The organism is Nitrospira sp. (assembly GCA_016715825.1).
Lineage (GTDB): Bacteria > Nitrospirota > Nitrospiria > Nitrospirales > Nitrospiraceae > Nitrospira_D.
This window is the reverse complement of the sequence record JADJXO010000002.1, coordinates 1-57,509: the sequence shown is the minus strand read 5'-3', so window position 1 is coordinate 57,509 and position 57,509 is coordinate 1. Positions and strand designations below refer to the sequence as shown.

The following is a 57,509-nucleotide window of genomic DNA, read 5'->3' as shown; positions in this document are numbered from 1 at the left end:
AATGTCATCCCGCACTACCCCAAAGAGCCGACCTTTCCCATGACGCATCTGGCCGACACCCATCTCAATCCCCTCATCTCCGCCACCGTTGAGGCCACGGAAGAAGCGATCCTCAATGCCTTGACGATGGCGACCACCGTCATCGGACGGGACGACCGCCGCATCGAGGCCATCGACCTGAGCCGCCTCACGAACTTGCTTCAGGTCAAACCCTAAGGCGACAGCAACCCCTGCTTTGTTTTCTCGAATTCGTTGACCACCTCCGCGTCCTGTGGAATCCTCGCTACGTAGATACCATCCCTGCGTGACTCAATCGTGGAGGTTTCCTATGTCAGGTCCGGCGCCCTCGTCGTCCACTCTCATATCATCCAGGGTCCCAACAGCACAGAGGTGGCGAACCACAGCCATGAAGATCGCGGTGCTCCTCGTGAACGGCTATTTCTTACTCGGGATGGGAGACTGTAACGGTGGGGGGGTGGCTCGTCTGCAGGGATCGTTTTCAGCCGGCCCAACCCTGAGCGCCTTAACGCTCTCGGCCGGGCTTTTGAATCCAAGTTTCGAGCCGAATGTGACCAGCTACGACACCATGTATATCGGGGACACGAGTGTGACGGTCACACCGACGGCGGCTGATGTTGGGACGACGATCACGGTCAACGGTACACTCGTCACCAGCGGCAACGCGTCGGGGGCGATTGCTCTTCCAAGCGGAAACACGGCAATCACAGTTACCCTCACTGCCAACGGTGTCTCCAATACCTACACGATCACGGCCCATCGGTTGGCTCAGCAGGCCTATGTGAAGGCGTCCAACCAAGGGACTGGCGATGAACTCGGATTCAGCGTCGCGCTTGACGGTGATACATTAGTGGTCGGCGCGCGTCGAGAAGCTGGAAACGGAACTGGTGTCAATCCGGCGCACAACAATCTCGCGTCCAACGCCGGGGCTGCGTATGTCTTCGCGCGAAATGGGACCACCTGGGCCCAGCAGGCCTATCTGAAAGCATCCAACACAGGCGCGGACGACTGGTTTGGCTACAGTGTCGCGATTTCAGGGGACACAATTGCCGTGGGGGCGATGAATGAGGATGGTAGTGCTACGGGGGTCAATGGCGCCGACAATGATGGCACCGCCGATTCTGGTGCGGTGTATATCTTCACGCGCAGCGGCACCACCTGGAGCCACCAGGCCTACGTCAAGGCCTCCAACGCGGGTAACACGGATCAGTTCGGTCGGACCGTAGCCCTATCTGGTGACACGCTGGCTGTTGGGGCGGCAGGAGAAGATAGCAATCTGACCGGTGTCACCGCCGGATCTCCGAACGAGGGTGCGACCGGCAATGGATCAAGTGACAGTGGGGCAGTGTATGTGTTCACGCGGAGCGGGACGACCTGGAGCCAGCAGGCCTATGTCAAAGCGTCGAATACGGGGGCGGGAGACAACTTTGGCTACAGCGTGGCGATCGATGGTGAGACCCTGGGGGTGGGGGCACGAGGGGAAGAGAGTAATGCAGTCGGCATCAACGGCAATCAGGCGAATGATAGTATGAGTTTCGCTGGGGCAGTGTATGTGTTCACGCGGAGCGGGACGACCTGGACCCAACAGGCCTATGTGAAGGCCTCCAATACGGGAACAGGTGACCGGTTCGGCTCCAGCATAGCGCTCTCTGGAGACACGCTGGCAGTGGGGGCGCCAACTGAAGATGGCAATGGGACCGGCGCCAATCCACCGGATTCCGGCACGATTGTCGACTCCGGCGCGGCCTATGTCTTCACGAGGAGCGGGACAACCTGGAGTCAGCAGGCCTACATCAAAACCTCCAACACAGGAGGCCTTGACCAATTCGGGTGGAAGGTCGCACTCGATGGGGATACCTTGATTGTAAGCGCGGCTAATGAGCAAGTTACAATTGATCTGGGAGAAGACAGTGTGGCGACTGGGATCAATGGGAACCAAAGTGACAACTCGGCCACCGACAGCGGCGCCGCGTACGTGTTCCGGCGGGTTAGTACAACGTGGAGCCAGCAGGCTTACGTGAAAGCTTCGAACACAGGATCCGACGATGAATTCGCTCATTCGGTGGCTGTGTCCGGCGATACGATTGCGGTCGGTGCCCATTTGGAAGACAGCAACGCGACGACGATTAATCCCGGTGCAGGTGCTGAAGCGGACAACAGTGCAGGTAACAGTGGCGCGGTGTACGTGTTTCAATAGGCCACGGTGAGGGTCTAGGGCGAGGAATCGTACGATTCCTCGCCTGTTCGTCCGAGGCTCTCCCGATCACACCTTTCTCAATTTCAAAAACGACAGTGTCCTCGCCGTGGATAGTCACGCATACTCTTGCTATTTCCAGCCCTGTCTCGCTATTCTTCCCGCTCATTCCTGCGGATTCTTGAACGGAGGAGGCTTGGCTGATGGGCGACTACCAAATCGGTGGCGGGCTACAGCTGATGACGGCGGTGCAAAAGACCGAGGCCTTCGCCGAATTCCTCAAAACCAGAATGGTCCAGGCCCTCGAAACCGAAGACCCCACGGAACTCCACTATCTCCTCGCCCAGGTGGACGATTACCACTCCTACCTCTGGCGCTACTATAAAAAACTTGCCCAGGTCCGAGCCCAGCGGATGGATCCCGGTGTGTGATCCAGCGGCGGGTTGGGTCATCGTTCGATCAGTGAACAACGAGGTCTCGACGTGCGCTTTGCCGTAGCCCTGTCGAAAGAGCCGGAGACGGAGATTGCCGCGCAGCATGTAGTCCATGCGATTCAGAGCCAGCTGGATGGGACCCCCATCGATCTGGCCTGCGTGTTTTTCTCCTCTCACCATGCGGCGCTGGCTAAACATTTAACCGAGGTGCTCACGGTTGCGCTGGAACCGCACTGTCTGATCGGCTGCAGCGGCGAAGGGGTCATCTCGGGAACCGAGGAATTGGAAGCGTCCCCGGCGGTTACCCTCTGGGCTGCGTCACTGCCCGACGTTGAGCTGTACCCAATCCGCTCATCCTACTCGCCGACACAGGACCAGTTTCACCTCGCCGGCTGGCCGGAGCATGAAGGGGAGGCGACCTTCCTGATGCTGGCCGATCCCTTTACCACCCCGGTTCAAGAAATTCTGACCGTGCTCGAAGATCGATACCCCGGGGCCAAGGCCGTGGGGGGACTAGCGGGAGGCGGGCAGGAAGCCGGGGCGAATCGGCTGATTCTCGACGGAGAGGTGTTCGCTGATGGGATGGTCGGCGTGCGCCTATCGGGGGCGGTGGAAATTCGCCCCGTCATCTCGCAAGGCTGCCGCCTCATCGGCGAACGGTTTGTCGTGACTAAGGCCGAGCGCAATCTCATTCACGAGCTGGGCGGCCTGCCGGCGCTGGAACGGTTGCAGACGGTCTTCGAGGCCCTGTCTGAAGAGGATCGGCAGCGTGCGCTGCATCTCGGCATTGTGATCGACGAGCATCGGGATCGGTTTGAGCGGGGCGATTTTCTTATTCGGAATCTGCTCGGCGCGGATCGCAACTCAGGAGCCGTCGCGGTTGGAGAAGTCGTCCAAGAAGGTCAGACGGTGCAGTTTCACCTTCGGGATGCGGACTCGGCCAGCGACGATCTGACGTCCCTCCTCGCCGCCGACCGGTCTGCTCGGAATAGCCCCCCGCTTGGGGCGCTGATGTTCAGCTGTTGCGGTCGAGGCCAGGGCCTCTTCGGACGGCCGAACCACGATGCGGCTACGGTGGCGGAACAACTGGGCTCGATCCCCATGGCCGGTTTCTTTGCCCAAGGGGAAATCGGCCCGATCGGGCATCGCAACTTCGTGCATGGCTACACCGCGAGCATGGCCATTTTTGCTGAACGTCTCTCGTCAGCACGCCGCGGTTGACCAGGCCTGCCCTCCCGTGCCATAGACTAGTCGGAAGGAGACCCGTATGACCTATCAACGATTACTATCCATTTGTGCGCTCGTTTTGTTCACACTCATCTTAGGAGGAGAACGTCCTATGGCAGCAGCGGAGAATAGTGCCACCGGTCAAGAAGTCACCACATCATCCGGGCTCAAATATATCGACCAAGCCGTTGGGACGGGAGAGGCGGCGGTTGCAGGCAAGAATGTCAGCGTGCATTACACGGGCTGGCTGGAAAACGGGAAAAAGTTCGATAGTTCCGTCGACCGTGGCCAACCCTTCTCGTTCCCCCTCGGCGGCGGACGTGTCATTAAAGGTTGGGACGAAGGGGTGCAGGGCATGAAGGTGGGGGGGAAGCGGAAGCTGACGATCCCGTCCGACCTGGGATACGGCTCACGTGGGGCCGGCGGCGTGATTCCCCCGAACGCGACGCTGATTTTCGACGTGGAATTGCTCGGAGTAAAATAGCTCGACTGTGCAACAGACGCCTCTCATCGCCCAACATCGCGCCGCCGGGGCCAAGCTCGTCGATTTTGCCGGATGGGAAATGCCCATCCAGTACAGCGGCGTGGTGGACGAGTATCAGACCGTCCGCACCAAGGCCGGGCTCTTCGATGTCAGCCATATGGGGCGTATTCTGGTGAGCGGCACGGGGGCGGAGCTGTTTCTCCAGCGCGTGACGACGAACGATCTCGCTGGGCTCAAACCCGGGCAGGCGCAGTATTCTATGGTCTGCAACGAGCAAGGCGGTATCAAGGACGATATCTTCGTCTATCGGCTGGAGAACCCGGGCGAATTCCTCCTCTGTGTCAATGCGTCCAACCGGGCAAAGATTCTTGCGTGGTTGTTCGCCCAGGGCCAGGGCCTTTCTGACTGTCGTATCCAAGATCGCTCGACGGAGATGGCTCAAATCGCCTTGCAGGGACCTGCCACACGCTCGATCGTGGAGGTACTGGGCTTGACTGCCCTGGCGCAACTCAAGTTGAGACAGTCCACCAGGGTCCAGGTCGGCGGCGTCGAGTGCCTGGTTGCGAGGACCGGCTATACCGGCGAATTCGGGTACGAGTTCTATGTGACCGGAGCTGTCCCAATGGTCTGGGATGCCTTGATGGGCGCGGGGAAGGCCTTCGGCCTCAAACCGGCTGGGCTTGGGGCACGCGATCTTCTGCGGCTGGAGATGGGCTACCTGCTCTATGGGAACGATATCGACGAGCGCACGACGCCGCTCGAAGCCGGAGTCGACTGGGCGGTGAGTTTCAGCAAAGGGGTGTTTCTGGGGAAACCCGTGCTCGAGCAGCAGCGCCAGGTCGGACCGGAACGGCAATTTGTCGGCTTTGAACTGTTGGAAAAGGGCGTGCCGCGCCATGGATTCACGATGCTCTCCTCTACGTCAGAGCCGATCGGCGAGGTAACGAGCGGCAACCTGTCGCCGCTGCTCCAGAAGGGGATCGGCTTGGGCTATGTTCGCTCAGACTTCGCGAAACCCGGGACCGACATCCTGATCGACATCCGAGGGAAGCAGGTTCCCGCCAAGGTCGTGAAGCCACCATTCTATACCCGTCCCTCCAAGTGAGTCAGCCATGTGCCTGGTGCGTCAGGGCCCTCCGGAAGACCGATGACGCGTAGGGAAGGAGAACAACGCATGGTCCGCAATATCTACACCGGCAAGGTTGTGACGCTGAACGTGGATACGGTGCAGTTACCGAACGGGTTCACTGTCGAGCTCGAAACCATTCGCCATCCAGGAGCAGCCGCGGTGGTGCCACTGAAAGACGATGGGACCGTCGTCATGATTCGGCAGTTCCGGCATGCAGCCGGCGGATTCATCTATGAAATTCCCGCCGGTAAGTTGGATCGTGGAGAGGAGCCCCTAAAGTGTGCGGCGAGGGAATTGGAGGAAGAAGTCGGCTATCGCGCCTCCTCGTTCGAGTTGCTGTCGAGCATCTTTACGGCTCCGGGGTTCGCGGACGAGGTGATCCATGTCTACAAGGCCATCGGGTTGACCAAAGGGCAGCAACACCTGGATCGGGATGAAGTGCTGGAGATCGTCGAAATGCCGCTGAGCGAGGCGATCACGAAAATTCAGGACGGGACGATTCGAGACGGGAAAACGATCATCGGCCTGCAGGCTGTCTACATCCGGGAGATGACGACTCGGCGATGACTGTGGCGAACAGTAGGGAGCAGAAATCGGACACCTGAGTGGTGAAACGAAACAAGGGCACTCCCGTGAGGGAGTGCCCTAGGTCCGCCAATTTTTTATGAAAGGAGAAGAGAGAAGTCTTACTTCCCGCCCTTGTCTTTCTTCTCAGCGAAGGTCTCGTCGGCCTTCCCGCCCTTGTCCTTCTTTTCGGCGAAGATGTCATCGGCATGACCGCCCTTATTCTTCTTCTCTTCCGCCATCACGACATGGCCGCCCTTCTCTTCCTTCTTCTTGTCACCAGCGAAAGATGGTGCACTGAACGTCACTGCCACTGCGACTGCCATCACTGCCATCAACATGGTCTTCATAACAAGTCCCCCTAAAAAATGTAGGTTTGAAATGGTGCGCCGCTGATTCGGCACGTACCCTCTCTCTTCAGCAAGCCCGATGCCGTTGTGAGCAAATCAGAATGTTAGGAACATTCGTTCGAAGAATCCGGCCGTTACGAAATCGTTCTCATAAACCTGCGAAGGTTTTCCCCTACAGGGTCCTGTGGCGGAATGGCGGACCGAACACGAAACTGCCTCAGCCTTGTCGCGGTTGATCCTTGTTGTCATCAGATCGTTTCACTCGACGACTCAATCATGGTATGTTCCGTGCCTGGTGGCTGAGCAGAGGCTATCAGCTCTCGCTTGCCACGCGCGACCATAAGCACTCAATACTATTGATGAATAATCGCGTTTAACCAAGGAGAGCCGTCCCCATGTTACTAACGGGAAAAAAAGGACTCATCATCGGCGTGGCCAACAAGCACAGCATCGCCTGGGCCATCGCACAATCCGTTGCCGGTCACGGTGCCCAACTCTTTTTCAATTATCAAAATGACCGGCTGAAACAGAATGTGGAGGACCTGGCCAAGACGTTGCCCGGCGCGCAAGCCTTCCCCTGTGATGTCAGCAACGATGGGGAAATCGCCGCCCTCATGCAGCAGGTGCAGAAAGACTTCGGCCAGATCGATTTCTTGATCCATTCACTCGCCTTTGCTCCGCGTGAAGAACTGGCCGGACAATTCGTGAACACCTCGCGGCAGGGGTTCGCCATGGCGCTCGACATCAGTGCCTATTCCCTGGTAGCTGTTACGAAGGCGGCCATGCCGTTGATGACCACCGGAGGTTCTGTGGTGACACTCACCTATCTCGGGAGCGAGCGCGTGGTGCCGCACTACAACGTGATGGGGGTTGCCAAAGCGGCGCTTGAAGCGACGGTGCGGTATCTGGCCTATGATCTTGGCCCGCTGAACATCCGGGTCAATGCGATCTCTGCCGGACCGATCAAGACCTTGGCCGCACGGGGTGTCTCGGGTATCACCAAGATGGTGGATCTCCATAAAGAAACAGCCCCGCTTCGACGTGCCACCGAACAGGGTGAGGTTGGAGACACGGCGTTGTTCTTGGTAAGCTCATTGGGGCGAGGGATTACGGGAGAAGTCGTCTATGTGGATGGAGGATTCAATATTCTTGGGATGGTCGCTCCTCCTGACCAGGCGAACGCCTGAGCGAGAACCCGCCTGACCCAAGCTCAACTCCGGTGGATTTCGGGATGATGGGTTGTCTCTCTCTGTTCACGGGCCTGCTCTTACATGTTCATCCGCAGTCCGTCAGTGCAACATCATCCCAGATACCAATGATTTATTGGGGTTTATTAGGTGGTTACGAGCATTCGTCATGCGACCAAGCTGGCACCGAGTTTGCTGTCTCATCAGCCGTCGTTTTGTAATATCCATCTCGACAATCGGATGTGGATCGTATGTCGATCAAATGCTTCATAGGGGTCATGGTTGCTGCAGGCAGTATGCTCTTCATGCCGATGCCGTCGCGAGCGGTGGATGGCGGTTCGTTGCTTGCCAAGCAGGCGCTCGAACATTGTACTCAGGGGAGAGTGGCCACCGATCGAAACATGCGACTTGTTCATTTTCAGCAAGGACAGCACCTAGGCGAGCAGGCCGTTGCCTCGAATGAAGGTAGCGCAGAGGCCCACTTTGCCCTGTTCTGCAATCTAGGAGAGCTGCTCCGTGTCGATGGTGAATCCCTCACGTCGCTCTTTGGGCTCCGCCGCATGATGCACGAACTCGATCGGGCCCTCGAGCTCAATCCTGCCCACATCGAAGCACTCTCTGCGAAGGGAACACTCCTGGTTAGATTACCGAGCATACTGGGAGGAGACAGAGAAAGGGGGGAACAACTCCTCCAGCATGTCGTCAAACAGGCACCGAAAGCAGTCAATGCAAGGTTGGCGCTTGCCAGGGTCTGGTGCCAGTATGGTCGGCACGACGACGCCATGGTCCTGGCATCCGACGCGCTTGCGCTCGCTCAGAAATACCAACAAGTCGAATTCATACCTGAGGCGCAAACGGTGCTGAATCAGGCAAAGGCCAACGCGATTAAAGACAAACCGCATCGGTCGTAGCTGTCCCACACCAGGCAAAAGCGAGGTCCAGACCAGCCCGCTTGTCGGCGGTCAGTCGAGGGTTCTTCTCAACGTTTTCAATCGTCCCTGCCGTTTCTTTCCTTCAATCCGACGATTCTGAGAACCCCTCGTCGGCTTCGTCGGTTTCCGCTTCTTGTGCGGGATCGCCACGCTCTGAATCAATAGGCGCAATCGATCCAAGGCATCCTCGCGGTTACGCTCCTGCGTTCTGTGTTGTTGCGCTTTGATTGTAAGTACACCCTCGGCTGAAATGCGGTGATCTCGGAGTTTCAGCAATTCCTCTTTATGAAATGGTGGCAGGGAAGACGCACGAATATCGAACCGCAAATGTATGGCGGTCGATACCTTATTGACGTTTTGCCCGCCTGCACCTTGGGATCGTACAGCATGGAGTTCGATCTCGTGATCAGGGATGACAAGAGATGAGGAGATATGAAACATGAGGACTAGCTAGCACAATCCTGCCGTCCTCGCAATATGGCTGAGGCGTGCATCGTTGATAGGCCCCTTTCCTATGGCCTGCTTTCCCGGGAAGGCTGTTCCGTAACGGCAATTTTTAAGTAGCATTTCACATATTTAAAGCAGTACAAGGCTATGTCCAGGCCAGACCCTCCGTGTAGAGATGAATGATGCCCGTGGCTGGAGGAGAGTGCGTGGCAAACTCATCGGGAGGGGACAGCAGTCATGTGGGGGGGGCCACAGGTCGGCACGGCTATCGCCTATTCGACTCACGGACGCCGAAAATCCACTATGACAGATCTCTTAACCTGATACACATCTAGAGGAGGAAGTGATGCGATTCAGTGGAGTAAGGCAGTGGAATCGGACATGGGTGAGGCGAGTGGGGATCGGGCTGATCATCTCGAGCCTGTCAGGCGTCGTTGTGACTTCGGTGCAGGCGTATGAACAATTGGGGCCGAATACGAGGTCAGACTTCAGGCTCTGGACGCCCGTCTATCTGACCGTGAAATTGCCGTCGAAGTTCATCGCCTACATGGAGGCGAATCCTCGTATTGGAGATGATGTCACGAATATTGACCAGCTGTTACTCCGCCCCGCGATCGGCTACCAACTGACGGAGCATCTCTCCCTCTGGCAGGGCTATGCCTGGGTCGGCAACTTCAATCAACCCCATACTTCACCGCAGTCGCCGTTCTTCCAAGAAAACCGGATCTTTCAACAGGCCATCTACACACAGAAATTCGGCGACTTTAAGTTCATGAGCCGCACCAGGATGGAAGAGCGCTGGATCGAGCATACCGCCGGTACCGCTCTGCGATTCCGCCAAATGTTCAAGCTCTCGTACCCCCTACCGGTCGCGCCGGACTGGGCACTCGTCGTGTATGACGAAATCTTTATGAATTTGAATTCGGTCGACACCGTCGATGACGTGCGGCGTGGCGGCAAGGGACCAGGCGCCGGAATCGACCAAAACCGGCTCTTTCTTGGCATCAACAAAACCTTTAATCAGTACTTCAATGTCGATCTCGGCTACCAAAACCAGATGCTCAACAGCCGAACGCTCCATGGTAATGCGAACCTGATCAACCACATTTTGCTTCTGCAGTTTTATATCAACCTGTAACGCGAAACCGATGGAGCGATCCCATCCCTATCGCCATGATTGAGTGGTAGGGGTGGGGTATGCCCTCTTGCCGAGTCAGGGTGACGCTACTGGAGTTCCGGTAGACGGTCGATGATGCGAAGCCGCAGATCATCTCCAAGTTGGATCTGTACCATCTTGGTGGTGAGGTCGTTCCGGATCTGTCGAACTTCCTCCGCGGTGAATTGCAGGTGTCCCCCGCAACGTTCGACGAGGTGGTAAATGAGCAGCGAGGTCAGGTATTGCGCATCTTCATCAGTGGTGTGGCGGCTCAAGTTGAGGATTTGTGACATGGTCTCGACCAAAGGTACTTTGTAGCTCCCACTTATGCCTGAGACCCGTTGATCCTCACAATGCCTCAAAGGGAGGGGATAAAAGCCACCAGGGCTCCCAGACGGGATGTGGCAGGATCCCTGGAGCCGACGGCTCGACCTGATTCGAAACGAACATTGTTGAGGGGCGGTTGGGGAGGACAGGAACGTCATTAGCGCGGTCATGCGACCGACATCATTCCTTAGAACTTCGATTCAAGAATAAAACGTTTATGGAGCGGTTGCGTCGGCCGCACGTTGTCATGACCCAACAGGGAGCGGAACCGTTGGATCTGCTCCGCCGACACTTGGATAGGATCATGCATCACGGCCCAAATGACACCTTCGTGACAGGGCGGGGTTGTATAGGACCCAAAATAGCGATAGTAGGATCGGTTCTTTGGCAAGAGGTAACTTGGGTTCACGAAATGCTCGTGGTCATCGATCACTTCCCCGACATTGGGCGGGGCGTGCTCCAGGAATGTCTCAAAGAATGGATTATGTTTCCCTTCTTCCATGAAAACGGCCACCACTGCTGCTTCATGCCGTTCATTGTGATGGACGAGATGGAGTTCCATCGGGTAGTGCCGATGATCAACCGTATGTTCGCTCGGGAAATGGAAATGAAATTGCTCCAGCAGGTAGAGGTCGCCATCGAACACGATGGTGCTGTCCTTATCAAAATGAAGGATGGTCTGGCCGTGCCTCGGATACCGGGATTTAACCTGTTCAGACAGCGGTTCGAGCTCTTCCAACGTATGCCCGTTGTTGATCACATGGAACGGGGCATCCTTGTAGGAAAACTGAATGTCGTCAAGTCTGATCCTATGACTGCGCAACAGATCAATCGGAGATTGCGACATACCCTTGTCACAAAGGGAAAACTCAGGTCCCAGTTTCCCCCAGTGAAATGGTCCGCGATCTCCTTCATACCCCCACGTGATAGATTCCGACTCAGCTGCATAAGCAGTCAGAATCGGCAGCATCACTGTCGATAGGACCAGCGCAGTTCGAATCACGCAGTGCATAGATAGCCTCCTGTAACGGGCTAGGTTGGCAGAATTCTTTCGTGAACTGGGCACTTGCCGCTCCTCAGGTAGAACAAGTATACCGCACCCCCTCCCTACGTCTGGCAAGCCTCCTATGCTGTTATCAAAAATCGTGGTTCAGCCCAACCAAATCACTGACTCGGCGCGTCCCTCCTCTACTTCAATTGAGCTGCAGTCCCCACATAATTGGATTCCAGCACAAAACGTTTGTGCAGCGGTTGCGTGGGCCGAGCATTGTCGTGGCCCACGAGAGAATGGAAGCGTTGGATTTGGTCAGCAGAGACTTCAATGGGATCATGCATCACTGCCCAGATAACTCCTTCGGAACAAGGGGGAGTCGTATAAGATCCGAAATAACGATAGTAGGTCAGACTTTTCGGCATTAGCGTTGCGGGATTGATCACATGTTCCCGATCCTCAATGAATTCTCCGACCTTCTTCGGTGCATGGTTCAAAAAGGTTTCGAAGAACGGGTTGTGTTTCCCTTCTTTCATAAAGACTGCCACGACCGCTGCTTCATGCCGCTCGTTATGATGTACTAGATGGAGCTCCATCGGATAGTGCTTATGATCAATCGTATGCTCGCTTGGGGCATGGAAGTGGAATTGTTCCAAGAGGTAGAGGTCACCATCGAAGACGATCGTGCTGTCTTTGTCAAAATGGAGTATCGTCTGTCCGTGCTTTGGGTAGCGGGACTTGATCGTTTCTGAAAGAGGTTCAAGTTCCTCCAACGTATGCCCATTGTTGATGACATGAAAGGGCGCATCTTTATAGGAAAATTGGATGTCCTCGAGCGCGATCTTGTGTCCTTGCAGCAAATCGATCGGAGATTGGGACATGCCTTTGCTGCAGAGAGCAAATTCAGGCCCAAGATCGCCCCAATGCAGCGGTCCATGGTCACCCTCATAGCCCCAATGCATCGGCGAAGATTCACCGGCGTATGAATAATCGGCTGGTATGGCCAAAGCGGAAACTGCCAGGAGCAGCGAGAATGCCCTCATGACGAACCCTCCCTCTATGTAGTTAGGTTGAGCTGTCTTAGTACCTACCGGAAAGCCAACGCGTTCGATCAACCGAGTGGGGTGGGATTATAGATTTGTCCTTCCTGATTTATCAATGGTCTTAAGACCCGTACGAAAAACCGTGACGCAAGAGCAATAGGTATACTAACCTTCAGATCACGCACTATCACACAGGCGAAGCGAGGTGGGAAACGTCACTCATAGAAGGAACAGCCATTTGATGCGCGTTTGGTCGGCCGTTATTGACTCTGTTGCGTCTGGCCGTCAGCGAGTGCTGCGGCATTCAGTAGTGTATCGACGAATTGATCAGCAACACGGTCCACGACACTTTGTGTTGGGCGAAAGAGCCCCGTTTCATACTCGTGTGTCCAGATGGGCTGATTAGTCTTGGAGTCGAGGAGTCGGAGCATGCCAATCCCGGAATATTGTGTATTGAGACTGCCTTCCAATCCGTAGAACGCCTCCATCCCGAAATACCAACGCTGGAAGCCTGCCACACCGGTCAGCGCGGCATCTGCCTGTTCTGGGCTATCCACGATGGAGAAACGGCCTGATTTGGCTAGCTTCTCCATGATCTTCTCCCTGACCTCGTCCGATCCTTCCACAAGATGTGGGTCCTCTCCGTGGGCTAGGTCCTCGATATAGAGGGAACGGACAGAGGCGAGCGCAGGGAGGTCCTGCACAATGTCAGTGGGAACTCCAAACGTACGGTGGCAGCCCAGCAACAAACAGCAGAAAGCCACCATGGTCACTGCTCTCAGCATGCGCCAGACTCCTAAAAGCTCTGTGACATATCGATATTTCGCACAGTGGTCAATCAAACCGTATCTCTTCTAAGAGGTCCAATATCATGGACTCAGAACCGATACACAGCCCCCACAGAGACGTTGGTATTGTGATCGTGCGTCTGGTGGAAATTCTGCCGACGATTGGACCGCTGTACCATAAAGGTCAAGGCGGTATGGTCTGTCAGCTGGTACGAGAGTCGCCCACTCCCAAGAAAAATATTCTCATGCCCGTTGAACCGCTCATCTTCGGGGTTTCCGGCTGTAAAGTTGTTCCGCTCGTAGTGAAAGTCCAATTCAAGTTCCAAATGTTCCATGAGGTCCATTTCAACACCGATCGACGCGAAGTGATGCACATAGGAAGCGTCGTCGTGGAGCTCGGCCTCATGACGGCCCTCCGCAAGACCCCGCTCATATTGGTAGCCAAGGATCACTCTGGCGTGGTGGTTCATGTGGTACACCAAGTGCGGGCCGAACCTCCACAGCAAGGTATCCCGTTGAATGAACGGATCGTTAAAGTTTCGAATTCCTGCCCGACCTAACAACTGAATTTCCCAATGCTCGGATAGCCGGTGGTCGAGCCGAACGGTCCCAAGATGGGAGGTAACGCGCATATCCTGAAGGTTCTCTTCGGATTCGTGAAACGTGGTTTGGCCCAGCAGCTGATCAGGCGCCGTAAAGTACCGCAAGCGGAGCACCGTGCGGGGTGTGAACCCATGGATGGCTTCTAAATAGATCCCTGCTTGGCTGAATTCAGGATTGGCCCCATAGACGAACCCACGAACCCTTGCTGAGACCTCCGTTTCTCCGAATGAAGAAGGAATCAACTTTGACACACGGACATAGGGTTCGAACACCATATCCTTGCCGATTCCGGTGCGGGAGACGTCCAACACAGGCTGGGACGGATCGCCGTCCAGGCTCGACCGGCGGGTTGCTGAAAAGAGAGCAACGTCGTCAGTGTAATAAAACGACGCACCGCCCGTCGCAGACCATCCCTTCTTGGGGGCGGCAGCGAACCCAGGGGAAGTGGCACTCAAGAGCATAACCAGGCACGTTGCTAGGCTCTTCAGGACCAGCGAGCCATTTTTGCCTGGACACTGGGTCGATAAGAAGGGCGGCATGATCGTAAAATGTGAGTTGGCCTAAGCTTACGGGAGAAGGGCTGACAGATTGACCGATGCTCTGACCGAACACGGTACTCCCGGACTGCTTGACGACGTCACGACCTGGGCGACTGTAAGTGAAGACAGGCTTCCGCTTAGCAATACCCCTGACTAGGCACGAAAAGCAGGGGAAATTCTACGTTCGGCCCTAGCGCAGTTGCAAGAGACAGTCTGCCGAGATAACTATCAATCCAAGCAGCAACGCTTTCGGCTCAGGGATTTCCGCCCTTCTTCCCGAAGTATTCTTGTCGGCTGACGGCCACCTCCGCCACATACACGAAGCCGGAATGTCGTTCAAAAATTGGACGGAGCCCGGCAAGAATCGGCTCCACCTTGTCCTCCGGTACCACCGTCAAGATCATCTCAAGGCTCTCTTGCTCGCTGAACATGAAATGCGCTTCTCGGACTCCATGATGTCCCTTTCCGGAAATATTCCCGATGATCGTGTAGCCGCTCGCGTGAACTCGGTCCAGGAGCTCGGTCACGAATGGGCGATGTTCCCCCGCAACAATGACCCGAATCTCTTTCATCGGATGCAAACTCAAACTGCCCATCGGAATGCTCCTTTCCGGCTTCCGCCTCGTCCAAGGTTAATAGATTACGTGACGGGCTCACTCTCCCCCGGTGGAATGCAAGCCCATTCTCCGGTTGGTTGATATCGGTACCAGTCTCCGTCCTGCGGGTCGAGCACGACCAGATGAACCCATTCATTATGGTAATAGTGTTGCAACACATCATGCCGGGCGATCAGCTTCTCGATCCATGTTCGCGGGGCCTCTACGATGGTCAGCAGCCGCATCGGCTCGTGGTACGGCATGTCCCCGTTCATGACGGTTTGCCTCGCCAAGCCCAGTCGCAGATCGCTCCATGGCCCGGACATGATACCGAACCGCCCTACGACGTTGTGGTAAATCTTACTGCCGCTCCCATACACCTCGTTATCCACCGCTGAAAAATAGTGCTCCATGTTGATCCATTGTGCCACGACCTGCGGGGCTGTGAGCAGCACTTCGAGCAAACGCTGGCTTGGATCTTCACGATAGTTGTAGGAGTGCAGAAATACCCGCCCGTTCAAGTCGAGCCCCTGAGTCAGTTCGCGGCGCGCGATGACAAACGCGGTATTGTTGGAGAGGCCCCACTCGGGGCGCACCTGGCTCCAGTCGACGCTTCGCCTCCCGACATGGGCATGGGCCGTCCGTTCGGGGAGTGTCTGCTGCACATCGGGAAAGCGGCGACATCGTTCCTGGCTGGTGAGGTGAGACGCGGCCAGAAGATCGCCTTGCAATCGGGACAGATCCGCCCGGTGTGTCGGAGGGACGTCCTCCAAGTCGAAGAGCTGCACTTCGTCGGTGGTGGTATTCATCTGCCCGGCGAGGAAATGCGTATCCAATGGAATATCGATGCCGGTTTTCTTTAAACGTGCTCGTACCGTCTGATTGTTGGCCATCATGGCCAAGACGCGCGCATTGGGCTTGCCTTCGTTGCCGCCGCACGCGCCGCAGTCCAGGGCAGACTCGTATGGATTGTTGTCAGAGGTGCTCCCATGGGCACAGAGCAGGACGAGTCGAGCAAAATTCTTGGTCAATCCCATCATACGGAGTGCGGTATCGACGGTGAGGACCTGCTCCTCAAGGGTAAACCCGGTCCTGGTGATCCGCTCTTTATGCCGTGACACCGCTCGCGCGTTCAGGTCGTATTGCCGTTGAAGCGTCTCAACGAATTCGTTGACCATCTCCGGTGTCAGTCGTGCGCGCGCAGTTTCTTGGGTTAAGACGGACGACAGGGGATCTTTGTCCACTCCCAATGCGCGTTGGCGCAAGGCCTCGACCAGAGGCGGGGCAATCATGGAGCTGCGGAGCCCCAATCGTTCCTGTAGCGCCTTCCTGACCAGCGCCTGTTGTTCCGCATTGAGCATCTCGGCGGTCTCACCTGGTGCGAGCTTATCGACCGTGAGCGTGGTCGGAAGAGAGGGAGCCGACAACTTCCGGAACCATGTAGTCAGCCGATGGTAGAGCGCCGGTATCAATGTTTTGCCGAAGATCGGGAGCCCGTAGAACCAGCCCAAGGACTCCACCATGACATAGGGGGTTACGACGTTCTCCTTCAAATCGTGCAGCAACGTATGGCCGGCATGGACCCACCGGGCGCGCACCTCGTGCTTTAATACGGTATCGTCTAGGTAACTCCGTGGAATTTCCCGGACTTCGTTCTTCGCACGCATGATGACTGGAAACTGCTCTGTATCGTGTTCCTTCCCCCAAGCTCGGTAGCGGATAAACGCGGCGAAGAAACCGGCGAACCCGTAGGTTTCATGGGGTCCCACCGATTCCAGGTGCCGCCGAAAGGGTTCGGAGCGCACGTCGATGCAGTAGACCGATTGCGAATAGGGTCGGTTCGTGGATGAGTGGGCTGGATCGTTGGGTCGGGTTCGGATTTTTTGGAGCAAGTGCTCCTGGTAGCTGGTTTCCAGCGCCTTCAGCCAGACTGGTCCATGTTCGGATTCGGGAAAGGCCTCCATCCAATCTACTAGCTGCTTGAGGTCCGACACTGAACACTCATTCAGGCAGCCGACGTCGATCTCCAAAAATCTGATCAGCGAAAGGAGCTGTTTGGCAGCTCCACGGAGTTTGGCCGTCTCCTGGCGAGGGACCACGTCCATTTTGTACCGGTCGAGCACGGCCTTCCAGCTCGCACCTCGACGATGAGCCAGCCGGTCCACCTCCTCGGCGTACAGGGCAGGCAAGAGCCCGGCCACGCGCTGACGCCTGAGATAATATTCTTCGGCATGACCATGCATGAAGTCAGTCACGGCATCGAATCGACCCTGGATACCAAGGTGTTCCTGGCAGGCCTTCTGAACCAGTTCCCGTGCGTACCATTGACGAATGGCTAAGAACTTGACCAACCCGGCGGGGTAGGCCTGCTGCCAGGGATAGTCGCGTTCCTCTCCGCGCCACTTGATAAAGCCGGCCCATCCAGGCAAAGACGTCAACTGCAACGACAGATAGTCCTGCCGAAGATCGGCGGGGATTCCCATCGCATCTAAACTTTCCAGGAGCGCATCTTCAGGATAGTCGGGCAGCTGAGCGATCTTCTCGCGGCTGTTTGGAATATCGCAGACGGACCATTCGTGGGACGCAAGGGCTTTCCAGGCCGCATACAGACCCTTGTCTCGCTCCGGCATGGCCCAGGTAGCATGACCTTCATCGAGGAAGGCTTCGCACCATTTGATCAGTTGATCGTTGATTTGCTGTACGATCTGAGTGCCGAGCGTATCATCGCACCAGTGTGAAAGCGTGAGCCATCGTCCGAGCGCCGCTTCGTCGCCACTCACCATGGTGCTGATTCGCTCGGATAGATCGGGGAAGACGGTGACCGGCCGAAGCCGGGCGGCAAGGTCGTCGCTTGTGTGACGCGATGGGTCGGGCAATTGATCGTCCAGGGGCTCGATAACCGGACTGCAGAGCCCCTCAGCAAGGCATGCACGCAGCACGGATCCGTGGGTAATCCTGTGCGTGCCAAGGAGAACAGACTTGTCGAGTATCAGTGGCTTAAGCGCATCATCGAGATGCGTTGCTTGGATTCGACCGGTTTTGAGGAACTTCCGATACACATGGCCGGGCAGATAGCCATTGCCCCCGACGAACTGTTTCCCTCGCCGAACTGCCTCTTCAAACGGCAGATACTCGATGCTATGCAAGGGATTATGGTGGACGAAGGTGCGCATGGGCCAGTACTGAGCGATGACTTCCCCTGCCAGGCGGACGATTCCGCGCAGTTCCATCCGCCGAGATTCGATGTTGCGCCCTTGTTCTAGTTCTGCCATGAGAACAACTCCCGAGCGTGCGCGGCCTGCTCGAAGATCGGCTGCTCCGGTGCAAAGAGGGCAGATGGGACGAGACCCAATGCCAGGAGCACGACGACGACGATCGCCAAGGAAACCAGTTCAGGATTCAAGAGATCGGTGTACCGCAAATCGGGTCGGCTCGCGCCGAACAACAATTGCTGCACCATCTGCATGATGTACCATGAGGCTGCAAGCCAGGCCGCCAGGGTGAGGAAGAGGCCGAACACCGGGGCTTGGGACGAGGTCAGCATCAACCCCATAAATCCGGCAAACACACCGAACGGCGGAATACCCATCGCGGCAAGGCCCAAGAGGGAGAGCAACACGGCGAATTTCGGCATGGCTGCAGCCAGACCGCTGATGGCTTGTGGGTCCACATCGTCGCCGTATCGCGTGCGGATGACCTGCCAGGCGATCAGGAGACCGCTGGTTGCAAGCCCGACAGCCCCGACCAAGAGCGTTCCTTGGGGCGTCGCGAATCCGCTTGTGGCGGCAAACCACCACGCGATCGAAAAGAAGGACAGGCTTCCATAACCCAGTATGAGGCGCACCCGCGATTGAGCCAGCGCTTTGACGGCGGCGTAGAGAGCTCCGAGCAGTGCCAAAACCCGAACGATCACCAGCACATCCTCCGGAACGATCGACAAGATCTGGGGCAACCGCTGGAACCCGATGACCGGCAGTAACACGACTACAAACGAAGGGAGGTTCCCCGGCAATCGTGTCACGGTCGTCAGATAGCCACCATGAAGAGGAACCAACGGCAACAACATCGCACACGTGACCAGCGCGGCGATGGACGAGACCGGCGGATCGGCGATCACCGAAATTCCCATTCCAACCAACCCGAGGATGAGCAGGCCGACGCCCCACCACGAAATCGGCCACAATGCGGTGTGATGGCGATAGAGCAGGATGACGAGCGTGCTCAGCAACATCATGAGGAAGAAAGAGCCGGAGAACTCGTGAGCCGTGAGTGCTCCCATTCCAAAGCCCAAACAGACCAAGGTCATAATCCACGAAAGCCGGTGATCGCTTCCTAAGGGGTGACTTAAGATCGATGTCAAAGCGGCAAGCGGCAGTAAGTACAGTGACAGGCATCCGTTGGGCGGAATCGTGAGGAATCCGGACAGCCCCACGACCGAGACTAAGCTGAGGATCGCACCGAGCATGGAGACCTTCTTCACGCGCTCGGAGCCCTCCCAGGATGTGAGCGCCACGATCGCTCCTCCCAATGGGATGGCGGCCAACAGCCATGGCACCAACGCCTCCATCATCGTGACCACCCACGTTCCAGTTTGTCGATCCGATGAATCAGTTGCCCGACCTTCAGGCCGATCGCCCGATAGCTTTCGTCGGCGTAGAGCCGATTCATGAGCAACGGATAGAGCCGAATTCTCACGCCTTCAATCCAAGACGGGGTCCACACGCTGTGTCCATGCGCTCGTAGATACAGGTAATACCACCCGAGCACGGTCAAACCGGTCGCACCGAGGATGAGGAGATCAAAGAGCCAGTCCGGCAGATCCGCAGCCTTGAAGTACGAAGCGACTTCCTCCGGGTTTGGGTAGAGGAAAGCCGTGAACGACTCCACGGCGAACAAATATGTGAGGACGATGAACAACAACGTCACCAACATAGTGGCCGACACCTTCCACGATGCGACGGCACGAAGCCGCGTGAGCGTCAAGATAGCTTGCGACGAGGTGATCCAAATGAAGAAGAGAATGATGACCGTCCCTTGCGATTCAAGCAGCGGAATGTGCAAGACTCCGTGCGTGACCAGCAAAATGAGCAGCGGAATAAACAGGGTCGTGGCAAAGCCCGTGGACCAGGTGAGACGAGAGAAGGCCGGTTCATCGGTGATTGCGTGGTCCGTATGAGGGAAATGGGGATCCTGGCGCGTCTTATGAATGACGTTGCCGCAGTACAAAAACACGGTGCCTTTGAAGAGTCCGTGCGCGATCAGATGAAACACGGCCAACGAAAACGCTCCGAGGCCGCATTCCATGATCATATAGCCCATTTGCCCAATAGTGGAAAACCCGAGCGTTTTCTTGATGTCGCTCTGAACCAGCATCATGGAGGCTCCAAGAACCGCCGTCAGCGTCCCGATGACGAAGGCGATGTGCAAGGTGGTGGAGCTCATGCCGAACAGCGGTGCCAGCCGATTGATGAGAAACCCCCCGGCATTGATGATGCCGGCGTGGAGCATCGCATGGACCGGGGTTGGGGCAAAGAGCGATCCCGGCAACCAGAGATGCAGCGGAAATTGTGCCGACTTGCCCATGGCCCCGATAAACAGCAGGAACGTGACTGCCGTGGTGCCACTGACCTCGACACCGAGCCACAACGAGAGGGTCACCGGCATTTCGGCCGCACGCAGAAAGAGGTCGTGGAATTCCAAGGTGCCGTAGAGCTGAAAAGCAAGCACGATGCCTGCCAGAAATGCCGTATCTGCAATGCGGAGGATCGTAAAGGTCTTGAACGCACCCGCCAAGGTTCCGGCATGCGTATGGTTGTGTGCGAGCAGATACAGGAGATAACTCAGGAGTTGCCAGAACAAGAACAGCATCATGAGATTGGAGCTCGATACCATGCAGATCAAGACGAAGTCCGTGAGGCAAATCAGGGACAGGTATCGACGGGCATGACCATCCTGGTACATGTAGGTCGTGGAATAGATATAGATGAGCATGCTGACGGCAGTGATGAGAGTCATCATGACCGCGCTCAGCCGGTCGACGTAGAAACCGAGAGGGATGATCAAGGATGCCGCCGAATCCGGGTTGTAGAACCGGATGACGATGGGCCCTTCAACTGTGACCAGGTACAATGTGAGAACCGAACCTAAGAATGCTAACCCGATTGGAAATGCGGCGAGCTTCTCACGTCGGCAGCGCGGCAAATCGGCGCCAAACATCACGATGGCCGAGGCGAGGAGCAGAAAGAGCGGCACGCTCAGCATGAGCGACGGCAACACGGCATCTCTCCTTGTCGTTGAACAACGTTCATTTTCTTGCTCCGTTGGCTCGCCCCGGATCCGACTCGGACGAACGGCAGGGTAACCATTAATACGGTGTCTTCATGTTCGTCAAGACGGTCGGTTCACGAGGCGTGCGTTCACGCACTGTCTTGAGAGGCACATGTGTCCCGTGCTGGGTGCCGTGAGCCATATCTCCAGCGTCCATCATCTGTGACTCAGAGTGCTCGTTCCCGAGCATACTTATCCACACGCTGGATCGTGGAGGTCAGCACTCGCCCTGCTCGATGCAACACCGAATCGACATAGAGTCGATTGAGAACTAAGACGTACAGACGAACGCGTAGATGGTCGATCCACGGCGGGCTCCATATGGTTCGACCATGCGCACGCAAGTACAGGTAGATCCACCCTGCAATCGTCAGCTGCGTCGAGACGACCAGCATGAGATCGAACAGCCAGGTGGGGAGCTCGGCAGCTTTGAAGTACGAGGCCACTTCCTCGGGGTTTGGGTACAGGAATGCCGTGAACGTTTCGACGGCGAACAGATACACGAACACGATAAACAAGAGGGTGACTAACATCGCGGCCGACACTTTCCATGAGGCGACTGCGCGCAGCCGCGTCAGAGTGAGAATCGCTTGTGAGGACGTGATCCAGATGAAAAGAGAAAGATGACGGTTCCTTGGGATTCCAACAGAGGAATCTCCAACACACCGTGCGTCGCCAAGAGAATGAGGAGCGGGATCAGGAGGGTCGTGATGAATCCGGTGGTCCAGGTGAGAGGAGAGTAACGTATTTCATCGGCCTGATGCCCGAGATGGGGAAGCGATGGCTCATGTCTCGCCTTGTGAATAACATTCCCGCAGTTCAAGAACACCGTCGCCTTGAACAGTCCATGCGCGATCAGATGGAACACGGCAAGAGAAAAGGCTCCTAAGCCACACTCCATGACCATGTAGCCCATTTGACCGATCGTGGAGAATCCAAGCATGTTCTTGATGTCGTTCTGGACCAGCATCATGGTCGCCCCGGCAACAGCGGTCAGCGTCCCGATGAAAAGCGTGATGTGGAGCGTCGTCGAACTCATTCCGAACAGGGGAGCCATGCGGTTGATGAGAAATCCGGCAGCATTGATGATACCCGCATGCAATAAAGCTGTGACGGATGTCGGCGCGTAGAGGTAGCGAGGGAGCCAGACGTAGAACGGGAATTGAGCGGACTTGCTCATCCCTCCGACCAGCAGCAAGAGCGTGACGGCCGTATGGCCCTCGAGCTCGATACCGGGAAACGGAGACACGGTTGCCGTCGAGTGCGCCGCGACGGTAAACAGATCCGGAAATTCCAACGTTCCGTAGAGCGCGTACGCTAGGGCGATCCCACCCATGAAGGCGACATCACCGACCCGTAGTAGGGTAAATGTGCGAAACGCGCTCTCCAACGTGTCACGGTGGCCGTGATTGTGAACCAGGATATACAGGAGGTAGCTGAGCACCTGCCAGAGCACGAAGAGCATCAGAAGATTCGCGCTGGAGACCAGGCAGAGGAGGACGAACACCGTAATCCCAATCAGCGCGAGGTATCGACGCTGGTGCGCGTCTTGATACATATACTCGACGGAATAGGTATAGATAATCGTGCCGATCCCGGAGATCAACGTCATCATCACTGCGCTCAATCGGTCAACGTAGAAGCCGAGGGGGATGGTGAACCCCATGGGTATCGTCGGGTCATAGAGTCGAAACACGAGTGGACCGTTCATGGTGACCACGTAGATTGTGGCCAGGGCACACCCGAAGGCCAAGCCGATCGGCCACGCCGCGAGCTTCGCGCGGCGGTGAAGAGTCGAGTCGTCACCGCTGATGACGATCAACGCGGCGATCAGTGGGAGCAACGGGACTAGCACACACAGGAGCATCGACACCTCACCAGCGCGTTTACAAAATAAAAGCCAACCATTCGGTGTGGAACCAAATGGTTGGCTTGTACTGCGACCGGCCTCTCAATCGACTGCGAGTCGCCCTACGGCCATGACAGGAAAATAATTCGGCGTCCTGACTCTCCCTAAAACAGAGCCTTCAAGAAGAGGCAACATTGCCATCTGCCTACCTGCGGCACAATGAATAATATGGGGGTGAGGAGTGCGTCAAGTATGAAATGCGGGATCAGGTCTTCCATCCATGGATGGTCGGAACCGAAAGACCCATCGCTCATCTGATACGGACAGCAAAAGACCCATGCAGGGTACCTGGTCATCCCAGGAGTGTTGGCTATAGGCAACACGCAATCTGTAATGTCGGCATCAAGTTCGAACAAGAATTCATGGAGTTGAGGTCAGGGCGACGTACGAGCCGTGAGCCGTATGAGAACTCGAGGGTGTCACGCCACGTTATTCATAAAATGACGTGTAGAATCTTATCAGATCGCTCAAGGAGAGAATTCCGACAATTTCTTCCCCATCTTTGACGACCAGGTACCTCACGCCATTGACCTTCATCACGGCTTGAGCGTTGCGGACTGGCTCATGACAGTCGATGCTAACAGGGTCTTTTCTCATCACGGCCTGAATCTCTGTTGTTGCTGGATCTCTTCCCTTGGCTAAGGCTTCCCGCGTGATACGCTTGTCGGAAATAATTCCAACGTACCGATTCTCATCATTCACGACTAGCAGCGCCCCAACCTTATAGAGACTCATGATCTCCGATGCTGCGCGTAACGTCATGTTCTTATGTGCCGTGATGGGATTTCGGTTCATGAATGCTGAAACCGTAGGCTCGTTCTGGTTTTTATCCTGTGTCGTCATGGTCAATCCTCGAAAGGGAAGGCAACCCAAAGGTGACAATAACAGAACAACCACTGACATGGAAGAAACGGGAGGCTCTGTTGTCTTTTCGAGGACGATCAGTCATCGTTGGTTGATCCAAGGAATTGATCTGCGAGGTAATCAAGTGATTTTTTTAAAGCGCCATCAATATCATCGGCAATGTTCTCTTCACCGATACTCTCGATGATCTTCAACTCGGTGAGGGCTCGTCGAACGGCTGGGTTCATGCCTTTGACAATAACTTTTGTCCGTCGTTTCCCCGCCATTATGACCATGTCTTCGACCGCGAATGCGCCCGAGAGGTCGATGATCGGCACGTAACGGAACGAGATGATCAGTACTTTGTAGTGCGCCAGTCTATCGATCTGCCTGTACATCGTATCGGCAATGCCGAAAAACATCGGCCCTTCCGGTTCGATGATCGCAATTTGCTTCTTCAAGTGGTGTGGGATGGATTCTTTAGCGGTACTTTGAGACTCGGCCAGTCCTTTGAGCTTGGGCTTCCACAGTTCGCTCATATCATGGACGAACAAAAAGAACGCAATGGCGAGGCCGACACCAACCGCCACCAGAAGGTCTTCCCAAACCGTCAGAAAGAGCACCGTCCAAAACGTAATTTTCGAAGATGTATCCATCCGATGGAGGATAGGAAAGACTCGAAAATCCAAAATGTCGTAGCCGACCTTGAACAGGATTCCCGCTAGGGCAGCCATCGGAATATACGATGCGAGGGGTGCCAAACCGAGTACCAGCGAGAGCAAGACCAACCCATGCACCACCGGCGCTGTGACGGTCTTGGCGCCACATTGGATTGCTGCGACACTTCGCATCGTTGCTGTTGCAGTGGTCAATCCACCTAATAGGCCAGCTGTTATATTCGCGAGCCCCTGCCCCCAAATTTCTTGATTACTGTTATGCCGCGACTCCGACATTTGATCGATGACGACACACGTCAAAAGCGAGTCGTAGACCGCCAGGCCAGCCAGCGCAGCGGCCGGACCGAGCATCTCATAAAATTGCGATATGGAGGGCAAGTAGATCTCAGGCAGGCCAGTGGGAACATGCGGAATGTAGTCAATATCTAACGCAAATATGTTGGCCACGGCAGTTCCCACCCCGAGACCAATTAACGGGCCAGGTAGCCACAACACCCTGGTAATTTTTGGCCAGATGATAATAGTCCCGAGCGTTACACAAGACACCAGCAAAGCTTGGGGGTTGGCGTTCATGGCAGAGGAAGGAATGGCCATCAATGCTTCCCGAACCGAAGACAGGGTGGGGAGCCCGACAAATGGGTTGAACTCGATGATCATGACAATTGCACCTATCCCGCACATGAAACCGGAAATGACGGAATAGGGCGTCAAGTAGATAAATTTTCCAATGCGAAAGAGGGCCAGAGCCAGCATGAGCACACCACTGAGAAAGACGATCCCAAAGGCATATGCAAGATCTGGTTGGCCGTTGGTCAACATGTGGTCATGCATCACCACCGCGAGCTGGACAGTTTTGGGGCCAGTCGGACCGCTGACGCCGTTGTTCGAGCCCCCAAACAAGCCGCCCACAACTCCTCCAGCAATGGCCCCCCACATCCCCGTAATGGCACCCAGGCCGGAGGCCACGCCAAAACCAAGGGCCAAAGGAAGGGCGATGAAGGCAACCGTAATCCCGGCCATAACGTCTTGGGTTACGTTGGTGCCCATCATTCGAATACGCGGCCAGGGATTGAACTCGTTGAGATACTTCATGAAAACATTTGGCTCGGAACTCATACGATGCCCCTCGCTACGGTCAACAAGAGACTTAGCTGAGAGTCGTTCACGTCACCCATACCCAAGGACCGAGTCTTAAGATGCCAAAAAGCAGGTGCTCTGTAGGCCCACTGAGTATGTGCTGTCTCGCTTGCAGACGAAGGACTCTCATTGTGGCAACCTGAGTCGATAGGACAGGCGCTAGATTGGCTGTGACAACATGATTGGCTTGAAACTCTTTCCACGAACTTCCCCCTACGTCAAAGCGTTACGAGAGGTCTGGGCAACATAAGGGTAAGCTGGTCGGCCTCGACTGTTGATCCGAGATGAAAACACAAAAGCCAACCACCTGGCTTCGACTTTGGGTCGAACCAAGTAGTTGGCTTGTACTACGACCGGCCTCTCAATGGACTGCGGGTCGCCCTACGGCCTCACAATGATCAATTTAGGCGTCCTACCTCTCCACGAGCAAGCTCGAGAGGAAGCAACACTGCCATCTGCCCAAATCCGGCTCCATGAATAATATGAGGCAGAGGAAAGGGTCAAGCCTGAAATGCCTGATCAGGGCTTCCATCCATCGATCAATGAAACGAAAGGCCCATCGCGAACCTGACTCAATCGGCGAAAGACCCAAACGTGGTACTTGTTCGTCTCTTCCCGCGACCTTATAATCGAATGAAGCCGAGACGTGGAAAACGCAATTCGCAACGCCGTCATCAAGTTTGAGCAAGAATTCATGGGGCGAGGCCCTGATGAGGTTCGTGCGCTCGTCGCGCGCGATCTTGTCGTCGTCCGGCTGAAGGGAGTGCTCACGCCGGCTGAACGGCAATTGGCCAAAACCACGGAAGGGGTCGAGATGGTCAAGCAACTTCGGCAAAACTTGATCGCGCAAGGCCGTGATAAGCTTTGCGATCAGGTGAGCGAGATCACCGGGACCAAAGTCCTCGGTCTCTTCACCGATATCGATGTACTACTCAGCGAGCGGGTGTTCGTGTTTACGACAGACCGAGACATCCAAAATGCCACGAGGCAGTTCAGCTCCTCATGAGCTGAGACGATCTTGATGTCGAAACCCTAGTAGGCGGCCGGTTGAGAAAACGTCCGGTTCGAGACCAGGTCCAGGATATGGAGGCCGTCGAACTGCGCCGCTGACGGACCCACGGCAATCAGGCCGACCCGCCCTTTCTGAGGCAGCACGGCATCCTCGACCGCCGCGACCTGGGCGCCATCCACATACACCGCCAATCGACCCTTATCGAGATGCAGAAAGTTGATCCGTTGGACGCGCATCGTATGCCAGGGCTTCGGCGCAAGCTTGGCCGTGACCTGTCCCAGCACCGTCACCTTCCCGTCCGTTACGCGTCTGGTCGTCACCAGACCGGTCCTCGGCTGAAGGGTAATGGCATAATAATTGTCGCGGTCGGTAACCGCGATGGCGATGCCGAGTTCACTCTGGTCGGTCAGCCTTGGAGCCCTCACCTGAACGGTGACATCGGGGTAGGTCGTTCTCACGTTGTCCGCAATGAGGAGTCGTACGCAGTCCGGTCGCGCACAGGCCAGCGAGCGGACCAGTCGTTGGAGACCGCGTGAGGGGTCCTGCTCAACGTGGACTTCCCAGAGGGCGGCGTTCTCATCGTCCCGACCCATCTCGACAAAGCCGGCCGGCATACTTCCAAGCTCATCTTGCTCGAAATTCCACTGCCAGAGGATGTCCTGCTTGGGAGGATTCGCATGGACGGCCACGTCCAGCACGTCGGGTGCGCGTGGTGGACGTGATAGGACGAGCGCGGCAGCTTCTGGGGTGAGCGACTTCACGAGATCGTTGGCGACCAGTTGCGTGTGCAGGCCTTTCAACCCGGGGATCTGATCCACATCCTGCCTGATCTGCTGCATCCGTTCCTGAAACTGATCCAGATGGCGCGGTACCGAGAGCGATTCCACTGCCACCTGCGCATAGTGCGCATGGAGCTTGTCGTATGGCTGCCTCAACCACTGGACGGCCTTTTCGGCTTCAGCCTGAGCCTGTGGCAGCCAGGGATGGTCGTAGCGCCGATTCCACGAGACGAACTGGATCCGATCCCAGGCGATTTCGGTCAAGATGGTGGCGTATTCGATCGTACCCGGAGTGCTGTCGCGCAACAACGCCTCATGGATCCCCAGCGCACCGGTCGGATCATTATTCCATCGAGTCAACACACCGAGGCGTCGGCGTTGCTCCGGTGTGGCACGATCTTGTCGGACCAGGGTCTCATAGGACGCCAGTGCGCGATAGATGGCATCGGCGGCCGGCTCGTACCCCTCGGACACGGCGGTGACTTCTTGTCGCCAGGTTTGCGCCTGAATGGTCCAGTAAAGTTCGGCGACTCGCCGCAGGGCGTGTCCGTCCCGGGCGGCGAGCCCTCCCCGTGCGATCCCCTGCTGGAGAACCGCCTGATAGCCGTCGTTCCCACGCATACTATGGGTCAAGGCATCCTCGGGATCGATCAACAAAAGCCGAGTCAGTATGCCGGCACGGTTTTCAGCCGTCAGATGAGTGGCTTGGTTCAAGGCGGCTCGCATGAACGGCTCTGCATCAGTCCGTTCCCACCACTGCGTCGAACCTGGGACGAGTTCACCCTTCACGATGGTGTGATCCGAATCAGCCTGATCGTACGTCCGACCGTGGTCAGGCCGTGGTCCGTAGTGGGTCGTGGCGATCAACGGTCCAGCGGGAAGACCTTCATTCATGACCGCCCGGTCGGTGGGAAACCCGAGCTTGCGCAGGCCGGTCACCACGATGAACCGAGCGACGACCTCGTGCACCGGCCCGAACTGACGTGGCGATCCGTTTCCCCACCAGACTTCTTCCGGTCTGAGCGCCAGCGGCGCCGTGAGCGGATCCGGGTAGACGATCTTGATATCCACGGCGTGCCCAAGCACTGACACCAGCGAGCCCTCCTGGATGTGGGACAGGGCGAATCGTTGTTTCGGACTGGTCCCCACCACGGTCAGCTGGGGGATCGGAGCCTGGTCTTGCAGCACAACCGATGGAGACAGGAAGATCGCCGGTGGGTATTCCTTCCAGCGCCCCGTGGCCCGGTGCCGGTCGTCCAAGAGGCCGAGGCCCACCCCGCGCTCTGTGGCGTTGAAAACGCCGACTTCTGCCTGCTGTTCCACCATGGTGGTGTGAGTGCGCAAGGTCTCGTCCCAACAGCGCCGGGCAAGTTCCGCCTTCAGTTTCGGCGATGTACCCCCAGCCCTGTCCCGTACTTGGATCAGGCACCCCAAGTCTGCTGCGGCCCAGGTCTCGATCTGGGAGTGGGCCAGCGCTTGGGCATACCGCAGCGCAAACCGGCTGATGTCATGGCCGGGTTGGATGCGAGAGGAGGCTGCGCTACCGTGTGACGGCCAGACTATCTCGAGGGCACTGACAAGCAGAACGACGAGGCCGGTAGATCGTGCAAGCATGGGTTTTACTCCGAGAACATGAAAAAATCGGGAGCCATCATGAGTTCGGTACGCCCGCTTTGGGCATAGTGATTCGTCCACTTCATAATGCAATCGACGGTCCCAAATTCCAGAGGAACCGGCGGACCCCGATGGGTCGAAGATCGTCCGGAATGTTGGGAATGAACTGTATGGTACCGAATGTACTCCGGGAAAACGAGACCCCGAGAAGCAGGTCGAGCTGTCGAAACGCTGGCGGTAAAACGTGCTTGCTCAAAGCCGGGAGAAGCGCTGCGATCCTATTCGGGCGATCACCGACGCCAAAACTCTAGGTCTCCTTACCGGTTCCTCGAAGAAGAAGTTTCCGTTCAGAACGTATGCGCATTGATCCACATGTGCACGAGAATGCTCGCGCCATATCCCAGCGCAATCGCCGGCGCCCATTTGAGATGACTAAAGAACGTGTATTTCCCTTTGGCCTGCCCCATCAACGCGACCCCCGCGGCCGAGCCGATGGAGAGAAGGCTGCCCCCAACCCCAGCGGTCAGCGTCACGAGCAACCATTGGCCCTCGGAAATGGCCGGGTTCATCGTCAGCACTGCGAACATGATCGGGATGTTGTCGACGACCGCCGATAAAAATCCAACCATGACATTGGCGAAGGTGGGACCCCACTCGAAATAGAGCACGTGGGAGGCCAAGGCCATATAGCCGATATGGCCGAGCCCGCCGACGCACATGACGACTCCATAGAAGAATAACAGCGTGTCCCACTCCGCTCGGGCAACCTTCTGAAACACATCGAACGGAACGACGTCTCCGATCTCCCCTTTCTTGTAGGGGGAGGCATGGTGTCGCTTCCGGCTCAGGTAATGGCCAAATAATCCCAGATACGCAAAGCCGGTCATCATTCCGAGGACTGGGGGCAGATGCAGAAAATTGTGAAAACTGACTGCGGTACAAATCGTGAGAAAAAATAACCCAATAATACGTTTGGCTCCGATCTTCATGTGAACCCTTTCGGAGGACGGCGGCGGAGATATTCGAGGGACGGCATAATGCATGATCGCAGCAGGCACAAGGAAGTTCACGGCTGAGGGGATAAACAGCTGAAAAAAGTCAAAGAACTCCAGGAGCCCCTTTTGCCACACCATCAGGGTCGTGATATCGCCGAAGGGGCTGAACGCTCCACCCGCATTGGCTGCCACCACAATATTGATGCACGATAAATTGACAAATTTTGGGCTGTGGGCTCCCACCGCCATGACGACGGCACACATTAAGAGGGCGGTGGTCAGATTGTCCGCCACCGGTGAAATGAAAAATGCCAGGATCCCCGTGATCCAGAAGAGTTGCCGGTAGCTGAACCCTTTACGAACCAGCCATGCCCGGATCGCCTCAAACACGAGTCGTTCATCGAGGGCGTTGATGTAGGTCATAGCGACCAGCAAGAACAGCATCAGTTCTGCGTATTCCATCAGATTGTGCCGGAAGGCATGTTCAACTAGTTCGCTTTGGCCTTGCGGATACGCGAGAGCGATCGCCCCCCAAATGATGCCGGCAGCCAAAATCACGGGTTTGGACTTCTTGAGGTGAGTAAACTCTTCGGACATGACCAGCGCATACGCTAGGACAAAGATGCACAGTGCGAAAAACCCAACTGGTGCAGTGGTCAAATCAATCAGGGTGTGGGATTCAGTTTCGGCGAAGGCGAGAAACGGCAGCCCGAAAACGATGAACGCGGTACCGAGACTAACTTGGAAGACACGACGAGCTCTCCACCGCAGGCAACGAAAAAGCATGACAAAGAGAGAAGAACTATTCACGCAGGACCGTCCTTTCGAGGATCATCCTCGTTGGCTGATTCATCTTCACGGTGGATCCGGAATGGTCGGATAGGAACCGTTAGCGTGCCGCTGAATAGCAGATCCAGAGATCGTCGTGCGAGGTCACAGTCGGACTACCCAGATACACCGGCCATCTCAAGAAAATAACAAGCTACACAGGCAGATGCGTGAAAATCAAGGCAAACTTTCTGAACTCCCTGCGATCTCGTGTGGTCAGGGAGGACGACAAGAGAAATGTCTGAAGAAGTGAAGTTGGTTGCACGCATAGGCTGCAATCCATCATGTACCCGAATTCTTTCTTTCAGTACTGGCTGTCGAGGCGTGGGGCTTGTGCCGCAGGCGGTATCGGGTCGATATGGAGCGACTTGCTTCTTCAAAGATCTTCCCGTTCAGAACGTATGCGCATTGATCCACATGTGCACGAGAATGCTCGCGCCATATCCCAGCGCAATCGCCGGCGCCCATTTGAGATGACTAAAGAACGTATACTTCCCTTTCGCCTGCCCCATCAACGCGACCCCGGCCGCCGAGCCGATGGAGAGAAGGCTGCCCCCAACCCCAGCGGTCAGCGTCACGAGCAACCATTGGCCCTCGGAAATGGCCGGGTTCATCGTCAGCACTGCGAACATGATCGGGATGTTGTCGACAATCGCCGATAAAAGCCCGATCGTGATGTTGGCGAAGGTGGGACCCCACTGGGAGTAGAGCACGTGGGAGGCCAAGGCCATATAGCCGATATGGCCGAGCCCGCCGACGCACATGACGACTCCATAGAAGAATAACAGCGTGTCCCACTCCGCTCGGGCAACCTTCTGAAACACATCGAACGGAACGACGTCTCCGATCTCCCCTTTCTTGTAGGGGGAGGCATGGTGTCGCTTCCGGCTCAGGTAATGGCCAAATAATCCCAGATACGCAAAGCCGGTCATCATTCCGAGGACTGGGGGCAGATGCAGAAAATTGTGAAAACTGACTGCGGTACAAATCGTGAGAAAAAATAACCCAATAATACGTTTGGCTCCGACTTTCATCCGGACCGTATCAGAAGACGGCGGCGGGGACATTCGAGGGACGGCATAATGCATGATCGCAGCAGGCACAAGGAAGTTCACGGCTGAGGGGATAAACAGCTGAAAAAAGTCAAAGAACTCCAGGAGCCCCTTTTGCCACACCATCAGGGTCGTGATATCGCCGAAGGGGCTGAACGCTCCACCCGCATTGGCCGCCACCACAATATTGATGCAAGCAAGACTGACGAAGTGTGGACTGTGGGCTCCCACCGCCATGACGACGGCACACATTAAGAGGGCGGTGGTCAGATTGTCCGCCACCGCCGAAATAAAAAACGCCAGGATCCCGGTGATCCAGAAGAGTTGCCGGTAGCTGAACCCTTTACGAACCAGCCATGCCCGGATCGCCTCAAACACGAGTCGTTCGTCGAGAGCGTTGATGTAGGTCATGGCGACCAGCAAGAACAGCATCAGTTCTGCGTATTCCATCAGATTGTGCCGGAAGGCGTTTTCAACAAACTCAGCCTGACTATCGGGAGACGCCAGGCTGATGGCCCCCCAAATGATGCCGGCAGCCAAAATCACAGGTTTGGACTTCTTGAGGTGAGTAAACTCTTCGGACATGACCAGCGCATACGCCAGGACAAAGATGCACAGCGCAAAATACCCCACTGGGGCGGTGGTCAAGTCGATCCCTGCGTGTGATTCGGTTTCGGCGAAGGCGAGAAACGGCAGCCCGAGGACGATGAACGCAGTCCCAAGACCCACTTGGGAGACACGGCTGGTGCTACACCGAAGACACAGAAAGAGCATGAACAAGAGGGAAGAGTGGTTCACACGCGACCATCCTTTCGAGGATCATCATCGTTGGCTAGTTACAGGAGTTGATCTGCAGAGTCATCACGAGAGTGTTTCGGAGCGCCACGTACTACGTTCTGTTTTGTGACTGCTGACGGGCGAGACGTTCCGGGCAGGGTTTGTCGCAGCCGGCATCGCACTCCAGACCAAGGCGTTCAAGGCCGCCACAACTGCCTCCGATCGGGCGGCGACCGAGTAGGACACCCACCGCCATAGCCAGGATCGCAATACCCATGACGAGAAAGGTCACCATAAAAATTGTCATGACAGCTCCTGTTTCCGGTACTGTTGGAAGCCACAGCAGACACGTTCCTCAAATTGCCCATCATGTTCGATGACGAAGAGGACGGGAAGATGGAGCCGCTCGGCTATGGCCATACCACGCTCGGGCCCTAGTACCTGAAACGCGGTAGCCCAGGCATCAGCTCGCATGCTGGTCTCCGCCAGTACCGTCACCGATGCCAGATGATGATCAACCGGCCGGCCGGTGGTGGGATCGATGGTATGGGAATAGCGTCGCCCGTCGATTTCAAAAAAGTTCCGATAATTGCCCGAGGTGGCGAGGGCGATGTCACTGAGCGCCAGCATGGTTTGCACTGAACGTTCGCCCGACAACGGTTTCTCAATCGCGATCCGCCAGGGTGTCTCGTGCTCCTTGTGACCACGTACCCGTATCTCACCACCGATCTCGACCATGTAATGGTCAATACCATGTGCGGTCATGAGTTCAGCAACTCGGTCCACCCCGTAGCCCTTAGCAATTCCGGAAAGATCTAGGAAGACATCAGGGCGGTGCTTGCGTATCGCTTGTGGAGTCTCACTGACCGAGACTTTATCGAGACCGCTGCGAGTGCGCGCAGCGGCGATGTCGGCTTCAAGCGGGATACGGTCTGGATGAACCTCGGGCCCGAATCCCCAGAGATTGACCAGGGGGCCCACCGTGATGTCAAACGCCCCTTCGCTCTGGGTGCCGATCTCTAGCGCGGCGTTAAGCACGCCACGGAGCGATGCGGATGCGGGTACCCAGTCGGTGGTGCGCAGACGGTTAAAGCGCGACAGTTCCGATTCCGGCTCATAGGTGGACATGGTGTGATTGATCTCGGCCAACAAGGCGTCCACATCGCTCTGCATCGCCTTCAGCGGCGGTGTATCCTGGGTCGCTCGGTATTTCACGGTATAGGTGGTCCCCATCGTATGGCCGCTCATATGCAGCTCAGCGGCAGGCGGATCAGGGCGCAGCAGGCCCAATCCTGCACCAGCGGCCAGCAGAGCGACCAAGGCCATCAGCGCACGGGGGCGTGGAACGGATGGATGCATAGAATCGTCATCCTCCGAAGTCATCGAGCATGATGTTTTCTCGCTCGACACCCAGATCCAACAGCATCTTGATCACGGCGGCATTCATCATCGGTGGTCCGCAGAGGTAGTACTCACAGTCCTCTGGCGCGGGATGGGTCTTCAGATATTCATTATGGAGTACGTTATGAATGAAGCCGGTATAGCCGGTCCACTGGTCCTCAGGGAGCGCGTCGGAAAGGGCGACATGCCACTCGAAGTTGTCGTGCGCGGCAGCCAGCTTGTCGAAATCGTCGACATAGAACATTTCGCGTTTCGATCGGGCCCCGTACCAGAATGACATCTTGCGGGTGGTCTTGAGGCGACCCAGCTGGTCAAAAATATGTGAACGCATGGGCGCCATCCCTGCACCACCACCGATGAATACCATCTCGTTGTCGGTGTCACGCGCAAAGAACTCGCCGAACGGCCCAGAAATGGTAACCTTGTCGCCCGGTTTCAGTCCGAAGAGGTAGGATGACATCTTACCAGGCGGCACATTCTGCGTGCGCGGTGGCGGTGTGGCGATGCGAATATTGAGCATAATGATGCCACGTTCCTCCGGGTAATTGGCCATGGAGTAGGCTCGCTCGAGGGGCTCATTGACCTTCGAAACAAGATTCCAGAGGTTCAGCCGGTCCCAGTCGCTGCGAAATCTCTCCTCGATATCAAACTGCTCAAACGAGTGCTTATACGGAGGGCAGAAAACCTGGATGTACCCACCGGCACGGAAATCGACATGTTCGCCCTGGGGAAGCTCCAGGACCAGTTCTTTGATAAAGGTGGCGACATTGCGGTTGGAGCGCACGGTACATTGCCATTTCTTGACGCCGAATATCTCATCGGGAATCTCGATCTTCATGTTCTGCTTGACCGCCACCTGGCAGGAGAGACGGTAGCCCTCGCGCGCTTCACGCTTGTTGATATGCGAGGTTTCTGTCGGCAGAATCCCACCACCCCCTTCGAAGACCTTGACCCGGCACACGCCGCAGGTCCCGCCGCCACCACAGGCGGAACTGACAAAAATCTTGGCGTCGCCCAGCGCATTGAGCAACTTGCCCCCGATCGGTGTCTCGATAAATTTCTTATCATTGATCGCGATCGTGACATGGCCACTCGCCACCAGTTTCGAGCGTGCACTCAGAATGAGGACAGCCAGAATGAGGACGATTCCTGTAAAAAATCCGACTCCGAGTAGGATCTCGATCATGCGCGGCCCCTCATCAGACTCAGCGGGATGCTGAAAAAGTCAGCCAGCAGTGTTCTCGCGTCGCTCAGAGGCTCAACGTACGGCACAGCGTATGATTCGCCTCTTCGCTCGCTGCGGCCTCGCTGGACGGCCATTTTGAGCCTTCCGCATGGATAGTTGGTGTCGTTTCGCATATCGCTATTTGCCATGGCCCGGGAAGTTCAAATCAGCTTTTCAAGCCTGTTAGAGTTGAATTCCAGAAAAAGCCATGAACCCGAGAGCCATCAACCCCGCGGTGATGAAGGCGACGCCCAGCCCCTGCAGGCCAGCGGGGATATCGGAATACTTGAGCTTCTCCCGCACCCCTGCCATCGCCACGATCGCGAGCGCCCACCCGACACCAGAACCGACACCATAGGTCACGCTCTCGCTAAAAGAATAGTCACGTTCCACCATGAACAGACTGCCTCCGAGAATGGCGCAGTTGACGGTAATCAGCGGCAAAAAGATCCCCAGCGAGTTGTACAGTGACGGGACGTGCCGGTCGAGAAACATTTCGAGTACCTGTACGACCGCCGCAATGACGCTGATATAGCTGATGAGCCCGAGGAAATTCAGATTCATCTCAGAGAGCCCCGCCCATTCCAGGGCTCCATCACGGATCAGAAACTGGTAGATGACATTATTGATCGGGACGGTCAGGGTTTGAACGACGACCACAGCAATGCCGAGTCCGAGCGCGGTAGCGATTTGTTTCGAGACGGCCAGAAACGTGCACATGCCGAGGAAAAACGTCAGCGCAAGATTCTCGACGAAGACCGCTTTGATAAACAGATTGATGAGCTCAGTCATGAGGCCACCTCTGGACGATGCGCGTGATAGATCCGGAATTCAGGTTGCTCGACCTGTGCAGGCTTCCAGGAGCGCACCACCCAAATGATCATGCCGATCAAGAAAAACGCACTCGGAGGAAGAAGCAGCAAGCCGTTCGGCACATACCACCCTCCATCCCGATCGAGAGGGAGGATCGGATACCCGAACAGAGAACCGGACCCGAAGAGTTCGCGTATCGCCCCGATGACGAGTAACAGTGCGCTATAGCCGAGGCCGTTACCGAGGCCATCAAGGAAGCTCGGAAGCGGTGGATGCTTCATCGCATAGGCTTCTGCGCGTCCCATGACGATACAATTGGTGATAATCAACCCGACGAAGACCGACAGCTCCTTGCTGATGGTAAATGCATAGGCTTTGAGGAACTGATCGGTCACGATGACCAGCGACGAAATAATGGTCATCTGCACGATGATGCGGATGCTGCTCGGGATATGATTACGGATCACACTAATGGCGGCATTGGAGAGGGCGGTGACGACGGTCAGTGCGATGCACATCGTGACCGTGGTAGAGAGCTTCGTCGTCACGGCCAATGCCGAACAAATCCCTAAGACTTGTAAAATAACCGGGTTATTGTCGACGATCGGCTCAAAAAGAATTTTGCGATGTTCGTACGACATGAGAGTCAGCTCCTTTCGTGTCGCAAATGGGCAAGGTACGGCCCATATCCTTTGTCGCTCAGCCAGAATTTCAATAAGTTTTCCACCCCTCGTGAGGTGATAGTGGCGCCGGCGAGGGCGTCGACTTGATGTTGCGCTTCGGGGGTGGAACTGTCAATCTCCACCTTCGTGACTTCAACCTGCACCTTCCATTGATCGTCAAATAGGACTTTGCCCGTCCATTGTGCCCGCCACTTGGGATTGTCGACCTCTCCTCCGAGCCCAGGGGTCTCGGCATGCTGATAAAAGCGGAGGCCCTGCACCGTGCGCAGATCCGCCTCAAGCGCAAGAAACCCGTACATCGTGGACCAGAGTCCGTAGCCGTACACCGGCAGAATGAGTCTCTTCAAGTCGCCGTTGTCACCGACAATTCGATAGATCGGCAGATAGCGGGGTTCACGCCTGATCTGCGCCACATCTTCTTTGCGGGTGAGTGCAGTGGATATCTCGGGGTCCTTTCCGGCCTTGGCAATACTAAAGGTGTCGGGATCGATCCCCTGCACCTCATCACCGGTTGCCAATTCGATCATGCGCGCGTCAATCCGTTGCAGTGCTTGTTCTTCCGTTAGCCCCTCCGTGAGGAGACCGGAAACCGCGATCACATTCCGAATGAGGTCGGCCTTCTGATTCGCATCCTGAATCGGTCGAAGGAGCACGGCCGCGCCGGCGACCACCACTGAACAGACCAGACAGACCACAAAGGTGACCAGCAGCGTCCTGCTCGCACTCTCACCTGACGGAGCGGATGCAGCGGAATCTGGTTCAGGCGCGGACATGACGACGTAGCCTCCGTCGGATGTTGAGCTGGATGACCGAATAATCGATCAAAGGCGCGAACACATTCGCAAACAAAATCGTGAGCATCACTCCTTCAGGAAACGCCGGGTTTGCCACACGGATCAGCACGGTCATGGCCCCGATCAGGAGGCCGAAAACCCAGCGTCCGGTACTCGTCATGGCGGCTGACACCGGGTCGGTGGCCATGAAGACCATGCCGAAGGCAAACCCGCCCAGAACTAGATGCCAGTACCAGGGCATCGCCACCATGGGGTTGGTGTCGCTGCCGACCAGATTGAACAGGAGTGAGGCCCCGACCATTCCCAGAAAGCCCCCAAAGATAATGCGCCAGGAGCCTACTCGAGTATAGATCAGGAACGCCGCACCAAGCAGACAGGCAAGGGTAGAGGTCTCCCCCATGGATCCCGGCATCAGACCGATAAAGGCATTCCACCAGCTCATGCCTCCGCTGGTGATCCCCTCTACGCCGCCGACTTTCCCAAGACTGAGCGCGGTGGCACCGGAATAGCCATCTACCGCCACCCACACCCGGTCACCAGATATTTCGGCAGGATAGGCGAAAAACAGAAACGCTCGTGCGGTCAGGGCGGGGTTGAGGAAATTCTTGCCGGTCCCACCGAAGATTTCCTTCCCGAGCACCACGCCGAAGCTAATCCCGATGGCGACCATCCAGAGCGGCATATCGGGTGGCAGGGTCAGCGTGAAAAGCATGGAGGTGACCAGGAACCCTTCGTTGATCTCTTTCCGACGCACCGTCGAAAAGACCACTTCCCATATCCCACCGACGAGCAAGGTCGTCAGATAGATCGGCAGAAAATACAAGAACCCATGTACCGTATTGTCCAGAATGCTGCTTGCATCTGACCCGAGATTGAGAGCCGTCAGGAGATCATAACGCCAGCCAACCTTCGCCACGCCCATTGTTGCGAGTGCCAGGTTGGCTTGATAGCCGGTGTTGAACCAGCTCCAGAGGATGCAGGGAATCAGCGCCACCACCACGTACATCATCAACCGTTTGAGATCGATTCCGTCCCGCACATGAGGCGCGTTATGCGTAGTTTCCGGAGTTGAATACAAAAACACATCGACCATCTCGAAGATGGGGTAGTACTTTTCATACCGGCCGCCCTTGGCAAACAGGGGTCTGAGACGATCAAGATAGCGTTTCATGCCTGCCCTTAGCCTTCTCTCTCAATCTGGCTCAGTACGTTCCGCAGCACCGGGCCGTAGTCGTTCTTGCCCACGCACACGAAGGAGCATAATGCGAGGTCTTCCTCGTCCAATTCCATGCAGCCCAGTTTTTGCGCCATGTCGGTATCACCCACCATCAGGTAGCGCAGGAGCTGCGTTGGCAGGATGTCCAGAGGCATGACATCCTCAAAGTTACCGAATGGCACCATCGCGCGCAAACTTCCATTCAGCCCGGTGTTCAACCCAAACTCCTCCCTGCGGTAACGGAAGAGACTCGATAGCATGACGTTGCTCTGGGAAAACATTCTCCGCCCCGGTGCAAACCAGCCCATGAACGTTCGTTCCACCCCTTCCGGAATCACGGATATCTGAAGGTGATGGCGCCCCAGATAGGACGACCAGTCGGCTGCATGGCGTCCCGACAAGATCGAGCCGGAGATGATGCGGCTCTCACCGGCGTGAAGCTCGTCCTCGACCAACTCCTCGAGACAGGCGCCCAGCCTGGTCTGTAACAGTCGTGGCTGTGTGACTTGTGGCCCACCGAGTGCGACGATGCGCCTGGTCCATAACCGGCCGCTGGTAAAGAGCTTGCCGATCGCGATCACCTCTTGGTAGTTCAGGTGCCACACAACCGTACTGCCGTCGACCGGTTCTAGAAAATGAATATGCGTCCCCGGCAGACCGGCTGGGTGGGGGCCTTCGAAACTCGCCTGGCGTATGTGGTCTACCCCCTGTGGCAACGGTAGGTCGGCTCCGGGTGACGTGCACACCCAAATCGGCATCCTGCCAAGGCGCGAGAGCACTGTCAGGCCATGGCCGAAGGACTCAGCCTCTGCCGCCATAATCGGAACAGGATCGGCGGCCAGCGGGTTGGTGTCCATCGCCGTCACGAAGATGGCAGCCGGACGGGTGGTTGGGTCGGGGATCCTGCTATAGGGACGCGTGCGTAAGGCCACCCACAGACCTGATGCCAGAAGATTGGCTACCACCTGCGTATCCGTCAAGCTAGACAGTTGGTCGGCAGGGTAGGCCGCAAATGTCTCCTCGTCTTCCGTTTCGTCGAGCCGGATCACGACTGATTGGAGCAGGCGTTGCGCTCCACGATGGATCGCCTTGACCACCCCGGCACCCGGAGCCGTGATGCGTACGCCGGGTAACTTCTTGTGCTCGAACAGCGCTTGGCCGAGCTTCACCTTGTCGCCTTCGGCGACCAGCATGGCCGGTTTGAGATCGATATGGTCCACGCCGAACGCACCCACGTGGCGGATAGGTTTCGCGACATGGACACGCTGCTCCGGTTTCCCGGTGATCGGCAAATCCAGTCCCTTCTTAATCCTAATAATCATAGCCGTTGTGATGACAGTCACGCTGTCGTGATGGATTCACTCACTATTGTTACAGGGTGATGGATTGTGTACGCTGCCGGATGCGCGGTGCCTTTTCGTCGATCATGAGCGTCGCCACATAATAAGCTAAGCGGTGAGAAACCATAGGGCGAAAGGTCCATAGTACAACTGTTTGGACCTCCTGCTGTCAAGCCTAACTATTGAGAAGAATTTCAGGTAGCTTGACAGGGGAGTGCCTTGGATCAGAAAGGCCCCATTCGCCATAAAGACGCGCAAGTAGAGAAATCCGAGAACGGCATGGTACACAGAGCCATGCCGCAACGCAGCTTGGAAATGCTGACCTTCGACAATACCTATGCTCGTCTTCCTCAGACGTTTTATGCGAAACTGAATCCCACGCCGTTCGCGGCTCCACCCTATCTGGTCCATACCAATTCGGTAGCCGCCGAGTTGATTGATCTGGACCCGGAGCAATTTGAGCGACCGGAATTCGCGGGTGTCTTCGGCGGCAAGGCCTTGGCTCCCGGCATGGATCCTCTCGCGATGCTCTATTCCGGCCATCAATTCGGCGTCTATGTGCCACAGCTTGGTGATGGGCGGGCGATTCTCCTCGGCGAAGCGACGAACGTTCGAGGTGAGCGGTGGGATTTGCATCTGAAGGGAGCGGGGCTGACTCCCTTCTCACGGGACGGAGACGGCCGGGCGGTGTTGCGGTCGACGATCCGTGAGTATCTCTGCTGTGCCGCGATGCAGGGTCTCGGGATTCCTACGACACAGGCACTCTGTCTGGTCGGGAGCGATGAGAAGGTGTACCGGGAGCAACCAGAAACCGGTGCGATGCTGGTCCGCATGGCGCCCTCGCATGTTCGCTTTGGGACGTTCGAGGTCTTTTATTATCGAAAGCAGCATGAGCATCTCAAAACCTTGGCCGACTACGTGATCGCGCAACATTTCCCTCATCTCCGCGATGCCGACGCGCAATATGCCCGGTTCTTTACCGAAGTCGTCGAGCGCACAGCCAAGTTAATCGCCCAATGGCAGGCAGTCGGATGGGCGCACGGGGTCATGAATACGGACAACATGTCGATCCTTGGGCTTACGCTGGATTATGGACCCTATGGGTTTCTGGATGACTATGACGCGGGTTTCATCTGCAATCACTCCGACCACAACGGCCGCTATGCCTTCGATCAGCAACCCTACATCGGGCTGTGGAACTTGAGCTGTCTGGCTCAAGCCCTGTTGCCCTTGGCGGAAAAGGAGGCGCTGAAGGCAGGCCTTGATGCCTATACCCCGCAATTTGAACGGGAGTATCTCGCGCGTATGCGAAAGAAATTTGGCCTGGTGGAAGAGAAGTCGGAGGATGAAGCACTCATTCGCGACTTTCTGGCCTTGCTCCAAGGCAACCAGTCGGATTACACGATCGTCTTTCGAGAACTCGGCGCCTTTTCGTCGGTCGAAGGGGCGTCGAACGAGAACCTGCGCGATCACTTTCTCGATAGAGCCCGGTTTAACGAATGGGGGATGCGCTATCGTAATCGGCTTACGTGCGAAGACAGCCGTGACGACGAACGGCACAGCCGTATGGATCGCGTGAACCCAAAGTATGTGCTGCGGAATTATCTGGCTCACACGGCGATTGAAAAGGCGCAACAGAAAGATTTCTCCGAAATCGACCGGCTCTTCACGCTACTCCAAGACCCGTTCACCGATCAGCCTGGCATGGAAGCCTACGCCCTGCCTCCACCGAACTGGGGCAAGCACCTGGCTGTCAGCTGTTCATCATGAGGGCGAGCGAACGACCATGAAAGAACTCGTGCTTGGTGGGCTAAAAGTCAGACTCGTCGGGGGGGCGGACGGCTGTGGCGAAGGTGATGGTCCCATTGTCATGCTGCTCCATGGGTTCGGCGCACCGGGCGACGATCTGGTGCCGCTTGCGGACGTGATGGATGTACCCAGAGGAACCAGATGGCTGTTTCCCGAGGCACCGCTTTCGCTGAATATGGGTCTTGGCGACTCGCGCGCATGGTGGATCATCGACTTTGCTCGTATCCAGGCCGATCGCGAGGCAGGCCGCATTCGTGATCTGTCGGTAGAGGTTCCGCAGGGGCTGGCCTTAGCACGTGAGCGCATGCTCACATTTCTCAAGGAGCTTCCAGGGCAGTTTCCTGTCGACTACAAGAGCATGGTCATCGGTGGATTTTCACAGGGCGCGATGCTCACCTGCGACGTTGTGCTCCATACCGACTATCCGTTTGCCGGATTGGTTCAGCTTTCCGGGAATCTCCTCGCCAAGGAAGTCTGGGCTCCACTCATGGCGAAGCGTAGGGGGCTGTCCGTTTTTCAAAGCCACGGTCTGCATGATGACATCCTCCCCCACATTGGGGCCGAGCGTCTTCGTGATGCGCTGATGCAGTCGGGTCTTGGTACCGAGTGGCACAGTTTCCGAGGTGAGCATGAGATTCCCGAGACGGTGCTGCGAGGACTGAGCACATTTCTGATGAAAAGACTTAGCGTATGAAAGCGCAACCATTCGAGCTTATTGGCGCAGATGGACAACACCTCAAAGGTGATCGAGCTGAGGGAACATCGCGGCACATCCTCTTCATCACCGGGTTTCTGTCTAAGCGATGGGGCAACAAGAGCAAGGCCTTGGCGGAATGGTGTGAGGAAAAGGGATGGGGGTTCTGTTGTTACGACGTGCGTGGCTTCGGCGACTCGGAGGGACAGTTCACGGACTATACCCTCTCTGATTGGATCGCCGATGCCAGGGGCGTTCTGGAACCCATGAAATCTGGGCCGCCCGTGACCATTGTCGGCAACTCCCTCGGTAGTTGGATCGCTTGGCTGATAGCGCAGGAGTTCCCGAACGTGGAAGAGCTTGTGCTGGTTGCACCGGCGTTCAACATGATGGGCGAGCGGGCCAAGACCATTTCCAAGGACCGACTCCACGATTGGCATACCGCCGGATGGATGCCATGGGACGATGATCCGTTGCACAAGGATTGGCTGTTGTCGTGGAAATGGGTCGAGGAAAGCGAAGCCTATTGGGCCAAGAGCTTTGACATTGTCCGTCAGGTGAAGACGACGATTCTCCACGGGCAAGACGATGGTGTGATTTCACCGGAAGGTAGCAAACAATTCGCCAATGAACTGTTGCGACGGTTCCCGTCCTATCCGCTCGATCTACGGCTCATTCCTGGTGACCATCGGTTGAGCAGTCCCGAACACCTTGCGTTGTTCCGTCGCATAGTCGTGAGGGAGGCCTGATGCTGGTGTTGATTCACAAGGAATGCGGCGGTCCGGCGCTGGACGAATCGCCGATCGGCGAAGTCTGTGCCATCCCTATCGATCGCTTTCCCTTCTCCTGTTTTACCTGCCTGGAAGACATTCTCGACGAGACGGAAGTGCGGCTGTCGGAAGAGTTGGGGATCTAAACCGCGGCCAATTCGAATTTGTCGTCATGCAGCCTGGAGCACAAACTCGACCTTGACGGCCTCAAAGGGAAACTCCACGCCACCACCTTGTGTGCGGATCAGCAGTCCGGCCGCGAGGAGGGCGGTGATGTCGCCGTGCGACATGAGGCTTGCCATCGCGGTGCGCGAATTCGGGCTGCGTAGCGCCACACCTTTCCTGGTCCCCGATCCATCGCATCTGGCGCAAATCCATGCGCTTAGCCGTGCAATCGCACCATGATCAGGAGCACCTGGTAGAAGAACGTTGATTCTTAGGGGCAAGACACCGGTGAGATTTTCGGGATCGTAAACGGACCTCAAAGGTCGCCCGTGGCAAATTGCACAGAGAGTCCGAGATCTTCTAATGTTTATCCACGGTTCTTCATGCGGGCTTCCTACCACGGCGATATCGGCTTGGGAGTCGCTTTGATCGGCAGTGCTCATCCGGATCTCAAGCCCAACGCGACATAGGAGCGTTCCTTTCCATCGTAGTGGCGAATGATCGCCGCTGTGACCGGCATATCGGTATCGTAATGAGGTGCGCAGGTCTTCAAGAACATTTTAGTCAGAACCCATAGAATGCGATCGTTGGCATTCTGCCACCGGCGAAGGAATCTGCCATGCACCGGTGAAATTCTAACCGGCATTTCCGTCGCAGAGTAGATGATCCTCGAGCGAACAAGCACAACGGCCTTCACGTTGGAGAGGATACTAGCGCCTTAGTGATGTTGTCAATGAATGCGGCAGCCGGGTGCAGCACCGGTGGATGTCTGTGCCATTCATATCGAGCGCTAGATGCCGAGCTCTGGCCTGGAAGAATCTCGACGAGACGACGTCGGTTGTCGGAATCAGCGGACTGGCGATCTGCAACACAGTTCAGGCCGCGGACTCCCAGCCCGATCATTCTGGCAGGGATACGGCGAAGAAACGGAAAGCGCGCCAGCAGTCGTAGGGCAAAGGGAGGTACCAGCGGACTGTCGCGAGTGAGCACTCGGCTAATGACACGATTTTGGACGATGAGTTGGATCCGTTGCGTCACTTCGGTCGGCCAGGCGCGTCGCGCTTGCACTTTGGCCAGATCCGCTTCGGTTACTCGCCCGTCGCGCAACGGTTGCCATAACAGATTGGCTGTTGCCACCGCGTCCTGAATCGCCAAGTTGATGCCCACGCCCCCAACCGGCGACATGGCGTGGGCCGCGTCCCCAATGCAGATCAGTCCTGGTTTGTACCATTGACGCAGCCGATCGACTTGGACAGTCAGCAGTTTGACCAGTTCCCAATCTTGTAGCTCGTGAATGTGGTCTGCGGCAAATGGGGCCAGCTTCGCAACGCTCTCGCGGAACAGCGGGAGGCCTTGTGCTCGAATCTCACCAAGCGACCCTTTGGCAATGACGAAGCCGCATTGCCAGTAATCCCCTCGGTTCAGCATGATAAAAAGTCGACCGGCATCGAACCGTCCCATCGGATCGACTGGATCGCTGGGCTTGCGTGACAATCGGAACCAGAGCACGTCCATCGGAGCACCGAATTCTTCAACCGAGAGTCCCGCACACGTGCGAACGATTGAGTGACGACCGTCGGCCCCCACGACGAGTGCAGCCCGAACATCCAGCGGCCCATTTGGTGTTTCGGCACGAAGCCCGACGAAGGAGCCTTCATGCTCGATCAAGTCCGTCACCTCCGTACTCATACGCACCTGAAAAGTGGGGTGCCGGTTTCCTTCTTCGACGAGAAAGTTGAGGAAGTCCCACTGCGGCATGAAGGCGACGTAACGGCATCGGGTCGGCAGATGAGAGAAGTCTGCCACCGTAAACTCCAGATCCCCAAACCGTGCATTGATCCGAGATACTTTTTGGTGAGGCAAGAGAAGGAATCGTTCGAGCATTCCCAGCTCGTGCATGATCTCCAATGTCGAGGGATGCAAGGTGTCGCCACGAAAATCACGCAGAAAATCGGCATGTTTCTCGAGCACGAGCACCGAGACACCGGCCCGGGCCATCAACAGGCCAAGCATCATCCCGGCTGGTCCTCCACCAGCAATGCAACACTGGACTGAGATGGTTTCCTGCATCAGGTAACCAATCGTAAGTGGGAAAGCGAGAAAGCAGGATTATAATCGAAAATTGAAACGTCGGCGACGGATGGTTCTCAAGGCCAAAACATCTCAAATGCTCACAACCTTCGAGCGAGCGAGTAGTGGCTGCACTCCCACAACCGTATTGAACCCGATCCTTCGTGTAGGCCCTAAGATCCAGCGACAGGCGATGATAGGCTCGGCGAGGATACGGGTGTCAGCCTCACCGCTAGCGTATCGGCTTTGATTACTCGGCGTTGCTAAAGTTGTGTTGGGTGCTGGTCCATCATCTGCGAGTCATGCTTTGGTCTGGCTAGGTTAAGGCTGCTCTTGAAGGCATCCATAGCTTTGACCAAGAGCGGGGTAATTGGTTTCATCTCCCTCTCAGTGGAAATGTCCAACAGATCCAGGGTAAGGTGTCCCACAATTCATTGAGTACCGACGCACGATCATTTCATGTCCTCATCACGACAACATAACAGCGGGCCGGATTCAGATGGTCCTGAGGTTCCGGAGCCTTCCCATGCTGAGAGAGCCAAGACGCTGGTGTGGTTGCAGCAAACAGGCAGTCTCTCGACGCTCTCACGTAAGCAGCCAGGCTGGCCATTCGGGTCGGTGATGCCGTACGGGTTGGATGCCCAAGGGCAACCGGTCTTCCTGATCAGCACAATGGCGATGCATACGCAAAACCTCCTGGGTGATCCACGTGCCAGCTTACTGGTGACTCCACCTGAGAGTAGAGTTGACCCACTTGGGGTGGCCAGGGTGACGGTGATGGGCTCCGTGACCAAGGTGCCGAAAGAGGAGAGCGCCGAGGTTCGCGCCTGCTATCTGAATCGTCATGCCAACGCCTCCTACTGGGTGGACTACCAAGATTTTGGGTTTTTCCGCATGGCTATCACGGAGATGTACTTTGTGGGAGGATTTGGGTCGATGGGCTGGGTGACACCGGCTGACTATGTCGCGGCATCTGTGGACCCTCTTGCGGACGAAGCCTCGAACCTAATTCGCGAGCTCAATACCCAGCAAGCGGAGACGTTGTTGGTGCTGGCACGTACGTTAGGCCATGTGGAGGCGAAGCAGGCGACGGTGACCGCATTAGATCGTCTCGGGTTTCATCTTCGGTTCACCACTCCTGACCGGATGCAAGGAGGGCGGGTGGCGTTTCCCGCACCAGTGCGCAACGAATTAGAAGTGAGAGCGAGCCTTGCTGGTTTGGCTGATCAGGTGAAGGCCGGACTCCCAATCCTGCATTCACTATAATTGGCTTTTGCACTGATTCCTGGAGGAGAGCGTGCCGTTCAGCGCAGTCGTAGATCACTAACTCGATAGGGGAACGTATGGCCACGAACGATAAGCAGGTTATTTTTTCACTCGTCAATGTTGGGAAAGTCTATCCGCCGAAGCGGCAAGTGCTGCGCGAGATCTACCTCGGCTTCTACTATGGCGCCAAGATTGGCGTGCTGGGCTTGAACGGTTCGGGCAAGAGCTCGCTGCTCAAGATCATTGCAGGCGTCGATCCAAATTACACCGGTGAAATTACGAGATCCAAAGGCTACAGCGTGGGTTTGCTGGAACAGGAACCGCAGCTTGATCCAAACAAGACGGTCAAGGAAGTGGTTGAAGAGGGAAAAGCCGAACTGGTCGCATTGATGCACGAATATGAGGCCGTCAGCAATAAGATCGGTGAAGTTGGCCCCGATGAAATGGAAAAGCTGCTCGACAAGCAGGCGCAGCTCCAAGAGAAGATTGAAGCCGCCAATGGATGGGAACTGGAGAACCAGCTCGATCTTGCCATGGATGCGTTGCGCTGTCCGCCTGCAGATCAGAAGGTGGGAACGCTGTCGGGCGGTGAAAAACGCCGGGTGGCGCTCTGCCGGCTGATGATTCAAGAGCCGGATATTCTCTTGCTCGACGAGCCGACAAACCACCTTGATGCCGAATCGGTTCAGTGGCTTGAACAGCATCTGCAGCAGTACAAGGGCACCGTCATTGCCGTGACTCACGACCGGTACTTTCTGGACAATGTGGCGGGATGGATTTTGGAATTGGACCGAGGTCACGGGATTCCGTTCCAAGGCAATTACAGTTCATGGTTGGAACAGAAGAAGGACCGACTGGAAAAAGAGGAAAAGGCCGAGTCGAAAAGAAAGAAGACGTTGGAACATGAGTTGGAATGGATCCGCATGTCGCCGAAGGCCCGGCAATCGAAGGGCAAGGCGCGATTGAACCGCTATGAGGAACTCGTCAATCAGAAACAGGACCAGGTGGCGGATGATCTGGAAATCTATATTCCGCCAGGACCGCGGCTCGGCGATGTCGTCATTGAAGCCAACGGGATCAGCAAAGCCTTCGGCGATAACGTGCTTTATGAGAACGTGAATTTCAATCTGCCGAAGGGGGGTATCGTCGGCGTGGTCGGACCGAACGGTGCAGGCAAGACGACAATGTTCAAGATGATCATCGGCAAGGAAAAGCCGGATGCCGGGTCGATCAAGGTCGGCGAGACAGTGAAGCTGGGCTATGTCGATCAGGACCGGAGCCTCGACCCCACTAAGTCCGTGTACGACGTGATTTCTGACGGACAGGACACGATCAAGCTCGGCAAGGCGGAAGTCAACGCCCGCGGCTACTGTGCCCGCTTCAACTTTGCTGGAACCGATCAGCAGAAAAAAGTAAAGGATCTCTCCGGAGGTGAACGCAATCGAGTCCATCTTGCTCGTATGCTGAAAGAGGGTGCGAACCTCATTATTCTCGACGAGCCGACGAACGATCTGGACGTAAATACCCTGCGGGCGCTGGAAGAAGGGCTTGAGAGTTTTGCCGGCTGTGCCGTGATCAGCAGCCACGACCGCTGGTTCCTCGACCGGCTCGCTACGCACATTCTCGCCTTTGAAGGCGACAGCAAAGTCGTCTGGTTCGAGGGCAACTATAGCGACTATGAGGCAGATCGCAAGAGGCGCTTGGGCAAAGACGCCGATCAGCCGCACCGGATTCGGTACCGGAAATTGACACGGCAGTAGGCCAGTTCCCATGGCACCTCGTGTCATCGTCACCGGAACGGCAGGACTGATCGGGCAGTACTTCGTGAAGACTGCTGCTCGATGGGCGCCAAACTGGGAGCTACAGGGTCTCACCAGGGCCGATCTTGATCTCACGGATTTCAGCTCGGTTGAGCGAATGTGGGAACATCTCAACCCCAGCGCGGTCATCCACTGCGCGGCCATGAGCCGAACCAGGGACTGCGAGCAGAATCCTGAGCTAGCTCGACGCATCAATGTCGAGGCGACGGCACATCTGGCGCGCCTTTCCAAGGACATTCCCTTTATGTTTCTGTCGAGTGGGGAGGTCTTCGACGGCGCGGGTACCTGGTATCGGGAATCGGACGAAGCCAGCCCGATCAATATTTATGGAAAGAATAAGCTTGAAGCTGAGCACTCTGTCCTGCAGAATCCCCGCCACACGGCGGTCAGGATTGTCTTGACGGCAGGCACGTCACAGCACGGGCATCGAAGTTTTGTCGAGGACATGTGTCGTGCGGTCCGGAACGGTGGGAATGTGACTCTCTATGACGATGAATTCCGCTGTCCGTTGCCCGCAGGCGTTATCGCCCGAGCCATTTGGGAGCTGCTCGACAGGAATCAACCTGGCTTGTATCACTTGGGAGGGTACGAACGGTTGTCGCGTTGGGAGATCGGTCAGGCACTGCTACCCTGGTATCCTGAGCTGAGGGGGCGCCTCATTCAAGGCACATCACGAGACCACCAGGGTGCTCCGCGCCCGGCGGATCTTTCCTTGAACTGCGATAAGCTTCAGCGCTTGTTATCGTTTCAGATTCCAGGATTCGGGTCCTGGTTGACCAGCCGTACGCATACTGGAACTGATTTATGGGACTTTGAGCCCGGTGTCTCCTAAGCCTTGATGCACGAATTGTGAAGCGAGAGGAATGATGGGATCAGAAAGCGGAATGATCGAATCCGATCCATTGCCCCTTGTCATGACCGCGTACTTGGTTATGGCAGTTGTCATGGTGGGGTTGTGGGTAGTGCAACGGCGTATCCAAAACGCCTCAATCGGGGCGGTGGGGTGGTGTGTGGGGCTCATAGGATCCGTCCTCTGGTATGCCACGCAGGCGCCAGTGAACATCGAACGGATCTCTCTCACGGTCATGCTGGTCACGCTCTATGCCGGTCGCTTAGGGCATTACATTCTCTACGATCGTGTCATCGGGAAAGAGGAGGATGCGCGCTACAAGCGCCTGCGGAAAAAATGGGGAGCGTCCGAACAGGTCAATATGTTCGCGTATTTCCAACTACAAGCCGCAGCAGTAGCAGCCTTTTCGCTTCCGTTTTTGGTGGTGCTGTGGAATCCCCGGCTTCCGTCGTCGCTGGTTGAGATGCTCGGGCTGTTGATCTGGGGTATCGCCGTTGCCGGGGAGGCCAAGGCCGATCGGCAACTCGCTCACTTTCGTGCCGATCCACGGAATCAGGGTCGAGTGCTCCGCGAGGGGCTCTGGAAGTACTCACGCCATCCGAACTATTTTTTTGAATGGCTACATTGGTGCTCCTATGTCGTGATGACGCTGGGAGCATCTGGCTGGATCTATACCTGGGTCGGACCGATCGGGATATGGATCGTGCTGGTCTATGTCACGGGTATTCCACGGACAGAAGAACAAGCCCGTTCAAGCCGATATGAGGAATATAAGGCCTATCAGGCTACAACCAATGAATTTTTCCCGTGGTTTCCCCGAGCACGGCATGAGGCATCGTCTCGGTCGTAGCAATCAACATCTCGAGATGTTTCACCAATGTGTTCGCCCCGTGGCTCCCGAGGTACGCTCCAAGGGCCTGAAGTGTTCCACGAAATCCAATAGCCGAGTGCGGTTTGCTTCATCCATGCAGACGATCTCCCATCCTGCTTCACGACCATTGGACCACCGTACGATGGCAGCGTCGATGAGAACATTGTAAGACTTGTTGCCATTCTGGAGTGTGATGTAGACCGTCGTTTCAGTTCCGACGTGTACAGGCCGTTGCCCTGTAGCGCGCCAGCCCGTATCTGAAAGGTCCCAGACGATCCCATTCGTCAGTGTCCCGTCGCCGAAGTAGCAGAACTGGCATTGAACGGGGGTTCGTGGTTTCTTACGAACAGCGTATGCTTTCATCAGACTCTCTCCTGGTTTGTATGATTTGGTCTCGAATCGCATCCTCTGTTCAACCCTAGTTGAACAGAGAGGATTCGACATCATACCGAAGAAGGGTGACTGCGAAGCAAAGGTAGGCCGTCTGTAAGTATCTTGATCAAAAAGAGAATATTGGGATGCCTAATTGATTAGGGATCGTTCCTGCTATTCAAGTCTTCTAGCCGGGCCTTGGCAATTTCAGCCACTTTCGTGGATGGGTACAGATTCACCAGCTCTTCGTAGAGCTGCTTCGCATGCGGTAGATTACCTTGGTTTTCCTCGAACGCTGCGGTCTCGAACAATTCCGTCGCTTTCTGTTCAGCGCAGCCTACGAATACCAAACACAGGGCACATAGTAGGAGTCGTGCAGTCCTCATGATGAAGGTCCTTTCTCGGCCTCTTTCCGTCGTGACTTGTCGCTCTCGTCGTGAGTAGATCTTTCTGTGGCGATATAATAGCGAGGTGAAGAAATCCCCTCACGCCGACAGTGCGGACAACGACTCGGTCGCGTCAACCTGGTGCGGTCCCGAAACATAAATCCACACTCTAAGCAGGTAGATGGGTCAAGCATAAACCGGCGTGAACGGTCTCGCGCCACCGTTTTTACCACATGGACCAAGTGTTCCTCCACCTGTCGCTCTGGGAGACCGAGCGTCCGTGCCAGTTGTTCGGTGGTCTTCGGGGTATCGGTCAGGAGTTCCATGATACGCTGACGTACGGTACGTTCCGGGGGCAGCATGGCGGTATGGTAAGCGCTGGGCCAAAGAAAATCCAGATGATCCACATATGAGTCACCACAAATCATCTTTAGTCTTGCGTACTTAAAGGTTGCACCGAAAGCGCCATTCTGGCAGAATCCGTCCCTGCATCGATTGTCACATCCGTATTAACCCAGTGGGCTGGATCTATTGTGACGTATTCTAACCCAACATCGTTGGTCCAGCCCAGTGTGCTATAGACGAGGAGGTTTTGGGCCATGAAGTTCCTCGCAGTCCATCCCGGTCCGCTCATGTATACCAAGATCTATCTCCGTTTGGAGCCGCTTGGTCTCGAGATGGTGGCTCAGGCCTGTCGCCAAGCAGGGCATGAGGTTCGTTTAATCGATCTGCAGGCAGACACCTGGAAAGACTACGAAGCGCTCATCCGCAGTTGGAAGCCCGATGCTGTGGCGTTTGGCTGCAATTACCTGGCGAATGTGCCGGAGATCGTGGATCTTGCAAAATTGACGAAGCAGGAACTGCCAAACTGCTTTGTCTTTGTCGGTGGGCACAGCGCATCCTTTGTGGCAAAAGACTTTTTGGAGCATGGCAATGGAGCCATCGATTGCGTGCTCAAGGGCGAAGGGGAAGTGGCCGCTCCTAAATTGCTGATGGCGGTCGAACAGGACCGCAAGGCGATCACCCAAGTCCCGGGAGTGGTGACACTTGATGGGGAAGGACCTCCACCACAATTCATCGAAAATTTAGATGATGTTCGTCCCGCTCGCGACCTGCTTAGAAACCGGCACAAGTACTTCATCGGTGTGCTTGACCCCTGTGCGTCGGTCGAGTTTGCGCGAGGCTGTCCTTGGGATTGTTCCTTCTGCAGCGCGTGGACGTTTTATGGGCGCAGTTATCGCATGGTCAGCCCGGAGAAAGCGGTTGAGGAGTTGGAGCAGGTTCAAGAACCAGGGATCTTCCTGGTCGACGATGTCGCCTTCATCCAAGGCAAGCAGGGCATGGAGATCGGCGAAGCGGTGGCAAGGCGAGGAATCAAGAAGCAGTATTACATGGAGACGCGCGGCGACGTCTTGCTGCGCAATAAGGAAGTCTTTCAGTTCTGGAAGACGCTTGGATTGCAGTACATGTTCTTGGGCGTCGAGGCCATTGATGCAGAAGGCCTCAAGATGCACCGGAAGCGCATTTCGTTGGGTAAAAACTTCGAAGCGCTCGAATTTGCCCGCTCCCTTGGGATCACTGTCGCCATTAATCTCATTGCTGATCCGGATTGGGACCGACAACGGTTCGAGGTCATTCGGCAGTGGTGTCTAGAAATTCCGGAGATCGTCAATATCAGCGTCAATACTCCGTACCCCGGCACTGAGAGCTGGCTTACGGAATCCCGCAAGCTCGATACACGGGACTACCGTCTCTTCGATATTCAGCATGCCGTCATGCCGACTAAGATGCCGCTCGCGGAGTTTTATGCGGAACTTGTCAAGACACAACAGGTCTTAAACAAGAAGCATCTGGGCTGGGCTGCGCTCAAAGGCACGGCCAAGATTGCGGCGGGGCACTTGATGAAAGGACAAACCAACTTCATCAAGATGCTCTGGAAGTTCAACAGTGTCTACAATCCTGAGCTGCAAATGGCGGATCACCGCCGTCCGGTGACGTATGAGATGACGATGCCACCGGAGAAGAAAGACAAGATCGATCCGAAACAGTTGTTTATCTTGCCTCCGAAAGGCCGCCATAGTCGGGCGATCGATGATGCGACCGAGACGTTCGTCGATGAGACTCGCATGGGCACGGTGGTTTGATCGCCGCTTCGGCAAATCGGTCGGTGAAGCAGTGAAGAACCTGCCCGCTGAGTTCTGGATATCGCATCTGAGGTTGCGTAGCGTCTGATGGTTCTCACTCCGAATCGTTCGGAGGCGCAGCTCATAGTCGCCAGCTTCGTTAGGAGGCTGCAAGGTCAGATGCGGGTACTTCTTATCTTGAAACCCGATCAGAAAAATAGGCCGTAAGCCAATCTCGCATATCCGATCTCAAGCCTCTCACCGTTTCAGTTCGCACCTGTTATACTGACCCATCCCGTCAGTCAATTCGAGAGTGATCGCTATGAGCTCTCCGACCTGGGACGAATTCGCCGAACTGGCGCTGAAACGGATTGTGGCGTCTGGTGCCGAGTACGGCGATATCCGCATTCAAGACAGCCGCACACAACACATCGAAGGTGAGGATCGCCGAATCGCCTCGATTCGAGATGCCAAGGACATCGGCTTCGGTGTGCGTGTGCTGTATCACGGAGCTTGGGGGTTTGCGGCGAGTTCGGTCCTGTCACTTGAAGAAGTGCCGCGTGTCGCGGACCTGGCCGTCGAGATTGCCAAAGGATCTGCTTCAATCGCCCTTGAAAAAGTACGCCTCGCTGAAGAGCCGATACATCGCGACCGTGTCATCACGCCATGCCGAATCAATCCCTTCACCGTACCGCTGGAGAAAAAATCAGATCTGCTGTTGAGCGCGATGGAAGCGATGCATCGGCAGACCGGCATTGTGCGAAGCAGTGCAAGTCTGTGGGCTCGGCGAGACACAAAGGTGTTCGTCTCAACAGAAGGATCACGCATTGAATGGGATCTGTTAACGGGCCAGGGCGAATGCACCGCCACCGCATTACATGAAGGACGGTTTGCTTCGCGCAGCTTCGGTACACCTCACCTTCGAAAGGGGTATGAGCTGATCGAAGAAGCAGATCTCTTGCGAGAAGGGTCGCGCGTGGCCACGCAGGCAATCGAAAAGGTGGAAGCCCCGGTCGTTGATGCCGGGGCCTTTGATCTGGTGCTCGATCCCGAGCATCTCTCGCTCACCATTCATGAATCCTGCGGCCACCCGAGCGAACTGGACCGTGCGCTTGGGTACGAAGCCAATTATGCAGGGACCAGCTTCTTGACGCCCGAAAAACTGGGCAGCTTTCGCTACGGCTCGCGGCATGTGAATTTGGTTGCCGATAATACCGAACAGGAAACCTTGGCTGCCACGGGCTACGATGATGATGGAGTGGCGTGCCAACAATGGGACATCATTCGTCATGGAATTTTTGTCGGTTACTGTACCAATCGGGAAGTGGCGCCGAAGATCGGAGAATCTCGATCGCGAGGCTCGAATCGCGCTGATGGGTGGGGGAGTGTTCCGATCGTGCGCATTGCCAATATCGGACTTGAACCCGGTACGGCGACAGTCGATCAGCTCATTGCCGATGTGAAGCGGGGTATTTATATCGAAGGCCATGGGTCGTATAGCATCGATCAGCGCCGCTACAATTTCCAGTTCGGCGGGGACGCATTTTGGCTGATTGAAAACGGTCGACGAATCCACATGCTGCGGGATGTGATTTACCATGGGGTCACACCGGAATTCTGGAACAGCTGTGATGGGGTTGCAGACCGATCAACTCGGCGCCGCTACGGGTTCATCACCTGTGGCAAGGGCCAGCCGGGCCAGTCTGGCTGGATGACTCATGCGGCATCTTCCGCACGATTCCGGAGGGTCGAGGTGATCAGGGGAGAAGGCCACCGATGATGCTCCATGGCGATCAGTGGCCCAATATGACGAGTCGAGAGGAGTTTCGCTTCCTAAGTGAGTTGGTTCTGACTCGATCGTCCGCCGACCACACAATGATCCGTGTCCACGATCGCCATGCAGGCACAACTCGATTTGCCAACAACCAAGTAATTCAGAACGTGGACGGACGATGCGGGAATGTGGCGGTGACGGTCTCTTTCGGTGGCCGACAGGGGACTGCCAGCACGACGGATTTTACTGCCGGTGCGATCCAGGAAACGCTGTCTCGGGCCGAGAGAATTGCGAAAATCACACCCGTAGATCCCGAATACCTTCCTCCTCCCGGACCATGCAGCTTTCCGGCCCGAGACACTGCGAAGCCGGAGACGATGACGGCGGGGGCACCTCGACGTCTGGAATACGCCAACGAAGCGATTGGGCAATGCCGGATGGAGAATCTCATGGCGGCTGGAACAGTCTCGTCATCGACCGCGGTCGTTGGAGTGGCCGCCAACACGGGACTGTTTGGCTATGAACGGCGAGGGGAAGCGAGCTTCAGTCTCACGGTCCAAGCCGGTGAGGCGACCGGATGGAGCGCGGCGACCCATCGATCGATCAATCACCTAAAAGTTCAGGAGCGCACGCTAGCAGCGATCAGCCAGGCCAAACGTAGCCGTGATGTATGCGAGCTACCGACGGGGCGATATCCGGTGATTCTGGAACCGGCTGCCGTGGCCGGACTGTGGGCCTGGCTGATCCGGTCGCTGGATGCCAAGTCCTATCTGAAGCGGACTAGCGCTTTCGCGGGCAGACTCGAACAGGCGATTGTTGATAGGCGCATCACGCTTCAGAACAGCCCAGACCATGTGGATTTGCTGGGCGAAGGTTTTTCTGCCGACGGCTTGCCGAGTACACCTTCGAGATGGATCGATCATGGAGTATTGAGACAGTTAGCGTATGACCGATTCACGGCCAAGCAACAGGGAGTGACGACCATCCCGACCTTGGAGGCTCTGGAATTGTCTCTTGAGGGCTCACCGGTCGATAGTATTCACGATCTTGTGAAGCAGACCGAACGCGCGATCCTCGTGACGAATTTTTGGTACATTCGCCCTGTGAATCTCCGTGATCTCATGTTGACCGGGATGACTCGTGATGGAACATTTCTGGTAGAAAACGGGGAAATCGTCTCCGCGGTGAAAAACTTTCGATTTCATGAGAGCCCACTGGACGTGTTTCAGCATGTCGACCTATGGACTGCGCCGATGGAGGCTGTGAATTCGGAGACTCGAAAAGTCCTGGTTCCGGCTGTGGCCCTACCGCAATTCCATTTCACAAGCGTCACCCGCTTCTAAAGCACTAATCACGAGTACCAATGTTTTGTGATCGTTTCCTAACAAAAGGGTTGACTCTTGCCTCCTCCAGGAGTAGGTAGGTCATATGAACTAGGGAAGGATGGACCTATGGCCCAGCGATTCAATAAAGAACCGATTAACCTCATTCACCGTATCCCCTCACAAAAACAGATTGACGAGGCACGGCCGGCCCCAACGCCATACGGCCAATTGTTCCTTGAGGTCACGACCAAATGTTGGCGGAAGACGGTTGATTTCCTTGCCCGCGTGACGCGATACGAAGAGGAAGCAATGCCCTTCCCAAAACCCAAGGTTACGCCACAAGAGAGTGGGGTGGTTGTTTCTCCAATGACCCTGACCGGTACACAATCTGAGCAGGCCGTTAGGGATGTGAATGGCGAGACCGGGGGAGTGATACAACCTCGTGAAATGGATCACGTAACTGTTGCAAGCGTCCAGGATGGCGCCCTCCCTCAACAGCAATGTGTGACTGCGACGCTGGTCCAGCCTGAAGCCATTTCCGAACTTCGATCGTTTCTCATTACGCAACAGGATCAGATTGCGCATCTGTCTAATGAAATTGCGCAGTTGAAGTCTTTGGTCGTCTCACAGCAGCAGGTCCTGGTTCATCTTGGGAAAGAACTTGAAACAGACAGCTTCCCCACACTCGCGACTGGGATGGGGCCAAACCCAGCGAAACGGGGACGGATTGCCCGGAAAAATATCACGCCAAAAGAAAAACCGCTTCTACCACAAGAACCGAAA

At 56.1% G+C, this 57,509-nt stretch carries 53 protein-coding genes and 1 pseudogene (1 of these 54 running past the window's edge); 23 read left to right on the top strand and 31 right to left on the bottom strand.

Features of this window, described 5'->3' with window-relative positions; translation table 11 throughout:
* From IPM58_06340 to IPM58_06310, 7 genes are all read left to right on the top strand, one after another.
* Nucleotides 1–216: the final stretch of a P1 family peptidase gene (locus IPM58_06340; GenBank protein ID MBK9306701.1), read on the top strand. The gene continues 855 nt to the left of window position 1, outside the view; the window shows 216 of its 1,071 coding nt (coding positions 856–1,071); its start codon lies off the left edge, out of view; the stop codon is at nucleotides 214–216.
* 190 nt (nucleotides 217–406) lie between these two features.
* Complete coding sequence (locus IPM58_06335) at nucleotides 407–2,215, top strand: cadherin-like beta sandwich domain-containing protein (protein MBK9306700.1); 1,809 nt, start codon at nucleotides 407–409, stop codon at nucleotides 2,213–2,215.
* 200 nt (nucleotides 2,216–2,415) lie between these two features.
* Complete coding sequence (locus IPM58_06330) at nucleotides 2,416–2,643, top strand: hypothetical protein (protein ID MBK9306699.1); 228 nt, start codon at nucleotides 2,416–2,418, stop codon at nucleotides 2,641–2,643.
* A 51-nt stretch (nucleotides 2,644–2,694) separates the two neighbouring features.
* Nucleotides 2,695–3,867 carry an FIST C-terminal domain-containing protein gene (locus IPM58_06325; protein ID MBK9306698.1) on the top strand — a complete coding sequence of 391 codons (1,173 nt, stop codon included), beginning with the start codon at nucleotides 2,695–2,697 and terminating at the stop codon, nucleotides 3,865–3,867.
* Nucleotides 3,868–3,985: 118 nt separating this feature from the next.
* Entirely contained in the window at nucleotides 3,986–4,357 is a 372-nt protein-coding gene (locus tag IPM58_06320; protein ID MBK9306697.1) for an FKBP-type peptidyl-prolyl cis-trans isomerase, read from the top strand.
* 7 nt (nucleotides 4,358–4,364) lie between these two features.
* Complete coding sequence (gene gcvT, locus IPM58_06315; GenBank protein MBK9306696.1) at nucleotides 4,365–5,462, top strand: glycine cleavage system aminomethyltransferase GcvT; 1,098 nt, start codon at nucleotides 4,365–4,367, stop codon at nucleotides 5,460–5,462.
* 69 nt (nucleotides 5,463–5,531) lie between these two features.
* Nucleotides 5,532–6,053: an NUDIX hydrolase gene (locus IPM58_06310; protein MBK9306695.1), complete on the top strand. Its 522-nt coding sequence runs from the start codon at nucleotides 5,532–5,534 to the stop codon at nucleotides 6,051–6,053.
* Nucleotides 6,054–6,172: 119 nt separating this feature from the next.
* Here IPM58_06310 and IPM58_06305 read toward each other — a convergent pair whose 3' ends face one another.
* Nucleotides 6,173–6,400, bottom strand: coding sequence for a hypothetical protein (locus tag IPM58_06305; protein MBK9306694.1), 228 nt, complete (start codon nucleotides 6,398–6,400; stop codon nucleotides 6,173–6,175).
* Nucleotides 6,401–6,795: 395 nt separating this feature from the next.
* Between IPM58_06305 and IPM58_06300 the strand changes: the two genes are divergently transcribed.
* Nucleotides 6,796–7,587 (top strand): enoyl-ACP reductase, encoded by a 792-nt coding sequence (locus IPM58_06300; GenBank protein ID MBK9306693.1) that lies wholly within the window; start codon nucleotides 6,796–6,798, stop codon nucleotides 7,585–7,587.
* Nucleotides 7,588–7,838: 251 nt separating this feature from the next.
* A complete protein-coding gene (locus tag IPM58_06295) occupies nucleotides 7,839–8,498 on the top strand; it encodes a hypothetical protein (protein ID MBK9306692.1) in 660 nt (219 codons plus the stop codon).
* A 51-nt stretch (nucleotides 8,499–8,549) separates the two neighbouring features.
* Here the strand turns inward: IPM58_06295 and arfB are convergent, their stop codons facing one another.
* Complete coding sequence (gene arfB, locus IPM58_06290; GenBank protein ID MBK9306691.1) at nucleotides 8,550–8,960, bottom strand: aminoacyl-tRNA hydrolase; 411 nt, start codon at nucleotides 8,958–8,960, stop codon at nucleotides 8,550–8,552.
* 352 nt (nucleotides 8,961–9,312) lie between these two features.
* Here arfB and IPM58_06285 point away from each other — a divergent pair, with 352 nt between their 5' ends.
* The gene (locus IPM58_06285) at nucleotides 9,313–10,104 is read left to right on the top strand and encodes a DUF2490 domain-containing protein (protein MBK9306690.1); all 792 of its coding nucleotides are present in this window, start codon (nucleotides 9,313–9,315) and stop codon (nucleotides 10,102–10,104) included.
* A gap of 86 nt (nucleotides 10,105–10,190) precedes the next feature.
* Here IPM58_06285 and IPM58_06280 read toward each other — a convergent pair whose 3' ends face one another.
* The 13 genes from IPM58_06280 to IPM58_06220 all read right to left on the bottom strand — a co-directional run bounded on the left by IPM58_06280 (nucleotide 10,191) and on the right by IPM58_06220 (nucleotide 25,881).
* Nucleotides 10,191–10,415 (bottom strand): hypothetical protein, encoded by a 225-nt coding sequence (locus IPM58_06280; protein MBK9306689.1) that lies wholly within the window; start codon nucleotides 10,413–10,415, stop codon nucleotides 10,191–10,193.
* A gap of 221 nt (nucleotides 10,416–10,636) precedes the next feature.
* Nucleotides 10,637–11,461 carry a carbonic anhydrase family protein gene (locus tag IPM58_06275; GenBank protein MBK9306688.1) on the bottom strand — a complete coding sequence of 275 codons (825 nt, stop codon included), beginning with the start codon at nucleotides 11,459–11,461 and terminating at the stop codon, nucleotides 10,637–10,639.
* A gap of 176 nt (nucleotides 11,462–11,637) precedes the next feature.
* Nucleotides 11,638–12,483, bottom strand: coding sequence for a carbonic anhydrase family protein (locus IPM58_06270; protein MBK9306687.1), 846 nt, complete (start codon nucleotides 12,481–12,483; stop codon nucleotides 11,638–11,640).
* A 260-nt stretch (nucleotides 12,484–12,743) separates the two neighbouring features.
* On the bottom strand, nucleotides 12,744–13,268 hold the full coding sequence (locus IPM58_06265) for a hypothetical protein (protein MBK9306686.1): 525 nt from the start codon (nucleotides 13,266–13,268) through the stop codon (nucleotides 12,744–12,746).
* A 92-nt stretch (nucleotides 13,269–13,360) separates the two neighbouring features.
* Nucleotides 13,361–14,335 (bottom strand): hypothetical protein, encoded by a 975-nt coding sequence (locus IPM58_06260; GenBank protein ID MBK9306685.1) that lies wholly within the window; start codon nucleotides 14,333–14,335, stop codon nucleotides 13,361–13,363.
* A 332-nt stretch (nucleotides 14,336–14,667) separates the two neighbouring features.
* Nucleotides 14,668–15,009, bottom strand: a complete 342-nt coding sequence (locus IPM58_06255; protein ID MBK9306684.1) for a P-II family nitrogen regulator — start codon at nucleotides 15,007–15,009, stop codon at nucleotides 14,668–14,670.
* Between the two features lie 44 nt (nucleotides 15,010–15,053).
* Nucleotides 15,054–18,281, bottom strand: a complete 3,228-nt coding sequence (locus IPM58_06250) for a DUF2309 domain-containing protein (GenBank protein MBK9306683.1) — start codon at nucleotides 18,279–18,281, stop codon at nucleotides 15,054–15,056.
* Nucleotides 18,269–19,579: a hypothetical protein gene (locus tag IPM58_06245; GenBank protein ID MBK9306682.1), complete on the bottom strand. Its 1,311-nt coding sequence runs from the start codon at nucleotides 19,577–19,579 to the stop codon at nucleotides 18,269–18,271. Before IPM58_06245 ends, IPM58_06250 begins: the two co-directional genes overlap by 13 nt.
* Nucleotides 19,576–21,270: an NADH-quinone oxidoreductase subunit L gene (locus IPM58_06240; GenBank protein ID MBK9306681.1), complete on the bottom strand. Its 1,695-nt coding sequence runs from the start codon at nucleotides 21,268–21,270 to the stop codon at nucleotides 19,576–19,578. Before IPM58_06240 ends, IPM58_06245 begins: the two co-directional genes overlap by 4 nt.
* Nucleotides 21,271–21,503: 233 nt before the next feature.
* Complete coding sequence (locus IPM58_06235; protein MBK9306680.1) at nucleotides 21,504–21,869, bottom strand: hypothetical protein; 366 nt, start codon at nucleotides 21,867–21,869, stop codon at nucleotides 21,504–21,506.
* A gap of 41 nt (nucleotides 21,870–21,910) precedes the next feature.
* Nucleotides 21,911–23,203 carry an NADH-quinone oxidoreductase subunit L gene (locus tag IPM58_06230; GenBank protein ID MBK9306679.1) on the bottom strand — a complete coding sequence of 431 codons (1,293 nt, stop codon included), beginning with the start codon at nucleotides 23,201–23,203 and terminating at the stop codon, nucleotides 21,911–21,913.
* 471 nt (nucleotides 23,204–23,674) lie between these two features.
* Nucleotides 23,675–24,088, bottom strand: coding sequence for a CBS domain-containing protein (locus IPM58_06225; protein MBK9306678.1), 414 nt, complete (start codon nucleotides 24,086–24,088; stop codon nucleotides 23,675–23,677).
* Nucleotides 24,089–24,186: 98 nt separating this feature from the next.
* A complete protein-coding gene (locus tag IPM58_06220) occupies nucleotides 24,187–25,881 on the bottom strand; it encodes a SulP family inorganic anion transporter (GenBank protein MBK9306677.1) in 1,695 nt (564 codons plus the stop codon).
* Nucleotides 25,882–26,548: 667 nt separating this feature from the next.
* Here IPM58_06220 and IPM58_06215 point away from each other — a divergent pair.
* On the top strand, nucleotides 26,549–26,908 hold the full coding sequence (locus IPM58_06215; GenBank protein MBK9306676.1) for a DUF2294 domain-containing protein: 360 nt from the start codon (nucleotides 26,549–26,551) through the stop codon (nucleotides 26,906–26,908).
* Nucleotides 26,909–26,934: 26 nt separating this feature from the next.
* On the opposite strand, the gene IPM58_06210 is transcribed toward IPM58_06215, so the two are convergent.
* The 11 genes from IPM58_06210 to IPM58_06160 form a co-directional block, all read right to left on the bottom strand.
* Nucleotides 26,935–29,307, bottom strand: a complete 2,373-nt coding sequence (locus IPM58_06210) for a hypothetical protein (GenBank protein MBK9306675.1) — start codon at nucleotides 29,305–29,307, stop codon at nucleotides 26,935–26,937.
* A gap of 347 nt (nucleotides 29,308–29,654) precedes the next feature.
* Nucleotides 29,655–31,088 (bottom strand): sodium:proton antiporter NhaD, encoded by a 1,434-nt coding sequence (gene nhaD / locus IPM58_06205; protein MBK9306674.1) that lies wholly within the window; start codon nucleotides 31,086–31,088, stop codon nucleotides 29,655–29,657.
* Between the two features lie 434 nt (nucleotides 31,089–31,522).
* A complete protein-coding gene (gene nhaD, locus IPM58_06200; GenBank protein ID MBK9306673.1) occupies nucleotides 31,523–32,956 on the bottom strand; it encodes a sodium:proton antiporter NhaD in 1,434 nt (477 codons plus the stop codon).
* Between the two features lie 115 nt (nucleotides 32,957–33,071).
* The gene (nqrM, locus tag IPM58_06195) at nucleotides 33,072–33,266 is read right to left on the bottom strand and encodes a (Na+)-NQR maturation NqrM (protein ID MBK9306672.1); all 195 of its coding nucleotides are present in this window, start codon (nucleotides 33,264–33,266) and stop codon (nucleotides 33,072–33,074) included.
* Entirely contained in the window at nucleotides 33,263–34,285 is a 1,023-nt protein-coding gene (locus IPM58_06190; protein MBK9306671.1) for an FAD:protein FMN transferase, read from the bottom strand. The genes nqrM and IPM58_06190 overlap by 4 nt, the downstream gene beginning before the upstream one ends.
* A gap of 40 nt (nucleotides 34,286–34,325) precedes the next feature.
* Entirely contained in the window at nucleotides 34,326–35,546 is a 1,221-nt protein-coding gene (locus IPM58_06185) for an NADH:ubiquinone reductase (Na(+)-transporting) subunit F (GenBank protein MBK9306670.1), read from the bottom strand.
* A 222-nt stretch (nucleotides 35,547–35,768) separates the two neighbouring features.
* The gene (gene nqrE / locus IPM58_06180; protein ID MBK9306669.1) at nucleotides 35,769–36,377 is read right to left on the bottom strand and encodes an NADH:ubiquinone reductase (Na(+)-transporting) subunit E; all 609 of its coding nucleotides are present in this window, start codon (nucleotides 36,375–36,377) and stop codon (nucleotides 35,769–35,771) included.
* Complete coding sequence (locus IPM58_06175) at nucleotides 36,374–37,039, bottom strand: NADH:ubiquinone reductase (Na(+)-transporting) subunit D (GenBank protein ID MBK9306668.1); 666 nt, start codon at nucleotides 37,037–37,039, stop codon at nucleotides 36,374–36,376. Before IPM58_06175 ends, nqrE begins: the two co-directional genes overlap by 4 nt.
* Before the next feature lie 5 nt (nucleotides 37,040–37,044).
* Complete coding sequence (locus IPM58_06170; protein ID MBK9306667.1) at nucleotides 37,045–37,854, bottom strand: Na(+)-translocating NADH-quinone reductase subunit C; 810 nt, start codon at nucleotides 37,852–37,854, stop codon at nucleotides 37,045–37,047.
* Nucleotides 37,841–39,046 (bottom strand): NADH:ubiquinone reductase (Na(+)-transporting) subunit B, encoded by a 1,206-nt coding sequence (locus IPM58_06165; GenBank protein MBK9306666.1) that lies wholly within the window; start codon nucleotides 39,044–39,046, stop codon nucleotides 37,841–37,843. The genes IPM58_06170 and IPM58_06165 overlap by 14 nt, the downstream gene beginning before the upstream one ends.
* Nucleotides 39,047–39,054: 8 nt before the next feature.
* Nucleotides 39,055–40,413, bottom strand: coding sequence for a Na(+)-translocating NADH-quinone reductase subunit A (locus tag IPM58_06160; GenBank protein ID MBK9306665.1), 1,359 nt, complete (start codon nucleotides 40,411–40,413; stop codon nucleotides 39,055–39,057).
* Between the two features lie 312 nt (nucleotides 40,414–40,725).
* Here IPM58_06160 and IPM58_06155 point away from each other — a divergent pair, with 312 nt between their 5' ends.
* Genes IPM58_06155 through IPM58_06140 form a run of 4 tightly spaced genes read left to right on the top strand, consistent with a single transcriptional unit; the run spans nucleotide 40,726 to nucleotide 43,850 of the window.
* Nucleotides 40,726–42,201, top strand: a complete 1,476-nt coding sequence (locus IPM58_06155) for a YdiU family protein (GenBank protein ID MBK9306664.1) — start codon at nucleotides 40,726–40,728, stop codon at nucleotides 42,199–42,201.
* Nucleotides 42,202–42,217: 16 nt separating this feature from the next.
* Nucleotides 42,218–42,934 (top strand): hypothetical protein, encoded by a 717-nt coding sequence (locus IPM58_06150; GenBank protein ID MBK9306663.1) that lies wholly within the window; start codon nucleotides 42,218–42,220, stop codon nucleotides 42,932–42,934.
* Nucleotides 42,931–43,683: an alpha/beta fold hydrolase gene (locus IPM58_06145; GenBank protein MBK9306662.1), complete on the top strand. Its 753-nt coding sequence runs from the start codon at nucleotides 42,931–42,933 to the stop codon at nucleotides 43,681–43,683. The genes IPM58_06150 and IPM58_06145 overlap by 4 nt, the downstream gene beginning before the upstream one ends.
* Entirely contained in the window at nucleotides 43,683–43,850 is a 168-nt protein-coding gene (locus IPM58_06140) for a hypothetical protein (GenBank protein ID MBK9306661.1), read from the top strand. The genes IPM58_06145 and IPM58_06140 overlap by 1 nt, the downstream gene beginning before the upstream one ends.
* A 24-nt stretch (nucleotides 43,851–43,874) precedes the next feature.
* Here the strand turns inward: IPM58_06140 and IPM58_06135 are convergent.
* From IPM58_06135 to IPM58_06125, 3 genes and pseudogenes are all read right to left on the bottom strand, one after another.
* Nucleotides 43,875–43,988 (bottom strand): annotated as a pseudogene (locus IPM58_06135) (DNA-binding protein).
* A gap of 320 nt (nucleotides 43,989–44,308) precedes the next feature.
* Nucleotides 44,309–44,494 (bottom strand): hypothetical protein, encoded by a 186-nt coding sequence (locus IPM58_06130; protein MBK9306660.1) that lies wholly within the window; start codon nucleotides 44,492–44,494, stop codon nucleotides 44,309–44,311.
* 68 nt (nucleotides 44,495–44,562) lie between these two features.
* Nucleotides 44,563–45,939, bottom strand: a complete 1,377-nt coding sequence (locus IPM58_06125; GenBank protein MBK9306659.1) for an FAD-dependent oxidoreductase — start codon at nucleotides 45,937–45,939, stop codon at nucleotides 44,563–44,565.
* A 459-nt stretch (nucleotides 45,940–46,398) separates the two neighbouring features.
* On the opposite strand from IPM58_06125, the gene IPM58_06120 reads away from it, so the two are divergent.
* The 4 genes from IPM58_06120 to IPM58_06105 all read left to right on the top strand — a co-directional run bounded on the left by IPM58_06120 (nucleotide 46,399) and on the right by IPM58_06105 (nucleotide 50,725).
* Entirely contained in the window at nucleotides 46,399–47,205 is an 807-nt protein-coding gene (locus tag IPM58_06120) for a pyridoxamine 5'-phosphate oxidase family protein (GenBank protein ID MBK9306658.1), read from the top strand.
* Between the two features lie 77 nt (nucleotides 47,206–47,282).
* Nucleotides 47,283–48,965, top strand: coding sequence for an energy-dependent translational throttle protein EttA (gene ettA, locus IPM58_06115; GenBank protein ID MBK9306657.1), 1,683 nt, complete (start codon nucleotides 47,283–47,285; stop codon nucleotides 48,963–48,965).
* A gap of 10 nt (nucleotides 48,966–48,975) precedes the next feature.
* Nucleotides 48,976–49,857, top strand: a complete 882-nt coding sequence (locus tag IPM58_06110) for an NAD(P)-dependent oxidoreductase (protein MBK9306656.1) — start codon at nucleotides 48,976–48,978, stop codon at nucleotides 49,855–49,857.
* Between the two features lie 52 nt (nucleotides 49,858–49,909).
* Entirely contained in the window at nucleotides 49,910–50,725 is an 816-nt protein-coding gene (locus tag IPM58_06105; protein MBK9306655.1) for a DUF1295 domain-containing protein, read from the top strand.
* Between the two features lie 21 nt (nucleotides 50,726–50,746).
* Here the strand turns inward: IPM58_06105 and IPM58_06100 are convergent, their stop codons facing one another.
* Nucleotides 50,747–51,109: a PilZ domain-containing protein gene (locus tag IPM58_06100; GenBank protein MBK9306654.1), complete on the bottom strand. Its 363-nt coding sequence runs from the start codon at nucleotides 51,107–51,109 to the stop codon at nucleotides 50,747–50,749.
* Between the two features lie 167 nt (nucleotides 51,110–51,276).
* Nucleotides 51,277–51,504: a hypothetical protein gene (locus tag IPM58_06095; GenBank protein ID MBK9306653.1), complete on the bottom strand. Its 228-nt coding sequence runs from the start codon at nucleotides 51,502–51,504 to the stop codon at nucleotides 51,277–51,279.
* Nucleotides 51,505–52,103: 599 nt separating this feature from the next.
* Between IPM58_06095 and hpnR the strand changes: the two genes are divergently transcribed.
* The 4 genes from hpnR to IPM58_06075 form a co-directional block, all read left to right on the top strand.
* Nucleotides 52,104–53,648 carry a hopanoid C-3 methylase HpnR gene (gene hpnR, locus IPM58_06090; protein ID MBK9306652.1) on the top strand — a complete coding sequence of 515 codons (1,545 nt, stop codon included), beginning with the start codon at nucleotides 52,104–52,106 and terminating at the stop codon, nucleotides 53,646–53,648.
* A 301-nt stretch (nucleotides 53,649–53,949) separates the two neighbouring features.
* Nucleotides 53,950–55,407 carry a TldD/PmbA family protein gene (locus tag IPM58_06085; protein MBK9306651.1) on the top strand — a complete coding sequence of 486 codons (1,458 nt, stop codon included), beginning with the start codon at nucleotides 53,950–53,952 and terminating at the stop codon, nucleotides 55,405–55,407.
* Nucleotides 55,404–56,744, top strand: coding sequence for a TldD/PmbA family protein (locus IPM58_06080; GenBank protein ID MBK9306650.1), 1,341 nt, complete (start codon nucleotides 55,404–55,406; stop codon nucleotides 56,742–56,744). The genes IPM58_06085 and IPM58_06080 overlap by 4 nt, the downstream gene beginning before the upstream one ends.
* A 108-nt stretch (nucleotides 56,745–56,852) precedes the next feature.
* Nucleotides 56,853–57,509, top strand: a 657-nt coding sequence (locus tag IPM58_06075; GenBank protein MBK9306649.1) for a hypothetical protein, incomplete at its 3' end; no start/stop codon positions are given.

What these genes read in the sequence shown, in the direction of transcription:
- IPM58_06335 (MBK9306700.1), top strand. Translation starts at nt 407, where the DNA reads ATGAAGATCGCGGTGCTCCTCGTGAACGGCTATTTCTTACTCGGGATG.
- IPM58_06330 (MBK9306699.1), top strand. Translation starts at nt 2,416, where the DNA reads ATGGGCGACTACCAAATCGGTGGCGGGCTACAGCTGATGACGGCGGTG.
- IPM58_06320 (MBK9306697.1), top strand. Translation starts at nt 3,986, where the DNA reads ATGGCAGCAGCGGAGAATAGTGCCACCGGTCAAGAAGTCACCACATCA.
- IPM58_06310 (MBK9306695.1), top strand. Translation starts at nt 5,532, where the DNA reads ATGGTCCGCAATATCTACACCGGCAAGGTTGTGACGCTGAACGTGGAT.
- IPM58_06305 (MBK9306694.1), bottom strand. Translation starts at nt 6,400, where the DNA reads ATGAAGACCATGTTGATGGCAGTGATGGCAGTCGCAGTGGCAGTGACG.
- IPM58_06300 (MBK9306693.1), top strand. Translation starts at nt 6,796, where the DNA reads ATGTTACTAACGGGAAAAAAAGGACTCATCATCGGCGTGGCCAACAAG.
- IPM58_06295 (MBK9306692.1), top strand. Translation starts at nt 7,839, where the DNA reads ATGTCGATCAAATGCTTCATAGGGGTCATGGTTGCTGCAGGCAGTATG.
- arfB (MBK9306691.1), bottom strand. Translation starts at nt 8,960, where the DNA reads ATGTTTCATATCTCCTCATCTCTTGTCATCCCTGATCACGAGATCGAA.
- IPM58_06285 (MBK9306690.1), top strand. Translation starts at nt 9,313, where the DNA reads ATGCGATTCAGTGGAGTAAGGCAGTGGAATCGGACATGGGTGAGGCGA.
- IPM58_06280 (MBK9306689.1), bottom strand. Translation starts at nt 10,415, where the DNA reads ATGTCACAAATCCTCAACTTGAGCCGCCACACCACTGATGAAGATGCG.
- IPM58_06275 (MBK9306688.1), bottom strand. Translation starts at nt 11,461, where the DNA reads ATGCACTGCGTGATTCGAACTGCGCTGGTCCTATCGACAGTGATGCTG.
- IPM58_06270 (MBK9306687.1), bottom strand. Translation starts at nt 12,483, where the DNA reads ATGAGGGCATTCTCGCTGCTCCTGGCAGTTTCCGCTTTGGCCATACCA.
- IPM58_06265 (MBK9306686.1), bottom strand. Translation starts at nt 13,268, where the DNA reads ATGCTGAGAGCAGTGACCATGGTGGCTTTCTGCTGTTTGTTGCTGGGC.
- IPM58_06260 (MBK9306685.1), bottom strand. Translation starts at nt 14,335, where the DNA reads ATGCTCTTGAGTGCCACTTCCCCTGGGTTCGCTGCCGCCCCCAAGAAG.
- IPM58_06255 (MBK9306684.1), bottom strand. Translation starts at nt 15,009, where the DNA reads ATGGGCAGTTTGAGTTTGCATCCGATGAAAGAGATTCGGGTCATTGTT.
- IPM58_06250 (MBK9306683.1), bottom strand. Translation starts at nt 18,281, where the DNA reads ATGGCAGAACTAGAACAAGGGCGCAACATCGAATCTCGGCGGATGGAA.
- IPM58_06245 (MBK9306682.1), bottom strand. Translation starts at nt 19,579, where the DNA reads ATGATGGAGGCGTTGGTGCCATGGCTGTTGGCCGCCATCCCATTGGGA.
- IPM58_06240 (MBK9306681.1), bottom strand. Translation starts at nt 21,270, where the DNA reads ATGCTGAGCGTGCCGCTCTTTCTGCTCCTCGCCTCGGCCATCGTGATG.
- IPM58_06235 (MBK9306680.1), bottom strand. Translation starts at nt 21,869, where the DNA reads ATGTTAGTCACCCTCTTGTTTATCGTGTTCGTGTATCTGTTCGCCGTC.
- IPM58_06230 (MBK9306679.1), bottom strand. Translation starts at nt 23,203, where the DNA reads ATGCTCCTGTGTGTGCTAGTCCCGTTGCTCCCACTGATCGCCGCGTTG.
- IPM58_06225 (MBK9306678.1), bottom strand. Translation starts at nt 24,088, where the DNA reads ATGACGACACAGGATAAAAACCAGAACGAGCCTACGGTTTCAGCATTC.
- IPM58_06220 (MBK9306677.1), bottom strand. Translation starts at nt 25,881, where the DNA reads ATGAGTTCCGAGCCAAATGTTTTCATGAAGTATCTCAACGAGTTCAAT.
- IPM58_06210 (MBK9306675.1), bottom strand. Translation starts at nt 29,307, where the DNA reads ATGCTTGCACGATCTACCGGCCTCGTCGTTCTGCTTGTCAGTGCCCTC.
- nhaD (MBK9306674.1), bottom strand. Translation starts at nt 31,088, where the DNA reads ATGCTTTTTCGTTGCCTGCGGTGGAGAGCTCGTCGTGTCTTCCAAGTT.
- nhaD (MBK9306673.1), bottom strand. Translation starts at nt 32,956, where the DNA reads ATGCTCTTTCTGTGTCTTCGGTGTAGCACCAGCCGTGTCTCCCAAGTG.
- nqrM (MBK9306672.1), bottom strand. Translation starts at nt 33,266, where the DNA reads ATGACAATTTTTATGGTGACCTTTCTCGTCATGGGTATTGCGATCCTG.
- IPM58_06190 (MBK9306671.1), bottom strand. Translation starts at nt 34,285, where the DNA reads ATGGCCTTGGTCGCTCTGCTGGCCGCTGGTGCAGGATTGGGCCTGCTG.
- IPM58_06185 (MBK9306670.1), bottom strand. Translation starts at nt 35,546, where the DNA reads ATGATCGAGATCCTACTCGGAGTCGGATTTTTTACAGGAATCGTCCTC.
- nqrE (MBK9306669.1), bottom strand. Translation starts at nt 36,377, where the DNA reads ATGACTGAGCTCATCAATCTGTTTATCAAAGCGGTCTTCGTCGAGAAT.
- IPM58_06175 (MBK9306668.1), bottom strand. Translation starts at nt 37,039, where the DNA reads ATGTCGTACGAACATCGCAAAATTCTTTTTGAGCCGATCGTCGACAAT.
- IPM58_06170 (MBK9306667.1), bottom strand. Translation starts at nt 37,854, where the DNA reads ATGTCCGCGCCTGAACCAGATTCCGCTGCATCCGCTCCGTCAGGTGAG.
- IPM58_06165 (MBK9306666.1), bottom strand. Translation starts at nt 39,046, where the DNA reads ATGAAACGCTATCTTGATCGTCTCAGACCCCTGTTTGCCAAGGGCGGC.
- IPM58_06160 (MBK9306665.1), bottom strand. Translation starts at nt 40,413, where the DNA reads ATGATTATTAGGATTAAGAAGGGACTGGATTTGCCGATCACCGGGAAA.
- IPM58_06155 (MBK9306664.1), top strand. Translation starts at nt 40,726, where the DNA reads ATGCCGCAACGCAGCTTGGAAATGCTGACCTTCGACAATACCTATGCT.
- IPM58_06150 (MBK9306663.1), top strand. Translation starts at nt 42,218, where the DNA reads ATGAAAGAACTCGTGCTTGGTGGGCTAAAAGTCAGACTCGTCGGGGGG.
- IPM58_06145 (MBK9306662.1), top strand. Translation starts at nt 42,931, where the DNA reads ATGAAAGCGCAACCATTCGAGCTTATTGGCGCAGATGGACAACACCTC.
- IPM58_06140 (MBK9306661.1), top strand. Translation starts at nt 43,683, where the DNA reads ATGCTGGTGTTGATTCACAAGGAATGCGGCGGTCCGGCGCTGGACGAA.
- IPM58_06125 (MBK9306659.1), bottom strand. Translation starts at nt 45,939, where the DNA reads ATGCAGGAAACCATCTCAGTCCAGTGTTGCATTGCTGGTGGAGGACCA.
- IPM58_06120 (MBK9306658.1), top strand. Translation starts at nt 46,399, where the DNA reads ATGTCCTCATCACGACAACATAACAGCGGGCCGGATTCAGATGGTCCT.
- ettA (MBK9306657.1), top strand. Translation starts at nt 47,283, where the DNA reads ATGGCCACGAACGATAAGCAGGTTATTTTTTCACTCGTCAATGTTGGG.
- IPM58_06110 (MBK9306656.1), top strand. Translation starts at nt 48,976, where the DNA reads ATGGCACCTCGTGTCATCGTCACCGGAACGGCAGGACTGATCGGGCAG.
- IPM58_06105 (MBK9306655.1), top strand. Translation starts at nt 49,910, where the DNA reads ATGATCGAATCCGATCCATTGCCCCTTGTCATGACCGCGTACTTGGTT.
- IPM58_06100 (MBK9306654.1), bottom strand. Translation starts at nt 51,109, where the DNA reads ATGAAAGCATACGCTGTTCGTAAGAAACCACGAACCCCCGTTCAATGC.
- IPM58_06095 (MBK9306653.1), bottom strand. Translation starts at nt 51,504, where the DNA reads ATGAGGACTGCACGACTCCTACTATGTGCCCTGTGTTTGGTATTCGTA.
- hpnR (MBK9306652.1), top strand. Translation starts at nt 52,104, where the DNA reads ATGAAGTTCCTCGCAGTCCATCCCGGTCCGCTCATGTATACCAAGATC.
- IPM58_06085 (MBK9306651.1), top strand. Translation starts at nt 53,950, where the DNA reads ATGAGCTCTCCGACCTGGGACGAATTCGCCGAACTGGCGCTGAAACGG.
- IPM58_06080 (MBK9306650.1), top strand. Translation starts at nt 55,404, where the DNA reads ATGATGCTCCATGGCGATCAGTGGCCCAATATGACGAGTCGAGAGGAG.